A 43,340-nucleotide genomic window follows, 5' to 3' on the forward strand; every position below is an offset into this window, starting at 1 on the left:
CTGCCGGTGCATCGTATGTATCCGCCTCGTTTTCTACCAAGACAGCCGGTCAGCCCGCCGACTTTTGCGCTCCTACATGGCGAATGTCGCGCCAGGTTGCCTTTTATCTACTGCTGTCAGGGTTTTTCAGGCCTTCGCAGTCAAATTGTCATAAAATGATTTCCGGTCGCTGAGTTAACCGACAACTTGCGGGGCGACAGCTGAATACACGGTGCACATGCCAGGCTTGGCATGGGGTCGTTTTCAGATACATTCCGCTAAAGCGTCGCGCCAGTATTAATCCCATTCGGTGCTGCGCGTTCTTTTTAAGAATGTCGGTTTTGTTTTGACACTATTAATTGGACGCAACATGGCCCACAACGATTTTCTCTTTACTTCCGAATCCGTTTCCGAAGGTCACCCCGACAAGGTTGCTGACCAGATTTCCGACGCCATTCTTGATGCGCTGCTCGAGCAGGACCCCCAGTCCCGCGTAGCCGCCGAAACCCTGTGCAATACCGGCCTGGTTGTCTTGGCCGGAGAAATCAGCACCAAAGCCAACATCGACTATATTCAGATCGCGCGCGATACGATCAAGCGCATTGGCTATGACAATACCGAGTATGGTATTGACTACAAGGGCTGCGCAGTACTGGTCGCCTACGACAAGCAGTCTCCCGACATTGCCCAGGGTGTTGATCGCAGCGAAGAAGATATTCTGAATCAGGGCGCTGGGGATCAGGGCCTGATGTTTGGTTTCGCATGCGACGAAACGCCGGATCTCATGCCTGCGCCCATCTGGTATGCCCACCGTCTGGTGCAGCGCCAGAGCGAATTGCGCAAGGACGGCCGGCTGCCCTGGCTGCGTCCCGATGCCAAATCCCAGGTCACGTTCCGGTATGTCGATGGCAAGCCGGTAGAGGTCCATACCGTTGTGCTCTCTACCCAGCATGCCCCGGAGATCTCGCAGGACGCGATCCGCGAAGCGGTCATCGAAGACATCATCAAGCCGACTTTCGCCGAAGGCTTGATCACGGCCGATACCAAGTTTCTGATCAACCCGACGGGCAAGTTCATTATTGGCGGCCCTCAGGGTGATTGCGGCCTGACCGGACGCAAGATCATTGTCGATACCTATGGCGGTGCCTGCCCGCACGGCGGTGGCGCGTTTTCAGGCAAGGATCCTTCCAAGGTTGACCGTTCTGCTGCCTATGCGGCACGTTATGTGGCCAAGAATATTGTTGCTGCGGGCCTGGCGCGCCAGTGCCAGATCCAGGTCAGCTACGCCATCGGTGTGGCCGAGCCCATCAATATCACCGTGTACACGGAAGGCACCGGCGTCATCCCTGACGACGACATTGCCAAACTGGTACGCGAGCATTTTGACCTGCGTCCGCGCGGTATTGTGCAGATGCTGGATCTGCTGCGTCCGATCTATACCAAATCTGCCGCCTATGGGCACTTTGGCCGCTCGGAGCCCGAGTTCAGCTGGGAAGCGCTGGACAAGGCGGCGGTTCTGAAAAAAGCCATCGCTTAAGGTATAATCGTCGTGTCCTGAGGGGCGTTGCGACATGACTTCCCCGTCATGCCAGGCTCAGGATACGATCAGGTAACGAACCGCGCTCATCATATACTGCGTTGCTGGTCTATGGTGAGACGTAACTCACAGTCGGCATCGCAGTATGTTTCAGGATGAAAACTATGACTGCTGATTATAAAATTGCCGATATTACACTGGCCGACTGGGGCCGGCGTGAACTGTCCATTGCCGAAACCGAAATGCCGGGCCTGATGGCCACGCGCGAAGAGTTCGCCAAATCCCAACCGCTCAAGGGCGCCCGCATTGCCGGCAGCCTGCACATGACCATCCAGACCGGTGTGCTGATCGAAACGCTCACTGCGCTGGGCGCCGAGGTGCGCTGGGCTTCCTGCAATATTTTCTCTACCCAGGATCACGCTGCCGCCGCCATTGCTGCCAGTGGCGTACCGGTATTTGCCATCAAGGGCGAAACGCTGGCCGATTACTGGGAATATACACACCGCATTTTCGACTGGCCGGGTGAACAGGCCAATATGATCCTGGATGATGGCGGCGACGCCACCACCCTGTTGCATCTGGGCGCCAAGGCGGAAAAAGACATGTCCGTGCTGGACAATCCGGGCAGCGAAGAGGAAACCGTGCTGTTTGCCGCCATTCGCGAGCGCCTGGCCAAAGATGCCACCTGGTACTCGACAAGACTGGCCAATATCATTGGCGTGACCGAAGAGACCACGACCGGCGTGCACCGCCTGTACCAGATGGCACAGAAGGGCGAATTGCATATTCCCGCCATCAACGTCAACGACTCCGTGACCAAATCCAAGTTCGATAACCTGTACGGCTGCCGTGAATCGCTGGTCGACGGCATCAAGCGCGCGACCGACGTGATGGTCGCCGGCAAGATTGCGGTTGTGGCCGGTTTTGGCGATGTGGGCAAGGGTTGCGCTCAGGCGCTATCGGCCCTGCGCGCCCAGGTGTGGGTCACCGAAATCGATCCGATCTGCGCCCTGCAGGCATCCATGGAAGGCTACAAAGTGGTCACCATGGAGGAAGCGGCGGACAAGGCAGATATCTTTGTCACGGCTACCGGCAACTACCATGTGATTACACGCGATCATATGGAGCGCATGAAAAACGAAGCCATCGTTTGCAACATTGGTCACTTTGACAATGAGATTGATGTGGCTGCCGTCGAAGATTTGCAGTGGGAAGAGATCAAGCCGCAGGTTGACCATATTATTTTCCCCGATGGCAAACGTATTATTCTGCTGGCCAAGGGACGCCTGGTCAATCTGGGTTGTGCTACCGGCCATCCGTCATTTGTGATGTCTGCCTCGTTTACCAACCAGACCATTGCGCAGATCGAATTGTTTACCCGTACCGAACAGTACAATAAAGGCCAGGTGTATGTGCTGCCCAAGCATCTCGATGAAAAGGTGGCGCGCCTGCATCTGAAAAAACTGGGTGTGAATCTCACAACGCTGTCGCAGAAACAGGCCGATTACATCAGCGTGCCTGCGCAGGGACCATTCAAACCCGATCATTATCGCTATTGATCAATCGCGGCGATTGCTGTCGGCCCGCACGATTATCACAAATGTGATTGCTGCAAATGTGATGATCCTGCCGGCAGCAGTTCGCTTTTGGATTGGCAGCAGGAGCATGCCGCAGTGCGGCAACTTTCGATCATTGTGCTGCCGTTCGACTGTCATGTAAGGCATTGCAGTTGGACGGGGGCGCAATGGCAGCGTGAGCTTAGGGCGCACGTTGTTCTGGTGTTGGTGTTCTTTTGGTGTTGGTGTTCTATTAGGGAATTTAAAGGAGAAGTAATATGACATTGCTGTTAACCTGGGTCCTGCAGGCGCTGGCCCTGATGATTGTTGCCTATATTCTGCCTGGCATTACTGTAACCAGCTTTGTATCTGCGCTTATTGCAGCTGTCATTCTGGGGCTGGTCAATACGGTTGTTTATCCCATTCTTGCCATTCTGACCCTGCCAATTACCGTTGTTACGCTGGGGCTTTTCCTGTTGGTGCTTAACGTGCTGATGTTCTGGCTGGCCGGATCGGTATTCAATGGCTTCAAGGTGGATGGTTTCTGGTCGGCCGTCATTGGCGCCGTGCTGTATTCCATCATTTCTGCAATTTTGCTGAGTATTCTGAATTAACGTTATGAGTTCTTTTTCCGACGAGGCATTCAGCCTGGAGTTTTTCCCGCCGCGCGATCAGGCATCGCGCGAGCGACTGGTAGGCACCGCCAAGCAGTTGATGGCGATGCATCCTCGTTATGTAAGTGTGACTTTCGGGGCAGGCGGTTCTACCCGGGATGGAACGGCCGAGACCGTCTCCATGTTCTCGCAACTCGGTTGTGAGGCTGCCCCGCACCTTTCCTGCATCGGTGCCAGCAGAGCATCGCTGATTCAATTGCTGGATCAGTACAAGGCCAAAGACATTCGTCGTATTGTGGCGTTGCGCGGCGATCTGCCCTCGGGCATGGGAGGCAATGATTCAGAGTTGCCGTACGCGTCCGAGCTGGTCAGGCTTATTCGTGAACATTCGGGTGACTGGTTTCATGTCGAAGTAGCCGCCTATCCGGAAACGCACCCGCAAGCCGACAGCCCCGAGCATGATCTGAATAATTTTGTGACCAAGGTCAATGCCGGCGCCAACAGTGCGATTACGCAGTATTTTTTCAATGCCGATGCCTATTTCGATTTTATCGATCGTGCCGTGCAGCGTGGCGTCACAATTCCGATCGTGCCCGGAATCATGCCCATTACCAACCATACGCAGTTGCTGCGTTTTTCGCAAATGTGCGGTGCCGAAGTGCCGCGCTGGATTCGCCTGCGTCTGGCGCAATTTGGTGATGACAAGGCGTCGATTCGTGCCTTTGGCGCCGATGTCGTTACACAATTGTGCCAGAAGCTGATTGACGGTGGCGTGCCGGGCATTCATTTTTACACGCTCAATAATGCCGAAGCCACCCTGGCGATCTGGAAAAATCTGCGCTATTGAGTTTGCGGATAATCCGAAGCCTTTAAAAAGGTGCTCATCTTTTTCCGACCTGATTAGATTGCCGGGGGTTGCGGTCTGGTCACTGTCTCTTTAATAGAAAGAGACAGAAAAATAATTAAAATTAATTACAACAATGAAAATGGCTGCCTGTGTTTTATAAAATTTTTCTGGCTAATAAAATGAACAAGAGAAAGAATATTATGGCAATAATAAAGCCAATATACGAATAAGGTGCTGGCAAAAAGAGTGCTATTGCGACTATTAGTAAAGCGTGAGCACCCCCGCCGGGGGCACATAATTTGTGGTTCAGGCATTGGCTATTTTCCCAGCCATTTTATAGCAGTTATGGAAGTGGATTTGGTACCCCACGTCTGGGGTGATGCGACTGCCCCAAACGTGTTGTGTCGCTATAGCATTAGCGTTTTGGTCGTTTCATGTCGCAAGTGGTGGGCAATTGCGCTTCGGCAGCCGGAATGACTTCCTCTGTGCGCCAACCAAAGCCAGTGCCTTCCTGCTCAAGCTGCACATTAGTGTCATTGGTTTTGGACCATGTTGCTACATACAAAGCCTGCTGTAGTTGATGGTCAGAAGCGCGCATTTTGATTTTTCCATTAAGGCTATCGAGCTCCATGTCTTCCAGGGCAAATGCCACGTCAACTGGATTGGTGGAACCCGTTTCTTTCATTGCCTTTGAAAGAAGCGCCACACCGGAATAAGCCTGCAGCCAGGTCAGGTCATCGTTATGCTTTTCTTTAAAGCCTTCGACCAGGTCCCTGCCTTTATAGCTTTCGTTATTAACGTTCCATACACCCACGTATTTGACACGCTCAAGACCGCTTTCGCCCATGGCTGTCGGCGAGCCTTTTAGCACGGCGTAGTATGTGTAGAAGTTTGCCTCAAGCCCAGAAGCACGTGCCGCCTTAATCAACAGTGCCAGGTCAGAGCCCCAGTTGCCTGTAATGATGGTGTCCGCGCCAGATGCTTTGATTTTGGCTATGTAAGGTGCGAAGTCCTTTACTTCACCAATTGGGTGCAAGTCATCGCCAACAATTTCTACATCGGGACGCTTTTGAGCAAGCATTGCCTTGGCGGCCTTACTGACAGCGCGCCCAAAGGCATAGTTTTGACCAATCACATACACTTTTTTAACCTCTTGGTTTTTGGCCAAGTGGTTAACCAGAGCTTGCATTTTCATGTCGGAATTAGAATCGACACTAAACTGCCAGAAGCTGCATTTGTTGTTAGTGAGTTCTGGATCGATCGCACCATGGTTAATGAATAAGACTTCCTTGCCAGGGTTGCGCGCGTTATGTTTGTTGATCGCCTCAACCAAGCCAAATGCGACCCCAGATCCATTCGCTTGAGCAACATAACGGTAGCCTTGGTCAATGGCTCGCTTAAGCTGGCTTAGGCTGTCCTGTACACCTGCTTTGTTATCGAAACCGACGAACTCTAGTGTGTGCTCACCGGCCCATTTTTCCTTGTTGGCGATGTCGCCAATATACTGCCATGTACGCATCTGGTTTTCGCCTAATGCCGCGAATGATCCGGATAATGGGTCGATGAGCGCAACCTTGACGTTGTCAGCATGGGCCAAACCTGCAAATAGGCCTATCGTTAGTGCTATAGCGCTTAGTTTGAGTTGTGTTTTTTGCTTCATTTTGTCTCCTTCCTGTATTAGTTACAAGTACAAACGTTAAACCTCCAGCCAGTCTCTGCGCACTTCCTGTGCATTGGACAGATCGTCGGGGGCTCCTTCAAAAACGATAGTTCCGTGGCCCATTACATAAAGCCTTTGGGAAATATCGAGTGCAATTGCCAGCTTTTGCTCTACTAGCAAAACTGCTACGCCACGCTGACGAAGTACGTCAAGGTATTCGGCTACTTGATCAACAATTAGTGGGGCAAGCCCTTCTGTGGGCTCGTCAATCATGATCAGTTTAGGGTCGCCAATTAACGACCGGCACAGCGTTAGCATTTGCTGCTCACCGCCCGATATTACCCCAGCGGATGTATTTCTACGTTCTTTCAGGCGCGGGAACATGTTGTACATATCTTCCATGCTCCATTGCGAACGCTTGCCACGCTGCTGCCCTAGCAGTAGATTTTGCTCTACCGTTAGAGATGGAAAAATATCGCGAGTTTCCGGTACGTACCCCAAGCCTTGCAACGCTATTTCGTGGGTTCGCATGCCGGTGATTTCTTTGCCATCAAATACTACTGATCCGGCCGACTGCACCAACCCCATCACCGCCTTAATCGTCGTTGATCGACCGACACCATTGCGACCCAGCAGGCTGACAATTTCGCCGGCGTTTACATGCAGATCAACGCCTTGAAGCACATGGCTTTTTCCGTAATAGGCGTGTAGCCCTGAAATCTCAAGCAACGCCATCTTTCACCTCTTTTTGCTGATCTTTTGAAACGCCTAGATAAGCCTCTTGTACGCTGACATTGGAACGAATATTTTCTGGTGTGTCACAGGCTATTACCTGCCCGTACACCACCACCGCAACACGATCAGCCAACCCAAACACAACCCCCATGTCGTGTTCGACCATTAAAAGTGTTTTGTTGATGGTGACCGTTTTAATCAGCTCAATGGCTGCGTCACTTTCGCCACGGCTCATGCCTGCGGTTGGTTCATCCAGCAAGATAGTGCTGCTTCCGCCCGCGACGGCGATGCCAATTTCCAGCGTACGTTGTTCGGCATAGGTAAGCAAATTGACGGCGATATCGCGCCGCGACTCCAGCCCAATAAGCTCCAGCACTTCCTGCGCGCGTTCGTGCAGCGGCCTGAGCTGACTGATGTGCTGCCAAAACGTATAGCGATAGCCCTTGGACCACATGCAAGCCGATAGTATGTTTTCGTAGACCGACTGGCGATGAAACAGGTTAGTAATCTGAAAACTACGGCTTAGCCCACTTCGATATATTTGCTGTGCATTTTGGTCGTCTATCTGTTTACCGTCAAACCATATCTGGCCAGAGCTAATAGGCAAGCGCCCAGAAATAAGATGGAACAAGGTGGATTTGCCGGCGCCGTTAGGTCCAATCACGGCTAGCCTTTCACCGCTATTTACAGCCAGATCCACCCCTCGGATTATCTCGGTTTTGCCAAACTGTTTGCGCACATCTTTTAGTTCAAGAATGGTGTTTGTCATTGCAGTCCCCCTGAGGCTCGGGTTTGTCTACGGCTAATCGTTCAAGTAATGCACGCCCCGCAGGCTTGATGGTTAGCATCCCAGCCAGCAAAATCACAGCACCAACAGCCCACGCCACGAAGCTTTGGTGGTTTAGGAGCAGCCCAAACAGTGGCATGGGGTCCGATGTGCCCGTAGCCCGGTGATACATAAGTTCGATCAAGGTAATGACGCCAACCAATAGCAGCAATGCGCTTAGCGTCAGGCGCAGGAGCGATAGGTACTGCCGTTGAGCTAGAGTTTGACGCAAAACGTCCAGGCCCGGCTTTAAAAGACTGCTGATACCCCCGGGTGCATAAACCACCACCAGCATAAACACGAGCCCCAAATATATTTGCCAGCCAGCTGTGTAGTCTGGCAAGAATTTGGTCAGCATGATCCCGACAAGGGCGCCCAGCATGGGGCCTATGAAGGTACCTGTGCCGCCAATGAATGTGAACAGCAATACGGCGCCGGACTCATGCAGGCTAAGTATCTCGTCTGTGGCGATTTCGAAGTTGATTGCCATCAAGGCGCCACCTATGCCTGCAAATAACCCAGATATCATCAGCGCCATGTAGCGCAGCAAATGTGGGTCGAACCCAATAAATGAGATGCGCTCTTCGTTGTCACGCACACCGTTTAGCAGGCGTCCCAATGGGGTTCTGGTTAAAAAGAATGTTGCCATCACACATATGAATAGCCACGCAGCGGCCAGATAATAGACTTGAATTTGTGGTCCGAAGTCCCAATCGAACAAATAGTTCCCGTATACCCGGTTGGTGGAAACGCCACCCTCACCACCGAAAAATGCGGGAAACATTAATGCGCTTGCAAAAACCATCTGGCCTATGCCCAGTGTAATCATGGCAAATGTCACGCCAGAAGTGCGCGTAATGACGTAGCCTATCAGTGTCGCAACGGCCAGGCCGGTGATTGCACCGACAATGGGTACCAATGGAAGCGGCAACCAAATCGAGCCATCGCTGGCAAGATTCATGGCATGAACCGACATGAAGGCACCCAGCCCAGAAAATGCGGCATGCCCAAAGGACAGCATGCCACTTTGGCCAAGCAATACATTGTATGAAAGCGCCAGCACCATCATGGTACTAATTTGCGTCAGATGGGAAAGGGCCAGAGACGAAGTAAAAATATGCGGCGCCACTACCAGGACGATGGCGAAACCTAACCATATCAATGGCATCCGATTAGGCGTCAGATTATTAGGCCGGTTGGCAGTCAAGGAATGTGTAGACATAGCTTAATTCTCCCGTTTGCCCAGCAACCCACGTGGACGAAATATTAAAACCAACACTAGAAGTGCATATGGCAATATGGGGGCGACTTGCGATACAGTGACGCTTAATACAGAGTGACCAAATACGTCGGGACCTAAACCTAAGCCTATGGACGACAGGCCGTCTAATAGCGATAGGTCGATGGCTACAGCAAAGGTTTGGATTACGCCAAGTAGTAGCGATGCCAGTAATGCACCCATTAGCGAGCCCATACCGCCAGCAACGACTACCACAAAAATAATCGTTCCTAAGGTTTCAGCCATGCTTGGTTCGGTAACAAATGCATTACCGCCAATGACACCGGCCAAGCCAGCCAGAGCACACCCGCCACCAAACACCAACATGAATACGCGCGGCACGTTATGCCCTAAGGACTCGACCATTTCCGGGTGAGTAAGCGAGGCTTGTATGATCAGGCCCACCCTGGTGCGGGTCAGGACTAGATACAGTGTCAAAAGCGTTAATACGGCAATCAACATCATAAAAGCCTGGTATTTGGGAAATGACGTGGTGTAGATGGTGAATATTGATCCTTGCAGTATTTCTGGGATGCCATAAGGCACAGAGGACCGACCCCATATCAGCTGCACAGCTTCCAGTATCAGATACGACATGCCGAAGGTATATAGCAGCTCGGCCACGTGACCATATTTGTGCACCGCACGCAAACCGTAACGCTCTACCAGCACGCCACCCAAGCCTGCCAGTATTGGGGCGACGACAAATGCCACCCAAAATCCAGCCACGCCGCTTATGGTGTAGGCCAAATAAGCACCCAGCATATAAAAGCTGGCATGGGCAAAGTTAAGTACCCCCATCATGCTGAAAATCAGCGTTAGCCCTGAAGACAGCATGAACAAAAGCAGTCCATAGCTAAGGCTATTCAGAAGAGAGATTAGAAAAAACTCCATTCGGGTCTCCTTTTGTGGCTAATCATAAGCCTGGCTGTTATTGTTTTTTACTACTTACTTCAAATAAACCTGCCGCCCCCATGCCGCCGCCAACGCACATAGTGACGACAACATAGCGTGCACCTCGGCGTTTGCCTTCAAGTAGCGCATGACCAACGAGCCTTGCGCCCGTCATGCCATAAGGATGGCCAATAGAAATAGCACCGCCATTCACGTTGCACAGGCTGGGGTCTATGCCCAGATAATCGCGGCAATAAAGGACTTGGCAGGCAAAAGCCTCGTTGATTTCCCACAGATCTATGTCTTTTACGCTTAGGCCATGTTGTTTTAGAAGCTTGGGAACTGCAAAAATTGGGCCTATGCCCATTTCTTCAGGTGCGCATCCAGCGACTGCCATGCCACGGTATACGCCCAGTGGCGCTAGCCCACGGTGCTTGGCCAAGGCGGCATCCATAACTACACATGCGGATGCGCCATCAGACAGCTGGCTAGCGTTGCCTGCAGTTACCAGGCCACCATCTATGACGGGCTTGAGCGCGGCAAGACTCTCGATCGTGGTTTGAGGGCGATTGCCCTCATCTTGAGAGAGAGTTACCTCTTGATAGTGAGTTTCCCCTGTGGCTTTGTCGGTGATTGCTTGGCTGGCAGTTATTGGCACAATTTCATCATCGAATAAGCCCGCTTTTTGTGCCACCGCGGTGCGTAGCTGGGACTCCAGCGCATAAGCGTCTTGGTATTCCCTGCTAATGCCATACTTGGCAGACACATATTCGGCCGTTTGAAGCATGGGCATGTACGCGTGTTCAACGGCGCTAATTACTGCAGTATCAGCGTCGCGAAACGTCCTTGGCATATAGTCGTTTTGAACGGCTGAAATGTTGTCTTGGCCACCAGCGACAACTATGTCCATACCTTCCAGGGTGACCTGGCGGGCAGCGGCGGCAATAGCCATCAAACCGGACGCGCATTGTCGGTCCATTGTTTGCCCAGGCACAGTAACTGGCAGCCCCGCCGCTAAGCTGGCGTACCTAGCAATATTTCCACCCGCCGTACCGGCGCCCAGCACTGTACCTATAAGTACATCGTCGATTTCGGATGGGTCTATGTTGGCGCGTTGCACCGCGTGATGAATTGCATGGCCTAGCAGCGAGGGTGATTTTATGTTGTTAAGCGCTCCTTTGAAGGCTTTTCCAATGGGCGTTCGGGCAATGGACACAATAACGGCTTCTCTCATCAAACCTCCTAGTTGTAATCCGGTGAACAAGCTTCCTATTGATAAGGTTGGTATGCAAAAGGCCCTAGCCTACTTGGCAACAATCAAAATAATTTCATCGGCGATTTCATGTGGATTGTAACGGCCGTCTGGCTTATACCAGCTCATCATGCCGCGTAATGTTCCTTCTATTACCCGTACAGCAATCGCCGGATCCCCTTTTAGATGACCCGCTTCGTGACACTGACGTACGACTTCAGTCCAAGAACTGAAGTAGCGTTTTCGTAGTTGTATTAGCTCGGGCAAATGCTTCGGAGAAACATCCCGCCAATCGAAATACAGCACAGCGTGGTAGTCACCTTCTTCATCAATAAATACAAGGTTAACTTCCTGCCAAATAAATTGACGTAGTTTTTCCAGCGGTGTTAATGCTGACGCCAGCGCCTGTTCATGGCGTGTGCAGATGGATATGAAAGCGGCGCGCATCACTTCCATCAGGATTTCGTCCTTGGTCTTGAAGTAATGAAACAGGCTGCCTGAATATAGGCCAACTGCATTGCCGATATCCCTAACCGTAGTGGCCTTAAAACCTTTTTTGCGAATCAGATGCGCAGCCGCATCCAGTATTCGAGCCCGAGTCGACTCTGCAACTGGAGCTGCAAGTTCCTTTTTTTTGTCGCTAGGCAATCGGGTGGGTTCGGTCATGAGTGGTCGCAATGTATTGGCAATAAGATACTGGAATGATATCAAGTATAGAGGTAGAATCAAAAATGAAGCAAGCGCTTGGTCACTACTATTCATCAGTGTTTTCCCTGATGGGATGTGTTTTGCGGGTCATCAATAGGGCAACCCCGGAATTTAATTAATGGATATTGCATATGACTTCAACAAGCTTTTCAGAAACAAAATTTACTGCTGGTGGTCACCATTGCGAACTTACACTGGCTACTGTTTTAGCTAGCGGAATTGAAGCAGGTGGCTCTCAGGAAATCATTACTTATGGCGGTCTACGCCTAACGTACCAAGACCTGAACACGCGTTTTCGAAGATTGGGGTACGCCTTGATGCAGCTGGGTGTAAAACACGCAACTCGCATTGCTGTTTTAGAGCGAGATACCCATCGGTATCTTGAGTCTTATTTTGCTATCCCTATGCTGGGCGCTACTCTTATGACGGTCAATATCCGTCTGTCGGTCGACCAGATCCGGTACACACTAGAACACAGCCAGTCGGAATTTATCATTGCCGCAGCCGAGTTCATGCCTTTGCTGGAACAAGTCTTTGCTAGCGCCGACAGGGTGCCACCAATTATTGTTATTGGCGAATCGGACTCGTCAACATTGCCTTGTGTGGGCGAATACGAAGCACTGCTGGACGCAGCAGAAAATGCATTTGAGTTCCCGTACGTGAGCGAGGACAGTGTCGCCACGCATTTTTATACAACGGGTACTACTGGCCTACCCAAGGGCGTAACCTACACACACCGTCAGCTAGTTGCCCATACCTTGGCCGTTGGATTTGCGCTTGGCACTGCAGACGACTACCAAGCATTTCGACGCTCGGACGTCTATATGCCATTAACCCCCATGTTCCACGTGCATGCCTGGGGGCTGCCTTATGTTGCCACGCTTTTGGGGGTTAAGCAGGTTTATCCGGGTAAATACGATGCTCAGGCCCTTGTGGATCTTGTCCACACTGAAGGAGTAACGTTTTCCCATTGCGTCCCGACGGTTCTACAAATGCTGCTTACAGAGGCAGAGAAAAAATCACAAAAACTGCCAGGCTGGAAGGTGATGGTGGGCGGTTCTGCCATGTCCCCAGCGTTAGCAAAACGCGCCATGGCGTCTGACCTTCAAGTTTTTACGGGGTATGGGATGTCCGAAACATGTCCCGTCATTAGCTTTGTCCGGACATCGGCGGCCCAGGCAGCGGCATCCCCTGAAAATCTATGCCGCATAGGCCATCCTATGCCGCTTGTAACGTTAAAAATCGATCTTCAAGAAGACAGCCATCAAGGCGAACTGGTGGCTCGTTCAGTATGGCTGACACAGGAATACCACAACGATCCCGCCATGTCGGAACAGTTGTGGGAAGGTCAATTCCTGCATACCGGGGACGTCGTCGTTAAGGATGCTGATGGTGCTTTCCGTCTAGTTGATCGCACTAAAGACGTCATTAAGTCTGGGGGGGAGTGGTTGTCATCTCTAGACCTGGAAGCCTGCTTGGCCGAGCACCCTAACGTGGATGAAGTGGCTGTTATTGCTATTGCCAACGAAAAATGGGGTGAAAGACCTTGCGCTTTTGTAAAGCTAAAGCAGCACGTTAATGAACCCGACACCATGGTTAATGAAATGCATGCCATCGTAAAAGAGCGCATTAAAGAGGGGAAACTACCTCCTTATGCCATGCCCGACGAAATCCGCTTTGTTGATGAGCTGCCACGCACTAGCGTAGGAAAACTTAATAAAAAGCTGCTGCGAGAAAACATACAGTAAAGCAGCCAATAATTTTCCAGGTGAAATGGGCTACACATCTTATGGAGACAAACTATGAATCAGAACACTAACCATGCATCTTCGCTAGATAACGAAGAAATGTCATTTAACTTAAAAGATAAGCTGGCGCTAGTAACCGGAGCATCTAGCGGCATTGGGCAATTCCTTTCCGGAGCGCTTGCGCGTGCAGGGGCTGCTGTGGTGCTATGCGCACGCCGCGGGTCACGTGTGGCCGAAGAAGCACACCGCTTGTGCAACCAGGGTGCAGTAGCAAAAGGTATCGCTATGGATGTGGCCGATACCGACTCAATTAATGCCGCATTTGATCAGGTCTGTAAGGAATTTGGCCGCTATCCCGATATCCTTGTGAATTGCGCTGGTGTAGCACTGCTCAAACCATTTCTAGAGCAAACTCCGGAAGACCTTGACTCGGTTATCGGTGTCAATCTACGCGGCGCTTTTCTAGTCGGGCAACGTGCTGCGGCTGAAATGGTTAAACAAGGTGGCGGATCGATTATCAATGTTGCATCGACGGCCGGTTTGCGTCCCGGGGGCTTTTTATCAAGCTACGGAGCAAGCAAGGCAGGACTGATTCATTTATCTAAGGTCATGGCCTATGAGCTTGCGCGCAATAACGTGCGTGTAAACGTCTTGTGCCCAGGAAATATAGAAACAGATATGCATCGCGAGTTCGAAGAGGCCGGATTTGCTGAGGCCTTGGTTAAAAGGATTCCTCAGCGCCGTTTTGGTAAAAGCCAAGACCTTGTTGGCGCTACTTTGCTTATGGCTTCTGATGCGGGCAGCTATATGACAGGCTCGGTGGTCGTGATCGACGGCGGTCAGATAGTCAACTCTATTTGATATGTACATTAGGTGAAAATTGTGAGAAAAACATTAGAATTTATGATGTACGACTGGCTCAAGGTGCAGGAGCTTACCCGTCGTGACCGCTATGCAGCACACAGTCGCGAAACATTTGATTCTGTGCTTGATGTAAGCGAAAAAATAGCCTTAGAGCAGTTTCAGCCTCTTAACCGGTTAACGGACGAACAAGAGCCCGAGTATGTTAACGGAGCAGTAAAGCTTCCAGATGGTGTGGGCCAAGCGCTTAAAGCGTATGCTGATTCCGGCTTGCTGGCAGCGGGCCACAACGAGGGCGTCGGCGGCATGCAACTTCCTTATGTCATTGACATGGCAGCAAATACTTTTTTTGCTTTTAATAGCATTAGCTTGTCAGCTTACGCCATGCTTACTTATGCCAATGCAAACCTGCTTATGGCACACGGCTCAGAGGCACAAAAAAATGCCTTTGCGTTGCCACAACTACAGGGGCGTTATTTTGGCACCATGTGTCTGAGCGAGCCCACGGCGGGTTCCAGCCTGGGTGACATTACCACCAAAGCCGTCCCTGATGGTGATGACTACCTAGATTGCGGTTTAGGTCCCCGTTATAAGATCAAAGGCAGCAAGATGTGGATATCTGGTGCCGAACATGATTTGACCGAGAACATTATTCATCTGGTATTGGCAAAAATTCCTGATGACTGCGGTCAATTGCCCGCAGGCCCAAAAGGCATTTCATTATTTGTAGTGCCTAAATTTTTGGTCGAAGAAAATGGCGGCATCACGAGCACCCGAAATGACGTGATGCTGATTGGTCTGAATCACAAGCTGGGCTATCGCGGTATTCCTAATACCTTGCTTAGCTTTGGTGAAAACAACGATGCAATAGGCTACCGCATTGGTGAGCCAGGACAGGGCTTGCAACTGATGTTCCACATGATGAATGAAGCACGCATCAATATTGGTATGGGCGCCGCCATGCTGGGATATGCAGGTTATAAGGCATCCCTGGATTACGCGCGCGATAGACGCCAAGGTCATTTGCGTAGCAACAAGGGCACTCAGCGCGGCAACGCCCAGATAAAACTGATAGAGCACCCTGATGTTAAGCGCATGCTGCTAGCGCAAAAATCCTTTAGTGAAGGTGCCTTGGGGCTAGTGCTGTACTGCGCACACCTGATCGACGAAAAACGCACCGGAACAGACGATCAGAAAAATCGTGCACATGCCCTATTAGAGCTGCTTACCCCTATTGCCAAAAGTTGGCCTAGCGAATGGTGTCTTGAGGCCAATAGCCTGGCAATTCAGGTGTTGGGCGGATCAGGATACACACGTGACTTCCCCGTCGAGCAGTACTGGCGCGACAACCGCTTGAATATGATCCATGAGGGGACGCACGGCATACAAGCATTGGATTTGCTAGGAAGAAAGGTGCGGCAAAACGATGGTGCGGCCTTTAATTTATGGGTGTCTGAAGTTATGCAAACCATAGAGCAAGCCCACGAGCATGCAGACCTTAAGGGCTTTGCGCAGGACCTTGACGTGCAGTTACAGCATCTTATTGCAGCCACACAAAAGTCACAACAAGACGACATGTTCGAGATGTCGCTTGCGCATGCCACCCCATATATGCAGGCCTTTGGTCATATTGTGATTGCGTGGTTATGGCTGCAGGTTACGCTGGCTGCTTATGGTAGCGACACTACAAATGAAGCGTTTGTAGCCGGTAAGCGTAGCGCAATGCAATATTTTTATGCCTACGAGCTTGCACGAGCGCATGGCTGGTTGAACTTAATACTTGACGCAGACGATGCGGTTGCAACGATGCAGGACGACTGGTTCTGAGGCTTCCGTCACCAAATCAGAACTCAATAAACAGGGAAAAAATTTATGTCAGAACTAGTCACATGCACCAAAGATGGTGATGTCTCTATTGTTACGATTAACAATCCACCTATAAATGCCAGCTCGCAAGCCGTGCGCGAAAAATTAAAAGCAGCCTTAGCGCAACTGCGTAATGCTGCCGACATCAAGGCCGTCATGCTTTGCTGTGCCGGCCGCACATTTATGGCAGGTGCCGACATCCGCGAGTTTGATTTGCCGGAGATCCCGGCACCCGATCCCAACGAAATCCATGCCTTGCTAGAGTCCATGCAGGTTCCAGTTGTTGCCGTTATGCATGGCACAGTGCTTGGCGGTGGGCTTGAACTTGGTTTGGCGTGTCATTACAGGGTTGCCCTGGCTTCAACAGAAATGGGGCTACCCGAAGTGAAACTAGGGATATTGCCTGGCGGTGGTGGCACCCAGCGTCTGCCACGGCTTGTTGGATTTACTAAGGCGCTGGACATGATAGTTACCGGCAAATCAATGTCAGCAGCTAATGCGCTTGATATTGGCTTGGTTGACGCCCTGTTTGACGGCGATTTGCACGCCCAAACACTGGAATATTGTCGTAGCATTGCAGGTTCTGATTGCGCAAGCCGGGTGCTTGGCAGGCTGCCTGTTGAGCTTAGCGCTACCGATAAGTTAGTTTTAGAGGAACGCGTTAACAAGCTACCCTCCACAGAAAAAGGGGGGAATGCAGCGCGCGCAGCCGCTAAATCCACAGAAAAAGCAGGCAGCTTACCCTTTGCGGAAGGCCTGAAGTACGAAAGGCAGGCATTTATTGACTGTAGGAATACCAACGAGTCCAAAGCACTAAGGCATGTTTTTTTTGCCGAACGTGAAGCCGCGCGCATACCCAATCTGCCACGTGATCTAGGCCTTAGAACCATACAGTCAGTGGGTATTGTGGGCGCTGGGACCATGGGCACCGGAATTGCCATGAGCTTTGCAAACGCTGGTTTTCCCGTGGTATTGCAGGACCTTAGCCCACAGACGCTATCGCGTGCCGACGAAATTATCGATAGCACGTATCAAGGGTCTGCTGCCAAAAACCGCATCACACCGGAACAGGCCCAACATCGTGCCGGCTTGATTACAACCACAGAAGATGACATGCAACTGTCTTCTTGCGATTTAATCATCGAGGCTGTTTTTGAAAACTTTGACATAAAAAAAGCCATTTTCAAGCGCTTGGGCCAAATCGCCAAGCCGGGAGCCATTCTGGCTAGCAATACGTCATCACTGGACGTAAATGTGCTGGCGCAATGTTCAGGCAGGGCCGCAGACGTATTAGGTATGCATTTCTTTAGCCCGGCAAATATTATGCGCTTGCTGGAGGTTGTACGCTGCGATCAAACAGCACCTGAAGTACTTGCAACCATCATGCATCTGGCCAAGCGTATAGGTAAAGTGCCAGTGGTGTCTGGAGTGTGTTTCGGTTTCATTGGCAACCGTATGCTGGAAGGATACTTGCGCGAAGCGGAATTCCTTTTGCTAGAGGGCGCTACACCTGGTTTTATTGATAAGGCGCTGGAAGACTACGGGATGGCAATGGGCCCATGCCGCATGATAGACATGGCTGGCGTAGATGTTGCATCTAAGGTCGTGCTAGAACAAAAAAAATCAGGGAATCTACCTGATGACGACACGTATCGTGTCGTCGTGCAAAAACTTCATGAACAAGGTCGTTTTGGACAAAAAACAAGCAGTGGCTATTACCGATACGAAGGCCGCACACCTGTAGAGGACAGTGAGGCACTGACGTTATTCAGCGACCTGGCGCAACAACATGGCATCACACAGCGTACTGACATCAGCGCACAAGAGGTTGTTGAGCGCTGCCTGTACCCACTTATCGCCGAAGGGTATAGAATTCTAGAAGAAGGTATAGCCTACAGGTCTGGTGATATTGATACGGTATGGTTGCACGGTTATGGTTTCCCCGCTTATCGTGGCGGCCCTATGTTCTACGCTACTACCATTGGCGAAAGCAATGTAGTTGCAAGCATGCAGCGCTACGCCAAAAACACGGGCAACACCTCTGGGTATTGGAGCGTGCCAGCTAGCCTTTCGAAGGGCGCTAACTAGACCCCGTCTTATACTGAACTGACGCCAATACGGCTCAGTTCAATGCAAGTAAACCGCTTTGCCCTAGCTACCCGAAGTGTACTGTTCGATCAACGGCATAACATGCTGAAGATACGAGTAATCATTTACTCCTCGCCTAGCCTGCGCACTGCTAATTCATTCAACGACCTTATCGTTCAATGGCGTCGGTAGTCAACTGTGATATCCCAGGCCCTAGCCAGGTCGCCCCAAAACCGACAGCACCACCTGTGGTCCTATGGGCCCCGACAACGGCGGCAACGTTCTCTTCGGGTATACCGTTGTTTTGCAAGGCGTACACGATGCTTGAGTCATGCAGATGCTTAGGCAAATTGGGCAGTACGATTGTATTGGTGGTTTGCTTATTCATCAGTATCCGGTATGATCCAGCCGCCGGGCGTCACAATGGCGTCCATCGGCATATCATGTGCTGCGGGCAGATAGGACCCGTCGATCAGTCCTTCATCCCAGCCGATGCCCACACTCAGCGCGCAGCGGCCTTGCTGCGCCAGTGCATGCAGCGTACGATCATAGTACCCTTTGCCGTAGCCCAGTCGGTGTCCGTCACGTGTATAACCGAGTGTAGGTACAAGAATCAGGGACGGCTGCATCGCCGGCGTGTCCACTTGCGGTTCAGGAATATTGAAGGCGCCGCGTCGCAAGGGGGTATCGGGCGACCAGCGATAAAAGTGCAGTGGCGCGTCCCGCTGTTCAATCACCGGCAGGCTGATGTCGTGGCCGAGCATATGCAAATCATGCAATAGCGAAATTATGTCGGGTTCATCCCGTATGGGCCAAAAACCGGCGATCGAACCGATGGTTGCGCGATCCGGCAAGCGGCAATCTTGATGGCGGCCTTGCAGCCAGTCCAAAATATGCTGTTTTATTTGTACACTTAGCATCTGGCGACGCGAGTCGGGAATGGCCGATCTGGCCGAGAGCAGGGATTGACGCAAAGTCGGGGTATCGGCGGATGTCATGACCTGTGACGATATAGAATGTAGTACAAAGCATGACTATAACAGGACAGCATATGCAACAGCGGGCAGGAGCAAAAAGCAGGTTCAACAAAGGGGTTGCGGGCAGTCTGCGTCGCCGGTCAGTGCAAGCCCTCTGGGGGGTACTCGGTTCCGGCGTGCTGCTGGCCGGCTGTGCCGAATCGGTACAGAATCCCCAGGCTGCCAGATCAACGCTCACGCCGCAGAATCTGGCGGTTACCTCATCGGCAGTCATATTCGGGCAGTCTCCGCGTGCAGTGCCGCAGGCGGCACGCGCGGCGGTGGTGTCGGCCAGGGATGCCATGCAGCGTCGCCAGTGGGAGACGTTGCCCGGCTATGCAGAACAGGCCAGGGATGATCATGAACTTGGCAGCTATCCCATGTACTGGTACTTGCGCCAGTTATTGGGCGACGCTGCGCAGCCAGTGCCCACGCAGCAGATCTATGCTTTTTTGCAGCAGAACAAGAACCCCTATCTGGAAAACCGGCTGAAATCGGACTGGATCCAGGCATCGGCCAAGCGGGGAGACTTTGATACCGTGCGGCGTATTGGTACGGTGGCCAGTCGGACCTCGGAGGTCGATTGTGCCATCCTGCAGGCACGCTTTCTTGGCAATGGGCAAGTCTCCGCCGCGCAGGCGCTGGATGTGTTCAAGCCGGACGATGCCTGCTGGAGCATGCTCGGGCAGCTGACGGCAGCCAAGGTCATTACCCATGAACATCTGGAGCCGTTGCTGCGCGATGCCGTCGAGTACGACAGCAAGGCCAGCGCCCGCCGCTACGCGGCGCTGGCGTTCTCACCCGCCGGGCTGTCTTCCTACGATGCGCTCGTGGCCAATCCGATGGGCTGGCTGGCGACCCAGAGCGGTTTGGCCACTGGCGAACTGCAGCAGTTGCGTGCACTGGCCTTCAGCCGCCTGGCGCGGCAGGACAGAGATGCCGGGGCAGTCTTTCTGGAGACGCAGGGCGGCGCATTGCTGAGCGAGCGCAACCGTCAATGGGCCTGGACACAGTTCGGCCTGATCGCCGCCCTGAATCTGGAGGCGCGGGCTGACGGCTGGTATCGCAAGGCCGGCCAGGGTTTTCGTCTAAGCGACTACAACCACGCCTGGCGCACCCGCATGGCGCTGCGCCAGCCCACCATTGACTGGAAATGGGTAGAGCAGACCATCCGCATGATGGGTCCCGAGCAGCAGAAAGAACCGGTCTGGGTTTACTGGTATGGCCGCGCCCGGGCAGGGCAGGGCGACACCGGCGGCGCCACAAGCGCCTGGCAATCCATTTTGTATGATCACGGCTTCTATGGTCAGTTGGCGACCGAGGCATTGGGCCGCAAGATTTCCGTTCCTGCGCAGCCGGCTGAACCCAGCGCTGCCGAAATCAACAAAATAATGACGCACGAAGGCTTGCAGCGTGCCATTGCCTTGTTCCGCCTGGGCTGGCGCCCGGAAGCGGTGGGTGAATGGAATTTTGCGATTCGTGGGATGAATGATCGCGAGCTGATGGCGGCTGCAGAATGGGCCTTGCGCGAACAGGTCTATGACCGGGCCATCAACACGTCCATGCTGACCAAAAACGATTTCAATTTCCGCCAGCGTTACCTGGCGCCATTCGAAGGGCGGGTCAGTCAGCAGGCACGTGCCGTGGGTGTGGATCCTGCCTGGGTATATGGCCTGATCCGCCAGGAATCGCGTTTTGTCACGGTTGCCCGCTCATCGGTGGGCGCGGCGGGGCTGATGCAGGTCATGCCGGGAACGGCGCGACTGGTGGCGCGCAAGCTGGGACTGAGTTACTCGGCTGCCAGCGCCAATGATTTTGATACCAATACTTTGTTGGGCACGTCTTACCTGAAAATGACCCTGGACGACCTGAATGGCTCCGAAGTTTTGGCCACTGCCGGCTACAACGCCGGGCCGAACCGCGCCAAGCGCTGGCGTGATTCGCTTAGCCAGCCGCTGGAAGGGGCGATTTTTGCGGAAACCATTCCCTTTACGGAAACGCGGCTGTACGTAAAGCATGTCATGTCCAATGCGACTTGGTACGATGCCCAGTTCAGCGGGCGGACGCAATCGCTTGTGAATCGGCTGGGGCAGGTGAGGCCCTGATGTCCGTTACCGACGGCCTTGATGTGTATGTGGTGGGCGGCGCCGTGCGCGACCAGTTGTTGGGGCTGCCGCAGGGAGACCGGGACTGGGTCGTGGTGGGCGCCAGCCCGCAGGAAATGGTCCGGCGTGGTTTCCTGCCGGTCGGCGACGACTTCCCGGTTTTTCTGCATCCGCAGACCAAAGAGGAATATGCGCTGGCGCGCACCGAAAGAAAAGCGGGGCGTGGCTACAAGGGTTTCACCTTTCATACGGGTCCGGAAGTGACGCTCGAAGAGGATTTGAAGCGTCGCGACCTGACCATCAATGCCATGGCGCGCCGTACCGATGGCACACTGGTCGACCCTTTGCGTGGCCGTGACGATCTTGAGCGCCGCGTGTTTCGGCATGCCAGCCAAGCGTTTGCCGAAGATCCGGTGCGCATATTGCGCCTGGCGCGGTTTGCTGCGCGGTTCACCGAATTCACGCTGGCCGGCGATACGCTGCAGCTGTGTCGGGACATGGTCCGCAGCGGTGAGATCGATGCCCTGGTGCCCGAGCGGGTCTGGAAAGAAGTCTCACGCGGGCTCATGAACGAAAAACCGTCGCGCATGTTCACCGTTTTGCAGGATACCAATGCGCTTGCCATCGTGATGCCGCAGTTGCAGTGGAACACAGAGGTGGCGCAGGCCACCGACTTGTCGGCCGCCAGGATCCTGCCGCTGCCTTCCCGCTACGCGGTGGCGCTGTCGCAGACACGCGAGCATGCGGCCTTGAGTGTGCACCTTAAAGTGCCCGCAGAGTGTGCTGATTACGCCCGCTTGACGCAGGTGCTATCGGAACGCTTTGATATGTTGCCATTGCCGCCCAGCCCGACGGCGCAGGCGCACTTGTCGAACCGGGCACAATATGTGCTGGAAACACTGGAAGTGACTGACAGTTTGCGCAAGCCGGCGAGGTTTCGCGATTTGCTGGGCGTCGTGCTGTGTACCAGACAGTCTGCGGCGGAAAATCTGCAGGCGGAAATCACGCGGATTGAATCCTGGAGTGCAATACTGGATTGTTATTTACGGGTGGATGCGGGCGCGGTCGCCCGGCAGACCGAGGGGGGCGCCAACTCGATCAAAATGGCGGTGCGCTCGGCAAGACTGGACGCCATTGCGGCGTGCCTGGGAAAAATTGCACCGAGCTAGGCCCGGACCGTGTGGCGCTGTACGCTTTGTGCATGTGCCGGGGGCGGTTATTTCAATTGTAGTATCAGGGATTGCTCATTCCGTCCCAGCGGGTGACCGAGCCGGTATCTATGTCAAATAGGTCAAGGGCTCGTCCGACACTGTGGTCGACCATTGCCTGGATGTTTTCCGGGCGCGCATAAAAGGCCGGAACCGGCGGCATGACGATGGCGCCCATTTCGGTCACCGCCACCATGCTGCGCAAATGGCCCAGATGCAGTGGTGTTTCCCGGACCATGAGCACCAGCTTGCGTCTTTCCTTGAGCACCACATCGGCAGCACGGGTCAGGAGCGAAGAGGTAACTCCGCTGGCAATTTCCGAGAGCGTACGAATGGAGCAGGGCGCGATGAGCATGCCACAGGTTTTGAAGGAGCCGCTGGAAATGGTGGCCCCTACGTCCTGGATCGCATGAACGACCGTCGCCCGGTCGGCCAGTTCGCCGGGATGCATCTGCAGCTCTTGTGACAAGGTCAGACTGGCCGAGCGGCTCATGACCAAATGGGTTTCGAAGCCGGCCTGGGCAAGCAGCTCAAGAGCACGGACCCCGTAAATGGCGCCAGAGGCGCCGGTGATACCGACAATAATACGCGCAGGAGCGGAAACAGAGCTTGGCATGGGCAGATGGCTATTTTCGGTAAGGGGTCAATGGGCTGGCTGATATTGGCAGCCTTGCCGGGGCAAAACCACCGGCTTGAAGCGTTATTATACCCGCAGGGGCACAAAGCGACGCAGGCCGGTGGTTTGTGGTTCACGGAATGGCGCAAGCCTGTGTCGGTATTGTTAACTGATTTGCAGGCCAATTGGTAGGTCGGGCAGATGACAGATGCAACAGGGAGCACAAATGGATCAGGATAAAAGCGCAGCGGATCACTGGCAGTTTTCGCTGGCGGTTTATACCCGTGATGGCGTGGCCGAGCACTGTCTCACGCTGCAACACACGCTGGGGCTGGATGTCAATGTCCTGTTGCTGATGTTGTGGGCGGCAAGACGTTGGGGCAATGCGCCTACGGCAGAACAGATTGCCGATGCTGATAGCGAGATTTGTGCGTGGCGGCGCGAAATTGTTATCCCCTTGCGTCAGTTGCGAACGCGGCTCAAGAGTGGTCCGGCGCCGGCGCCCGATGCCATGACAGATGTGTTAAGGCAAGACATCAAGCGTCTGGAACTGGATGCCGAACGCATGCAGCAGGAGGTATTGGCGCAATGGGTCAAGGAACAGACGCAGGCGATACCTGGCGCAGCGCACGGCGGTACGGTTCAGCAGATGATGGTGATGTCGCAGGTCCGGGACGATGCGTGGTCCGACCCTGCAACGCAAGAAAATGCTTCTGCACCACAGCGGTCGTCAGTCGCGCTTGCCGATACGGCAGAGAACGCCCGGCAACTGGCCGTGCTGGAGCAGACTGCCGTCAGGGTGGTTGCCCACTATGAGGCACAGTATGATGGGCCTGCGTATGGGCAGGCTGCCATTGTCGAAGGAGGCGCGGCGGGACTTGCAGCCGACGAGCACACTGCGGACCCGTGGGTGGCGTTGCAGCATGCTCACCAGGTCGTGCTGGCTGCCGTGGCCGTGTTTGCGTCAGCCTGATGGCGAAGACGGCACCTGCTGCTGCACGATAACAACACCGCAGTTACCGTGGCAGCCCGCAGGAAGGCCTGGTTGTGGTGATCAGAACCAGGATGTGGTGGATACGCCCCGGCCGTCATTCAGGCGAATGGCGCCCATGACGATGCGATAGATGTACCATACGGTAACGGCGATAAGCACGATCCAGCCGATCAGGATAATCATCAGCAAAAAGCCTGCAATCGCGCCGATCAGGCCGATCCAGAAGGTACGAATCAGGTATTGCATATGATCGGCATAGATCGTATTGGTGAACTCGCCCCGTTTGGCGTAGGCCATGATGACGCCCACAACGGAAAACAGCCCGGTAAACAACCCCAATGCGTACATTGCATAAGTAATCCATGTGAAATTGCGGGCAGCGTTATCCGGCGCGGGAACCGGAGTCTGGTTCTGGCTGGTTTCTTCGTTCATTACAGTTTCCCCTTGCGTTCAGTCGTGAGCCACTTTAAGTTGTATCCACTTTAAACTTTAAGTAATAACCACTTTAATATAGATTGCAAGTTTAATAAACCGATATTGCATTCGTGTAAAAATGTAGCAGATTGACATTGGCGCATGAAGTATTTGCGTCCATATAACGGATGCTGTAGACTCGCGCGGCGTGTGCTGCAATTTGTCCTTTTGACAGGATGACTCGGATCAGGGGCGATTGAGTCTGTTCTGGCGTTGCCGCGCCTCTTATTCTTCCTACTATACGGACTATAACAATGAAAAAATTCGACCTTGAAAAAGTCAAAGCGCAAAAAACAATGGGAAAAATGAAACAGGAAGGTCTGCCGGGCCAATTCGGTGGCGCTGCTGATGCTGCACTTGACCGCCGCGCACAACGCAAGGTGGACCAGGCCCAGGGGCTGGTCTCTTTTCCGGTCAAGCTCAGGCAGGATGTGATCCACCAGATCCGTGAGCGCGCTGTCCAGCAGGATAAAAGCACCAACGACATTATCGGACAATTGCTGGAACAGGCGCTCAAGGGCTGACAGGCCTGTCGCCAGCCTAGGCGCGCTTGCTTTGCCGGCGTCAGTCTGGGCTGCCTGCCGGGTTCTGGTCGGCCACAGCGGTAGGTGTTCCGCCCACTCATCCGATCCGACAGTTCAGTCGATCCGATGGCTCATCCGCGCCGACTGTCTATCAAAGCTGCGCCGACTTTCCGACAGCCGCAGGCCAGGTGCCGTACGCTTACAGCCGATGGCGGCGATCTCCCGTGGCAAACCCGGCCAGATCCATATCCACATTTTTGCCGATGGCCAGCACCTTGAACAGTTCTCCCATTTCGGCTTCTGACAGCAGTTTTTGCACCGGGCCAATTTCGCGCGCGTAGTGCGCGGTGTCGCCGGGGTCCAGATCGCTTAACATCTGCAGCAGCCCGCAGTTGAGCAAAAAGCGGGCTTGCGAGGTGTAGCCGAGCACTTCCAGACCTGCGGCCAGCGCCGCATCGGCCATGGCAGTAAAGTCTACGTGCGCAGTAATGTCCTGGATTCCGGGAAAATGCAGCACCTGACTGTGCGCATGATGCAGCAGATGGCACATGAGTGTGCCCTGGCTGCGTTGTGGGTGATAGTACTCGTGCTGCGGAAAGCCGTAGTCGATCAGCAGGGCGGCACCTTGATTGAGCCACTGTCCCAGGCTCGATACCCAAGATTCGCCTTGCAGGTTTATTTCGGATCGATAGCCGGGCAGCGCCGGCATGCGCGCCCTTACAGCCTGCTCCAATAGGGCACTGGCGGGAACGCGCAGAAAGTCAAAATGTGACCAGGCCTGGTTATCCTGGCCTGCTTGCGGGTCCGCCACCGCTGATGCTTCACCTGGTTTGTTGATGACGTGCAGTTCATAGACATTGCCATCCTCGCCCCATTCAAACAGCGAGACGGGCATGGCATCAAGAACTTCATTGGCAATGACGCAGCCGGTAAAGCCCGAAGGCAGGCTGTGCAGCCATTGCACGCTGTCCCCGAAAGGGGCAAGCCGTTGCCGTTGCCGTTGCGTCAGGTCCGGTGAAATATCCAGAATGTAATATTGCAGTTGGGGAAATTCGGGCAGCAGGGCCTGCAGTATATGCTCGGCAAGGGCGCCAGAGCCAGCGCCGAATTCCAGAATATGAGGGGTGCCGATGTGGGCGAGAATGGGGCCGATTTGCCTGGCCAGGCTGCGGCCAAACCACGGCGTCAGTTCTGGTGCCGTGACAAAGTCGCCTTGCAGTGCGGTGCCTGCGGCGGCGGTATCTCCGAATTTGAGGGGGGCGCCGGCATAATAGCCGGCTTGGGGATCGTACAGCGCGGCATGCATCCAGCGCGCGAAGGGCAGCCCCTGGGGGCCGGCTTCATGAATAAGCCCGGCAAGCTTGTGCCGGGCGTTTTCGCTATAGCGCTGCGCTGCTTCCTGGATTTGGGGCAGCGCAGGGCCGGTTGGGTCTGCACGCATATCTTTCCAACGTTACTTCGGGAAAGATCATTATAAAGGCTTACGCCCAGGTGCGTGATGAACTCGGTTTCTTTTTGCTGCGAGCAAAAGCGGGTTTGTCTGAGCGTGCTGTGCGATCACCACTGAAGCCGCCGTCGGAACGGGTGCTTGGGCGAGGCTTGCGGGCCGGAGCAGGAGCGAACTCGGTGCGTGGCTTGCGCGGTGCCGGTGCTGCATCGGCTTTGACGAAACCGCTTTTTTCGGTGCGCGGGCGATCAGATGAGAACGGATTGCGTGACAGCGACGTAGCTGCACGGTCAATCAGCGATTCACGAGGCGCGTCATAAGAGCGTGCCGGACGAGCGCGCTCGGGGCGGCCTTCGGCAGAACGTGAATCTTCACGGGCGCCGTAAGAAGGAGCGCTGCCGCCTTTGCGATGACCAAAACCGGTGCGGGCATGATCTTTCTCGCGCGAACCGCCACCTGGGCGACCCTGGCGTGAACTATTTGGCTTGCCGCCACGACCCTTGCCGCCGCCGGCACCGCGACCACTCTCGGCCGACTTGACCGGTTCCAGGCCAGCAATCACTTCGGCAGGCATAGGCTGGCCGGTGAACTGTTCGATACGGCGGATTTTATGACGTTCGCCATGGGTTGCCAGCGTAAATGCCTGACCGTTGCGACCTGCACGGCCGGTACGACCGATACGGTGAACGTAGTCTTCAGCCTGCATGGGCAGATCGAAGTTGATGGCATGGCTGATGCCTTGCACGTCAATACCGCGGGCGGCAACGTCGGTTGCAACCAGCACGCGCAGGCGACCTTTTTGCAGCATACCCAGTGTGCGGGTGCGCTGACGCTGATTCATATCGCCATGCAGGGCGGAAGCGGCAAAACCTTCATCTTCCAGACGTTCGGCCAGTGCATCGGCGCCCCGTTTGGTAGAAGTAAAGACAATGGCCTGATCCATGGAGGCGTCACGCAGCAGGTGACCCAGCAGGCGCAATTTGTGGCCGCTGTCATCTGCGTAAAGCAGGGTTTGGGTAATGTTGGCGTGTTTCTGTTTCTGTCCGGCGATATCGATACGCAGCGGATTGTTCAGCATATCGGCGGCCAGACGGGCAACAGTACCTTCGAATGTGGCGGAGAACATCAGTGTCTGACGATCACGTGGTGTTTGCGCAACAATGCTTTCGATGTCTTCGATGAAGCCCATATCCAGCATGCGGTCGGCTTCGTCCAGCACCAGGGTGTGAACCTGTGACAGATTGACGCGGCGTGCGTTCAGGTGGTCAATAAGACGGCCGGGGGTGGCAACCAGCACGTCAACACGACGCGACAGTGCTTTGATCTGCGCGCCGTAAGGCATGCCGCCGACCACAGTGGCGATACGCAGATCGTCAATGCCAACGCCGTATGATCTGGTGGCTTCTGCAACCTGCAGGGCCAGCTCGCGGGTCGGTGTCAAAACCAATACCTGTACGCCCATGCCTTTGTTGCCAGGCATGCCGGCAATACGGTGCAATGAGGGCAGCATGAATGCTGCGGTTTTACCGCTACCTGTCTGTGCAGAGACGATCAGATCCTTGCCTTCGAGGGCTTTGGGGATCGCTTCGGTTTGCACTGGAGTAGGTTGGGTGAAGCCGGCCTTGTTCAGGGCAGCAAGAAGAATGGGTGATAGACCCAGAGAATCAAATGACATTTGTAATCCTAAGTAGGTGTCAGGCAAGCCTGTTCATCAGGAGCGCAGATGGCCGTTGATTCCGGTTGTGATGCTGGGCGATTGCATAAGCAACTCCAGGCCGCACGATGGACAGGCCATCGGCAAACAGGACAAAACGACAATTCTGTCACGCAGCAAAGTCCTGCTGATATGCACAATGCACATCTGCACTTTACTGATCAGGATGAACAAACGAATGGGAAATGGCCAGACGAATCGTTGATCGGAGCATCGAGCCGACCGGATCAACCGTTGCATGACAGAGGAAATACGCATGCGGGTCTGGAGGTAGGAGCGATGACGGCTTTTGATTAATAAGCCAGGCAGCAAAAATAAAGAGAATTTGCTGCAAAGAAAATGATTATATAAGTGTTTTCCCTAGAATGCAAGCATTATTATTGCAATACCCATTCAGCCGTGTTGCGTATACGGCAAAAGCCACGTATTCGGTACAGGCACACAACCGTGCGGCTGGCGCAGATCACCAGGGTTAAATGGGTGCGTACGGGCCCGATGCCCGGTGCCCGGGCACCGCCAGATTCATCGATCCGTGATGCGCTGCAGGGTTTGCTCAAAGCGGGTCTGCTCTGGCACCGTACCTGCCACTTCATCGAAAAGGGCGGTAAACGATTGCGTGATGTCCTGGTGGTAGGCGGGCAGGTGCTGCCGGATTTGCGCATTTCTGCGGGCACAGGCTGTCGCGTGTCCGCCGTCTGGCGTATTTGCAGTCTCGCGCGGCATGCCCCAGATCGGGTTGGGAAAATGTTTGTCGTCGGCAAAACGGGCAATGATGTGCCAATGCACATGAGGAACCATATTGCCCAGTTGCGCCAGATTGATTTTATCGGGCTGGAAATGGCGCCTTTGCAGGGCTTCTACGAGATACACGGCGCTCATCAGGCCGCTACGCTCGGTCTGATTCAGGTCGGTCATTTCCTGTGCGTGGCGATTGAGGATTACCCGCGTAAATGCCGGGTAATCGGCCTCCTGCGCATCGATGACGCGCAGGAATGCGTTGCGGAACAGCACGGTCGCGCCATCGTCATGGCACAGCGGGCACTCAGTATGCGTGGTCACTGCCGCGGTTCTCCCAGAAAATGCTTTATGGGTGAATCAATGATTCACGATAAATGACTCAAGTGTGATGCCTGGATCGGTTTCCCGCATGAACGCTTCACCAATCAGGAACCCATAGACCCCGTTCTCATGCATGCTGCGTACGTCCTCGGGCGCGTGGATGCCGCTTTCGGTAATGACAAAGCGTCCCTCTGGGATATGCGGGAGCAGCTCCAGCGTGGTTTGCAGTGTGGTCTCGAAGGTTCGCAGATTGCGGTTGTTGATGCCGATCAGCGATGATTTCATGTCCAGGGCGATATCCAGTTCGGCTCGGTCGTGCACTTCGATCAGGACATCCATGTCCAGTTCCTGCGCAACCGCTTCCATTTCCTTGAGCTGGTCGGCCGGCAAGGCGGCGACGATCAGCAGGATGCAGTCGGCGCCCAGCGCACGAGCGTTAATGATCTGGTACGGGTCAATCATGAAGTCTTTGCGCAGCACCGGTAGCGGGCAGGCGGCGCGCGCCTGGCGCAAGTAATCGCTGGATCCCTGGAAAAACTGCACGTCGGTCAGCACCGATAGGCAGGTCGCGCCATGTGCTGCATAGGTGTGGGCAATTTCGGCGGGATTGAAATTGGGTCGGATCACACCTTTTGACGGCGATGCTTTTTTGACTTCGGCGATGACAGCGGTTTTTTTCTGTCTGATTTTTTCGCGCAGCGCATTGGCAAAGCCGCGAACATCCTTGCGCGCCTGGGCTTCGCGCAGCAGATCTGCTTCGCTGCGGAACTGGCGCTGCATGGCGACTTCTTCTTTTTTTACGCTGAGAATCTGTTCAAGAATATCGTTCATGTCGTGAGCTTCCTGGTATAGGCACGGAATGTCTCTAATTTATCACGTGCAGCCCCGGATTGGATCAGTTCGCGCGCTTTAATAATCCCATCCTGCATGGTGGCGGCCTGATTGCCTGCGTAGAGCGCCAGACCGGCATTGAGCACGACGATATCGCGGGCCGTGCCCGTTTCATTGTTCAGTGCGCTCATGACCAGCTCGCGTGACTCTTCTTTGTTGCTGACCGTAATATTGCGAATGGAGACCATTTGCATGCCGAAGTCTTCCGGATGAATTTCGTATTCGCTGACTTTGCCGTCCTTGAGCTCGCCCACCAGTGTTGCAGCGCCCAGCGAGGCTTCGTCCAGATTGTCCTTGCCGTGTACGATCAGCACATGCTTGGATCCCAGTTGCTGCAGCACGCGCACCTGGATGCCGACCAGATCCGGATGGAATACGCCCATGAGTTGATTGCCGGCTTTGGCCGGGTTGGTCAGGGGGCCCAGGATGTTGAATATGGTGCGTACCGCCAGCATTTTGCGTATCTCGGCGACGTTTTTCATGCTGCCATGATGCGTTGGCGCGAACATGAAGCCGATACCGGTCTGTTCCACGCATTCGGCAACCTGCTCTGGCGAGAGCATGACATTGATGCCCAGCGCTTCCAGGACATCGGCGCTGCCCGAAGAGGAAGACGAGCTGCGGTTACCATGCTTGGCAATGCGCACGCCGCCAGCGGCCGCCACGAACATGGCGGTGGTGGAGATATTGAAGGTATGACTCGCATCTCCGCCGGTGCCGCACATATCCAGCAGATTGTCCGGGTCGCTGATGTTGACCGGCGTGGCAAATTCGCGCATGACTGTGGCGGCTGCGGTAATTTCGCCGATGGTTTCTTTTTTGACGCGCAATCCCATGAGCAGGGCGCTGGCAATGGGCGGCGGCACTTCGCCGCGCATCAGCTGGCGCATCAGGTACAGCATTTCGTCATGAAAGATTTCGCGGTGTTCAATGCAGCGCGTCAGGGCGTCTGTGTAGGAAATGCTCATGGATGAATGTCCAGAAAGTTTTGCAACAGGGCATGGCCATGTTCGCTGAGAATGGATTCAGGATGGTACTGTACGCCATAAACCGGCAGGCTGGTATGCTCCACGGCCATGATCTCCCCATCGGCCGTTTCTGCCGTAATGCGCAGGCAGTCGGGCAATGAATCGCGTTCGATCGCCAGTGAGTGATAGCGGATCACGGTATGAGGCGAAGGAATGTTGCGAAACAGCGCGGATCCATCATGGGTAATTTCCGAAGTCTTGCCGTGCATGATCTGCTTGGCACGGATGATTTTACCGCCGAAAGCGGCGCCGATGGACTGGTGCCCCAGGCACACGCCCAGGACCGGAATTTGCCCTGCGAAATGTTTGATGAGTTCAACCGATACACCTGCCTGGGCAGGCGAGCAGGGCCCGGGGGAGACGCAAAGCCGTTCGGGATTGAGCGCAGCAATTTGCGCAACGGTCATCTGGTCGTTACGTACCACGTGGACGTCCTGGCCCAGTTCGCCAAAATATTGCACCAGATTGTAGGTAAACGAATCGTAATTATCGAGCATGAGCAGCATGACAGTTCCTCAGATGGGTTGATCCAGACCGTATTGCACCTGTTCGGCGGCGCGCAGCACGGCGCGGGCCTTGGCTTCGGTTTCCTGCCATTCTTTTTCAGGGTCGGAATCGGCCACAATGCCGGCGGCCGCCTGTACATAGAGCATGCCGTTTTTGATGACGCCGGTGCGGATCGCGATGGCCACGTCCATGGTGCCGTTGTAGCTCAGATAGCCGGCAGCGCCGCCATAGATGCCGCGTCGCACGGGTTCCAGTTCATCGATCAGTTCCATAGCGCGCACTTTGGGCGCACCGGTAAGGGTGCCTGCGGGAAAGCTGGCGCGCAACACGTCGATGGCATCCATGTCCGGCTTCAGAATGCCCTTGACGTTCGATACCAGATGCATCACGTGTGAATAGCGTTCAATCGCCATCTGGTCGGTCACTTCCACTGAGCCGGTTTCGGCCACACGCCCCACATCGTTGCGGGCCAGATCAATCAGCATGACGTGTTCGGCGATCTCCTTGGGATCGGCGCGCAGCTCGTCGGCCAGAGCTGCATCTTCTTCCGGTGTTTCACCGCGCTTGCGCGTGCCGGCAAGCGGACGAATGGTGATGGCGGTTTTCTCTTCGGCGTTTTCGGTGAAGGTTTCCTGGCGCACCAGAATTTCCGGTGACGAGCCTACGACATGAAAGTCACCGAAGTTCCAGAAATACATGTAGGGAGAGGGATTCAGGGAGCGCAGGGCGCGGTACAGGGACAGCGGCGAATCCCGGAAGGGCTTGGCAATGACCTGGCCGACCTGGACCTGCATCAGGTCGCCCGCGGCGATATATTCCTTGGCCTTCAGGACGGCCTTCAGATAATCTTCTTTCTTGAAGTCGCGGATTTCTGTCGTTTGCAGGCTGGGCAGGCTGTAGGGAATTTCAACCGGATGGCGCAGGCGGGCGCGCAGTTCAAGCAGCCGTTTCTGGGCCTTGCTGTAGCTTTCGGCCTCGTTCGGATCTGCGTAGATCATGAGGTAGGTTCGGCCGATCACATTGTCGACAATGACCAGTTCATCGACCTGCATCAGCATGATATCGGGCACGCCTTCCTTCTGGCCGTGAGGATAGGGTTTGACGTTGGGGCCCAGGGACGGCTCGATATGGCGAATGGTGTCGTAACCGAAATAGCCCGCCAGGCCGCCGGCAAAGCGGGGAATGCCTGGGCGCAGGGCCACCTTGATGCGTTTTTTGAATGCCTGGATGAAGGTCAGCGGATCGCCCCGATAGGTTTCGGTGACTTCGCCGTTGGTCAGTACTTCGGTCAGATCGCCTGTGGCGCGGATCACTGTTTTGGCCGGCAGGCCGATAAAGGAATAGCGGCCGAACTGCTCGCCCCCGACCACCGATTCAAGCAGGCAGGTCATGCGACCGGCTTCTTTGCCGGTGTGGGCCAGTTTCAGGTAAATACCCAGCGTGGTATCAAGATCGGCGTAGGTTTCCTTGATGATCGGGATGCGGTTGAACCCCTGTGCTGCGAGTGCATTAAATTCAATTTCAGTCATCATGACGGTCTCTGTTTGTGTTTTCCTGAATGACCGGGCAGATACAAAAATACCCGGTCCTGTTTTAAGGGATTACCGGGTATTGTGCGTACTGACTACAATTTTCGGATGCGGAAAAAAAGCGGCATCCGGAACAGTCTAATAAGTGACACTCCCGGCAGACGAACGCCACCAGCGCCAATACATGGCAACCAGAGCAGAACGAGCATAAAGGGAGCGTGCAGTCATTTACGTTAATAAATCAGGTTGGTCTGCCGATGCGTTGTGGCGTTCAATCCACTGGGCCGCTTCGACGATAGTCTCTACTATATCATTGACTTTCAGGTTTTGTACACTGTTTCCTTCGTTATAGCCATAAGGAACAATGAGTACCGGCATGCCCGCCGCTTGCGCCGCCTGCGCATCGTTGATGGAGTCGCCGATAAACACGCAGTCTGTGGGCTCAGCTTCCAGCAGGAAGCAGGCATGCAGCACGGGACCGGCGTCCGGCTTGCGAGTGGGGCAGGTGTCGCCGGATACCACAGCATCAAAAAACGAACGTAGCCCGGTCTGAATCAGCAACTGTTCGGTAAAGACCGTGGGCTTGTTGGTCACGACGGCCAGGCGAATACCGGCCGCCTTCATGGATTTGAGCCCGTCGACCACGCCTTCGAATACCGTGGCCCGGTCGCCATTGACCTGATGGTACGCGTCAATGAAATGTTCGCGGGCAACGATGAATGCTTCGGCGGTGACAACGGCCTCATCGTCGCCGCCGGTCATAGCGCGGCGCACCAGGTTATCGATACCTTTGCCGACAAACTGGGCAATCAGCTCCTGGTGCAGTTGCGGCAACCCGAGCTTGATGCGCATGGCATTGGCCGCCTGGGCCAGATCGGGAATGGAGTCGACCAGAGTGCCGTCAAGGTCAAGCAGTGCGGCGCGGATACTCATGAGCGGTGCACTCCGGCAATCTGTTCGCGCATGTTTGCGATAACCGCCGCGTAGTCCTGCTGGCCGAAAATGGCCGAGCCAGCCACAAAGGTATCGGCGCCGGCTTCGTGGATTTGCGCGATATTATCTGTTTTCACGCCGCCATCGACTTCAAGCAGAATGGTGTTGCCGGTTTTTTCCTGCCAGGCGTCAATGCGCTGGCGAGTGGCGCGCAGCTTGTCTAGCGTAGACGGGATGAATGATTGTCCGCCGAAACCCGGGTTAACCGACATGAGCAGGATCAGATCCAGACGGTCCATGACATGATCGAGCACCGACAGCGGCGTCGCCGGATTGAGCACCAGCCCGGCCTTGCAGCCATTGTCGCGGATCAGGGAAAGCGAACGGTCCACATGGCGCGACGCTTCCGGATGAAAGGAAATGATATTGGCGCCGGCCTGGGCAAATTGCGGGATCAGCTCGTCTACCGGCTCACACATCAGGTGTACATCGATGGGTGCATCCGTACAGGGGCGAATGGCCTTGCACACCATGGGTCCGATGGTCAGATTGGGCACATAATGGTTATCCATCACGTCAAAATGAATCCAGTCGGCGCCGGCGCTGATCACATTTCTGACTTCTTCTCCGAGACGGGAAAAATCTGCTGACAGAATGCTGGGGGCGATGCGGGTAACGGGTTGTAATTCCATGACAGCGTTTTTCTCCTGTAAGGGGGCGCACGAAGTACAATGAAGTTCTATTATTCCATACAAACACGTTTAGCTTTCTGAGGATCCGGCACGAATGGTAAATACAATGACGGTGGAAGTCACACCGCGCTATCTCGAAGAACAGTCCGACCCGTCTCGCTCGCAATATGTCTTTGCCTATACAGTGAGAATTCGCAATACCGGTACAGCGGCAGCGCAGGTCATCAGCCGTCACTGGGTCATTACCGATGGCGATGAGAAAATCCAGGAGGTGCGCGGACTGGGTATTGTCGGCGAACAGCCGCTTATTGCTGCTGGCGATATGTACGAATACACCAGCGGGTGTCCGCTAAATACCCCTTTGGGCACCATGAAGGGCAGCTATCACTGTGTAGGTGAAAACGGTGTCCCGTTTGACGTGGACATTCCCGAATTCATTTTGACGCTACCGCGAACGCTGCATTGATCGCCCGCCACTATTGCTGTGTCATTGGGCTTGTCTTCCATTATTTGTCTGGATAAATAACTATGAAAAATCCGCACGCACCAAACAGGCTACTGCCTGCCGCCGTGGCTGCGCTTGTCCTGCTGGCAAGTTGTTCGACGCAAGATGCGGGGATGCAGCCGTCGCAGTCGTCGTTCTCCATGACCGCGCCCCTGTCAGTGCCGGACCAGTCGGCCTTTGCGCCTACGCCACCACGACCGCTGGCGGGCCAGTATAGCCAGGTTGCCTGGTCGTCGCTGCCCGGCTGGAATGCGGATGATGCCCGCCATTTATGGCTGACTTTCTATAATAATTGTCGTGGCCTGATGCGCCCGGTCAGCGGCTCCAAAGCCATGCCGGCGCGCGCTACCCCTGCTGTCTGGCAACCGGTGTGCCAGGCCGCCGCACAGTCGGGTATCGACCCGCGCAGCAATGACGCAACTGCGGTCAAGGCCTTCCTGGAGCAACATCTGCAGCCCTGGCAGGTGACTGAGAACGGCAAGTCAACCAATACCGTCACGGGCTACTATGAGCCGGTGGTGCATGGTTCGCGTTCACATGGCGGCGAGTATCAGTGGCCAATGTATGCCGCTCCCGATGATCTGCTGACCATCGATCTGGGCCAGCAATATCCTGAACTGGCAGGCAAGCGTATTCGCGGCAAGCTCTCGGGCAAGACGATCGTGCCCTACGACACCAGGGAGCAAATTGCCCGGCGCGATACCAAGCCGCCGGTCATTGTGTGGCTGAATGATCCGGTCGAGGCGTTTTTCCTGCAGGTGCAGGGGTCGGGCCGGGTGCAACTGGATGATGGCTCCATGATTCGCCTGGCCTACGCCAACCATAATGGCCGCCCTTATAGTTCGATCGGCAAGTGGCTGGCCGACAAGGGCGAATTGCCGCTGGCGCAGGCCAATATGCAAAATATCAAGGCCTGGGCCAAAGCCCACCCGGATCGGGTCGATGAAATGCTCAACACCAATCAGGCCATGGTGTTCTTCCGTGAAGAGGCGCTGTCTGACGATGCGGCAGGTCCCAAGGGCGCCTATGGTATTCCGCTGGTGGCGGAACGGACGGTGGCCGTCGATCCCAATTACGTGCCATTGGGCAGTCCGCTGTTCCTGGCGACTACCCGGCCGCATTCGACCCAGCCTATGCAACGTGTTGTCTTCGCACAGGACACGGGTGCTGCCATCAAAGGGGTGGCGCGAACCGACTTTTTCTGGGGGTCGGGTGATGCGGCGGGTGAGTTGGCCGGTCGCATGAAACAGACCGGTCGGGTATGGATTCTCTGGCCGCGCAGCGCAGGAGTTCCGGAGGCGCGATGAAACACGATGTGATTGTCTGTGGTGCCGGTATTGCGGGAATGGGCAGCGCGCTGGCGCTGACCCGAGCCGGCGTGAATGTGGCGCTGCTGGCACCCAAACGGGCACCGGCGCCCATGCCGGGCGAGCAGTATCACCCTCGCGTTTATGCCATCTCCGAAGCCAGCCAGGCACTGCTTGCGTCGCTGGGCATCTGGGATGCCATGCCGCAAGAACGGATTACACCTGTCGATGCGATGCAGGTCAATGGCGATCGTGACGGGCAGGTGGTGCTCGATGCCTGGCAGGCTGCCAAATCCCATCTGGCATGGATTGTCGAATCGGGTGAAATTGAACGGGCCCTGTTCCAGGCGCTCACGATTTACGGTGTGCCGTGGATTGACGATACGATGCAGACCTGGCAACCCGGGCTGGTGACAACGGCCGGTGGCATGACGCTGCAGGCACAGTTGTTTATCGGTGCCGACGGGGCCCGGTCACCGCTGCGCAGCGCTGCCGCAATGGCGCACCAGAAAAAAGACTATGGCGATCAGGGGCTGGTCACGCATCTGACTTGCGAAAAACCTCATATGAACACGGCGTACCAATGGTTCTGCAATCATCATGTGCTGGCTTTTCTGCCCATGCCCGATACCAGCGAAGGGCATCAGGTATCGCTGGTCTGGTCGGTTGACGATGCAACCGCCTATCAGTTTCTGCACATGGACGAGGCGACGCTGGGCCGTGCGCTGCCGGAGGCCCTCAATGAGGTGGCGCAGGGTTGCCTGGGTACGCTCAGGATGCGCGCACGCCTGCATGGCTTTCCCTTGACGCTGGAAAAGGCGCAAATGGCAGCGCCGGGCGTGGCACTGGTGGGCGATGCGGCGCATCGGGTTCATCCGCTGGCCGGACAGGGGCTCAATCTCGGGCTTGGCGACGTTAAGGCGCTCGCGCAAGTATTGAACGAAAAAGAGGCGTTTCGGTCCTATGGAGATCTGCGTGTACTCGAGCGCTATGCCCGCACGCGTGCCGCCGATGTTATGGCCATGCGAGTGGCGACCGATGGCCTGTATCAGTTGTTTTCCCGTGACCTGCCTGCGCTGCCGTTTTTACGCAATACAGGCATGAACCTGGTGCAGCAGCTTCCCTGGGTCAAGCGGCAACTGATTGCCGGGGCATCGGGGTTGTGATCGTCTTGCAAGAAGGGGTATCGCTGCGCAAGCGCGGTACCGGAACCTGTGCAAGATCGTGGCCAGTACAAAACAGTGTCGGTGACAGCCCCCGGCCACAGTAGCGCCTTTCACGTCTCGTGCAAGGCTTCGTTGGCGGCAACGCCACTCAATGGGTTTCTGTTGTAAAAGGATGGAAGGTAATGGGATTGAATTGGATAAAAGCACGCACAGGGCAGCAGTACCGCCGGGCGGCGATGGCAGGCTTGCTGATATTGGTAGCGGGCGCCTTTGCCGTGCCGGCCGTACAGGCTCAGACAGCCGATAATGCAAAGCTGGAAAGCGTTCGGGATGCGGTAAAAAAGGCGTTCGATGTTGAAGTGACCCGGGTGCAGCCGACCGATTATGCCAATCTGTATGAAGTGCAGTTGGGCGGCAATATCGTGTATACCAACGAAAAGGCCGAGTTTGTGCTCGCAGGTAATCTGGTCGACGCCAAAACAAAACGCGATGTAACCACCGAGCGGATCGAGGAAATTTCCAAGGTGGATTTTTCCACCTTGCCACTGTCCCAGGCAGTCAAGCTGGTTAAGGGTAATGGCGCGCGCAAAATGGCCGTGTTCGAGGATCCCAACTGCGGCTATTGTAAAAAACTGCATAAGGAACTGACTACGCTGGATAACGTCACCGTGTACACCTTCCTGTTCCCGATTCTGGCGCCCGATTCAGTGACCAAGGCCACTAACGTGTGGTGCGCCAAAGATCAGGCCACCGTATGGACAGACTGGATGAACAAGGGGATTGAACCACAGCAAGCCACCTGCGATACACCTATCGAGAAAAATCTCGCCCTGGGCCAGAAACTGGCTGTCCAGGGTACGCCCGCCATCTTCTTTGAAAGCGGCAACCGCGTCAACGGCTATGTACCGGCCGCCCGGCTCAATCAGGAACTGGATCGCAAGTGACTCATCGCCCCCGGCCCTGACAGGCTGGCCGCGTGCCGGTTAATGTGCTTGTCAGGCTGACAGGGCAAATGGATGGGTCAGCAGTTGCTGTACAGAGTTGACGCGCAGGTCCACATAGGCGGGCCGCATGCGCTGCATGGAACTGAACGGTGTGCCGCGATGAAAGATGTGCACGGTTTTCATATGCAGCTGTTTGGCCGTTTTCAGGTTTTTCAGTGTGTCCTCGACCAGAATCGTGCGCGTTGGCTCACACTGCAACTGCACCAGCAACTGCTGCATCAGCGCCGGTGAGGGTTTGGGTCGAAACCGGCCCTGCAGGCACATTTCATTGATGGAACAGATTCCCGCAAAACAGTGGCGCACATTCAGGCGATCCAGAACGATCCTGGCGTAATGCATGGGCGCATTCGTGACCACATATTTGATGCCTGGCACGGCATTGAGCATGGCCGACAGGTTTTTTTCGATTTTGGTGTTGCCGGCAATGTCGAAGTCATGGCTCAAGTGCAGGAAATCGGCGGCTTTCACATTGTGATGCCGCACCATCCCGATCAGTGTGGCCCCATAACGTGCCCAGTAGGCCTTGCGCAAAACCGTCGCTTCGTCTTCGTCAATATCCAGCGATAGCATGACGGCGCGCGTCATACTCTGGTTGATGTGTCCAAAGATCGCGTGCGAGGCGTCGTGCAGTGTGTTGTCCAGATCGAACAGCCATACGCGCGGTGTGCGGGTATGGCGAACCAGCGGTTGCAGGGGTTTGATGAGCGGGGTACAGATCATGCAGCAACAGCAACGCCTGCGACGCGTAACAACGCCGCAAACGTGATCATGATGTGATCATGGTGCCGACACCCTTGTCTGTCAGAATTTCCAGCAACAGGCAGTGAGCGACCCGGCCATCGACAATATGCACGGAGTTTACACCGTTGCGGGCGGCATCCAGCGCCGATGAAATCTTCGGCAGCATGCCGCCAGAGATGGTACCGTCAGCAAATAATTCATCAATGGTCTTGGCCGACAGCTTGCGCAACAGCTGGCCTGCTTTGTCCAGTACGCCCGGGGTGTTGGTCATCATCAGCAGTTTTTCTGCCTGAAGGACTTCGGCCATTTTACCGGCGACCACGTCGGCGTTGATGTTGTAGACATCCCCTTCTTCAGCGTCGTAGCCGATGGGGGAAATGACGGGGATGAACTGATCGTCCTGCAGGGCTTTGACCACCGACGGATCAATGCTGGAAATATCCCCTACGAAACCGATATCCAGTGGTGCGTCAGGATTTTCCTTGTTGGGCATGAGTTTTTTGCGGGCCTGGATCAGGCCGCCGTCTTTGCCGGTAAGGCCCACGGCCTTGCCGCCGGCTTCGTTGATCATCATGACGATATCCTGCTGGACCTGGCCGCCCAGCACCCACTCGACCACTTCCATGGTGTCGGCGTCGGTCACACGCATGCCCTGGATGAAGTTACCTTCCTTGCCAAGACGCTTGAGCGCGCTGTCGATTTGCGGGCCGCCGCCGTGAATCACCACCGGGTTCAGGCCGATCAGCTTGAGCAAGACGACGTCTCTGGCGAAACTGCGTTGCAGCCGTTCTTCAACCATGGCGTTGCCGCCGTATTTGATCACGACGGTCTTGCCGTGGAACTTCCGGATATACGGCAAAGACTCGGAAATAATGTCGGCCTTGACTGCCGGTGAAACAGCGTTGATATCCAGGGGTGTGTCAGACATGCTAGCTCGCGGTTGCTGAAAGTTAGTTTTGTGCCAGAGTATTTTCCAGCGTTTTGATGAAATCTTTTTTATCGTAATTGCCAATATAGCGTTTGACTATATTGCCCTGACGATCCAGCAAAAACGCCACCGGTGTGAACTTGATATCGTCAAAGGCTTTGGCGGCGCTGCCATCGCTGTCAAGGGTAACGGTAAATGGCAGCTTTTTGTCTGTCGTATAGTTTTTTACGAAATTGGGCGGGTCATAGGCCATGGCCACGGCAACGGTCTCATAGCCCTTGTCGTGATAGGTATTATAGTACTCGATGGTATCGGGCATTTGCGCAATACAGGTCACGCAACTGGTGGCCCAGAATTTGACCAGCACCACCTTGCCCTTGAGGTCGGCAGTCTGGAACTGGCGCCCGTCCAGCGCGGTAAACGTGACATCGGGTGCCGCCTTGGATGAGGTCATCATAAACCCGCCTGCTATGGCGGCCACGGCGAGTACGGCAGGAAGAACGATTTTTTTCATGGGTAGTTGGTATTATTCCATAGGGAAAGTTTGCACGCCGCCCGAAGAGGGGTTGGCTTCAGTACCGGGCACCGTTGTGGGTGCACCCGTGGTGCCGGTAGTCGCGTTCAGGCTGCTGCCCGAAACAATATCAAATACCTTGACAACCCGGCTTACGCCGCTGACGCCTGCCGCAGCCGAGGCTGCACGCTGTCCTTCAAGGTCGGTGACCTGACCCATCAGATAGACAACACCACGGGTGGTGATCACATTGATGGATCCTGATGGGACCTGTTTGGTGGCCAGAAGTTCCGCTTTGACGCGCGAAGTGATCCAGGTCTCATTGCTGCGGGTGCTGAAAGAGGCACGGGGACCCACGGTCAGCTGGTTGTCAACGCGCTTGACGTCGGTAGCACTGCGCGCCATAGTTTCGGCCGATTGCTTGGCGGCCTCTGTGGGCACTTCACCGGTCAGCAGGACGCGTTGATTAAAGGATGACACAATGACGCGGCCGGCTTCGCCGATGCTTTCGTTAATGGTATTCTGGGTGCGTCGTTCAATGTTCTTGTCCACCAGTTGCATGCCCGCCGAGCGCCGATCTACGGCTACGATGGCGGTGCCGCCCGCGGCAGCACCAACAATCAGGGGCACGCAACCGGCCAGCAGCGAGCAGGACAGTGAAAGGGCAACCAGGGCAGTGGCAGAGCGGGACAGGGTAAATGGGCGCGATACACTCATTCGGAATCTCCAAGTAACATGGCGTCAATGCCATCACACAAAACGTGAAGTGCCAGCGAGTGGACTTCCTGGATACGCATGGTACGGTCATGCGGCACGCAAAGATGGACATCCTGATCGGTCAGCAGGCCGGTCACACTGCCGCCTTTCTTGCCGGTAAGGGCGATGACATGCATTTCGCGTTCATGGGCGGCGCGGATCGCCTTAATCACGTTGGCCGAATTGCCACTGGTGGTGAAGGCGACCAGCACGTCGCTTGGCTGACCTAGCGCCTGTACCTGGCGTTCAAATATATTGTCAAAACCGTAGTCGTTGCCGACGGCCGTAAGGATAGAGGTGTCGGCGTTAAGCGAAATGCCGGCAAACGGGATGCGATCGCGTTCGAACCGGCCGACCAGTTCGGCGATGAAATGCTGGGCATCGGCTGCCGAGCCGCCATTGCCGCAGGCGAGCACTTTGCCATTATTGCTGATGGCATTGACCAGCATGTCGATGGCGATAGCCAGCGGTTCGGCCAATACCTGGTGGCTTTGGGCGATGACGCGGGCCGAATCATCGAAATGAAAAGAAATGCGGGAAGAGATGTCCATATTGCTATTATCGCACGTGTTAAAAAAAACCGCATGGGCAGCTGTTGTCATCGAAGCAGGCAACGGGCGGTAAAAGGCGCGTTTGAGGCGTCAGCAAAACCGATTGTAACGGTTTTGTGATCCTCAGAAGACGGCAGGTAGCCAGTTAAGTGTATCGCCTTCGATGCAGACCGCATCAAAGCGGCAGTGTGGTGTTCTGCCGCCAAATCCGCTTGCAGCCAGTTGGGGCAGAAACCAGGCCGCAGTTCTGCGCAGGCGCTGCTGCTTGGCGTAGGTGATACTGGCGGCCGCGCCCCCATGACGCGCGTTGCGACGATGTCGAATTTCAACGATAACCATGGTCTGGGCATCGGCACGAAAGACCGCATCCAGTTCCCCGTACCGGCAGCGCAGATTGGTGCCCAGCAATTGCAGGCCGTGCGCGCAAAGCCAGGCTATGGCGCGGCTTTCTGCTTGCAGGCCGCGTTGCTGAGCCGGTGATAATCGTTGCTCATGCGTGTTGCGATGGGCGCTGGTGCCTGGTCCGGCCCGACGGCGCAGCCGCGCCCGCAGCTTGTCCTGCGCGGCCGCAGCCAGCGTGAACGCGATGAGCTGGTGGCTTTGTATGGGCGCGGGCGTCTGCGGCTCGCCGCAGGCGTGTTTTGCAGGTTTTTTTCCAGTCACGGCATGGATCCACAGGGG

General features: G+C 55.0%; 44 protein-coding genes and 1 riboswitch. Of the genes, 17 read left to right on the forward strand and 27 right to left on the reverse strand.

All coding sequences use genetic code 11. The features are described from left to right. The first annotated feature begins 349 nt into the window (after positions 1–349). A complete protein-coding gene (gene metK / locus INT32_RS18740) occupies positions 350–1,516 on the forward strand; it encodes a methionine adenosyltransferase (protein ID WP_193090227.1) in 1,167 nt (388 codons plus the stop codon). 13 nt (positions 1,517–1,529) lie between these two features. Further along, positions 1,530–1,611: riboswitch (S-adenosyl-L-homocysteine riboswitch) on the forward strand. 69 nt (positions 1,612–1,680) lie between these two features. Next, entirely contained in the window at positions 1,681–3,075 is a 1,395-nt protein-coding gene (gene ahcY, locus INT32_RS18745) for an adenosylhomocysteinase (protein ID WP_193090228.1), read from the forward strand. Here ahcY and INT32_RS18750 read toward each other — a convergent pair whose 3' ends face one another. Continuing rightward, positions 3,076–3,357: a hypothetical protein gene (locus INT32_RS18750; protein ID WP_193090229.1), complete on the reverse strand. Its 282-nt coding sequence runs from the start codon at positions 3,355–3,357 to the stop codon at positions 3,076–3,078. Between INT32_RS18750 and INT32_RS18755 the strand changes: the two genes are divergently transcribed. Together INT32_RS18755 and metF are read left to right on the forward strand one after the other, a co-directional pair. After that, positions 3,351–3,686, forward strand: a complete 336-nt coding sequence (locus INT32_RS18755; RefSeq protein WP_193090230.1) for a phage holin family protein — start codon at positions 3,351–3,353, stop codon at positions 3,684–3,686. The two genes, INT32_RS18750 and INT32_RS18755, sit on opposite strands and share 7 nt — an antisense overlap. A gap of 4 nt (positions 3,687–3,690) precedes the next feature. Next, on the forward strand, positions 3,691–4,533 hold the full coding sequence (metF, locus tag INT32_RS18760; protein ID WP_193090231.1) for a methylenetetrahydrofolate reductase [NAD(P)H]: 843 nt from the start codon (positions 3,691–3,693) through the stop codon (positions 4,531–4,533). Positions 4,534–4,948: 415 nt separating this feature from the next. On the opposite strand, the gene INT32_RS18765 is transcribed toward metF, so the two are convergent. The 7 genes from INT32_RS18765 to INT32_RS18795 form a co-directional block, all read right to left on the reverse strand. Next, positions 4,949–6,193, reverse strand: coding sequence for a branched-chain amino acid ABC transporter substrate-binding protein (locus INT32_RS18765; protein ID WP_193090232.1), 1,245 nt, complete (start codon positions 6,191–6,193; stop codon positions 4,949–4,951). Positions 6,194–6,229: 36 nt separating this feature from the next. Beyond that, entirely contained in the window at positions 6,230–6,928 is a 699-nt protein-coding gene (locus INT32_RS18770; RefSeq protein ID WP_193090233.1) for an ABC transporter ATP-binding protein, read from the reverse strand. Beyond that, a complete protein-coding gene (locus tag INT32_RS18775) occupies positions 6,915–7,697 on the reverse strand; it encodes an ABC transporter ATP-binding protein (RefSeq protein WP_193090234.1) in 783 nt (260 codons plus the stop codon). The genes INT32_RS18770 and INT32_RS18775 overlap by 14 nt, the downstream gene beginning before the upstream one ends. Then, a complete protein-coding gene (locus tag INT32_RS18780) occupies positions 7,678–8,976 on the reverse strand; it encodes a branched-chain amino acid ABC transporter permease (protein WP_193090235.1) in 1,299 nt (432 codons plus the stop codon). Before INT32_RS18780 ends, INT32_RS18775 begins: the two co-directional genes overlap by 20 nt. A gap of 3 nt (positions 8,977–8,979) precedes the next feature. Beyond that, a complete protein-coding gene (locus tag INT32_RS18785) occupies positions 8,980–9,927 on the reverse strand; it encodes a branched-chain amino acid ABC transporter permease (RefSeq protein WP_193090236.1) in 948 nt (315 codons plus the stop codon). Positions 9,928–9,964: 37 nt separating this feature from the next. Further along, positions 9,965–11,161, reverse strand: a complete 1,197-nt coding sequence (locus INT32_RS18790; protein ID WP_193090237.1) for an acetyl-CoA C-acyltransferase — start codon at positions 11,159–11,161, stop codon at positions 9,965–9,967. Between the two features lie 69 nt (positions 11,162–11,230). Beyond that, positions 11,231–11,941, reverse strand: coding sequence for a TetR/AcrR family transcriptional regulator (locus INT32_RS18795; protein ID WP_193090238.1), 711 nt, complete (start codon positions 11,939–11,941; stop codon positions 11,231–11,233). A 77-nt stretch (positions 11,942–12,018) separates the two neighbouring features. Between INT32_RS18795 and INT32_RS18800 the strand changes: the two genes are divergently transcribed. The 4 genes from INT32_RS18800 to INT32_RS18815 are packed head-to-tail and all read left to right on the forward strand — an operon-like array spanning position 12,019 to position 18,450. Further along, complete coding sequence (locus tag INT32_RS18800; protein ID WP_193090239.1) at positions 12,019–13,635, forward strand: long-chain-fatty-acid--CoA ligase; 1,617 nt, start codon at positions 12,019–12,021, stop codon at positions 13,633–13,635. A 54-nt stretch (positions 13,636–13,689) separates the two neighbouring features. Continuing rightward, positions 13,690–14,496, forward strand: a complete 807-nt coding sequence (locus INT32_RS18805; protein ID WP_226817278.1) for an SDR family NAD(P)-dependent oxidoreductase — start codon at positions 13,690–13,692, stop codon at positions 14,494–14,496. Positions 14,497–14,538: 42 nt separating this feature from the next. After that, complete coding sequence (locus INT32_RS18810) at positions 14,539–16,323, forward strand: acyl-CoA dehydrogenase (RefSeq protein ID WP_193090270.1); 1,785 nt, start codon at positions 14,539–14,541, stop codon at positions 16,321–16,323. 45 nt (positions 16,324–16,368) lie between these two features. Continuing rightward, positions 16,369–18,450, forward strand: a complete 2,082-nt coding sequence (locus tag INT32_RS18815) for a 3-hydroxyacyl-CoA dehydrogenase NAD-binding domain-containing protein (protein WP_193090240.1) — start codon at positions 16,369–16,371, stop codon at positions 18,448–18,450. A 169-nt stretch (positions 18,451–18,619) separates the two neighbouring features. Here the strand turns inward: INT32_RS18815 and INT32_RS18820 are convergent, their stop codons facing one another. Together INT32_RS18820 and INT32_RS18825 are read right to left on the reverse strand one after the other, a co-directional pair. Beyond that, complete coding sequence (locus tag INT32_RS18820) at positions 18,620–18,838, reverse strand: 2-dehydropantoate 2-reductase N-terminal domain-containing protein (RefSeq protein ID WP_193090241.1); 219 nt, start codon at positions 18,836–18,838, stop codon at positions 18,620–18,622. Continuing rightward, a complete protein-coding gene (locus INT32_RS18825; protein WP_193090242.1) occupies positions 18,831–19,448 on the reverse strand; it encodes a 5-formyltetrahydrofolate cyclo-ligase in 618 nt (205 codons plus the stop codon). Before INT32_RS18825 ends, INT32_RS18820 begins: the two co-directional genes overlap by 8 nt. Before the next feature lie 53 nt (positions 19,449–19,501). Between INT32_RS18825 and INT32_RS18830 the strand changes: the two genes are divergently transcribed. Next, positions 19,502–21,571, forward strand: coding sequence for a lytic transglycosylase domain-containing protein (locus INT32_RS18830; RefSeq protein WP_193090243.1), 2,070 nt, complete (start codon positions 19,502–19,504; stop codon positions 21,569–21,571). Then, the gene (locus tag INT32_RS18835; protein ID WP_193090244.1) at positions 21,571–22,740 is read left to right on the forward strand and encodes a tRNA CCA-pyrophosphorylase; all 1,170 of its coding nucleotides are present in this window, start codon (positions 21,571–21,573) and stop codon (positions 22,738–22,740) included. Before INT32_RS18830 ends, INT32_RS18835 begins: the two co-directional genes overlap by 1 nt. Positions 22,741–22,804: 64 nt before the next feature. On the opposite strand, the gene INT32_RS18840 is transcribed toward INT32_RS18835, so the two are convergent. Further along, positions 22,805–23,395: a UbiX family flavin prenyltransferase gene (locus INT32_RS18840; protein WP_193090245.1), complete on the reverse strand. Its 591-nt coding sequence runs from the start codon at positions 23,393–23,395 to the stop codon at positions 22,805–22,807. 226 nt (positions 23,396–23,621) lie between these two features. Between INT32_RS18840 and INT32_RS18845 the strand changes: the two genes are divergently transcribed. After that, complete coding sequence (locus INT32_RS18845) at positions 23,622–24,368, forward strand: TIGR02444 family protein (protein WP_193090246.1); 747 nt, start codon at positions 23,622–23,624, stop codon at positions 24,366–24,368. An 81-nt stretch (positions 24,369–24,449) separates the two neighbouring features. On the opposite strand, the gene INT32_RS18850 is transcribed toward INT32_RS18845, so the two are convergent. Beyond that, positions 24,450–24,821 carry a DUF4870 domain-containing protein gene (locus INT32_RS18850; protein WP_193090247.1) on the reverse strand — a complete coding sequence of 124 codons (372 nt, stop codon included), beginning with the start codon at positions 24,819–24,821 and terminating at the stop codon, positions 24,450–24,452. Between the two features lie 296 nt (positions 24,822–25,117). On the opposite strand from INT32_RS18850, the gene INT32_RS18855 reads away from it, so the two are divergent. After that, entirely contained in the window at positions 25,118–25,387 is a 270-nt protein-coding gene (locus INT32_RS18855; protein ID WP_193090248.1) for a hypothetical protein, read from the forward strand. A 199-nt stretch (positions 25,388–25,586) separates the two neighbouring features. Here the strand turns inward: INT32_RS18855 and INT32_RS18860 are convergent, their stop codons facing one another. Together INT32_RS18860 and INT32_RS18865 are read right to left on the reverse strand one after the other, a co-directional pair. Then, positions 25,587–26,828, reverse strand: coding sequence for a class I SAM-dependent methyltransferase (locus INT32_RS18860; RefSeq protein WP_193090249.1), 1,242 nt, complete (start codon positions 26,826–26,828; stop codon positions 25,587–25,589). Between the two features lie 40 nt (positions 26,829–26,868). After that, positions 26,869–28,509 (reverse strand): DEAD/DEAH box helicase, encoded by a 1,641-nt coding sequence (locus INT32_RS18865; RefSeq protein WP_193090250.1) that lies wholly within the window; start codon positions 28,507–28,509, stop codon positions 26,869–26,871. Positions 28,510–28,557: 48 nt separating this feature from the next. Here INT32_RS18865 and INT32_RS18870 point away from each other — a divergent pair, with 48 nt between their 5' ends. Beyond that, a complete protein-coding gene (locus tag INT32_RS18870; RefSeq protein WP_193090251.1) occupies positions 28,558–28,845 on the forward strand; it encodes a hypothetical protein in 288 nt (95 codons plus the stop codon). Positions 28,846–29,070: 225 nt separating this feature from the next. Here INT32_RS18870 and INT32_RS18875 read toward each other — a convergent pair whose 3' ends face one another. The 7 genes from INT32_RS18875 to rpe form a co-directional block, all read right to left on the reverse strand. Next, positions 29,071–29,607 (reverse strand): HIT family protein, encoded by a 537-nt coding sequence (locus INT32_RS18875; protein WP_193090252.1) that lies wholly within the window; start codon positions 29,605–29,607, stop codon positions 29,071–29,073. A 36-nt stretch (positions 29,608–29,643) separates the two neighbouring features. Beyond that, positions 29,644–30,438: an indole-3-glycerol phosphate synthase TrpC gene (trpC, locus tag INT32_RS18880; protein ID WP_193090253.1), complete on the reverse strand. Its 795-nt coding sequence runs from the start codon at positions 30,436–30,438 to the stop codon at positions 29,644–29,646. Next, positions 30,435–31,466: an anthranilate phosphoribosyltransferase gene (trpD, locus tag INT32_RS18885; RefSeq protein ID WP_193090254.1), complete on the reverse strand. Its 1,032-nt coding sequence runs from the start codon at positions 31,464–31,466 to the stop codon at positions 30,435–30,437. Before trpD ends, trpC begins: the two co-directional genes overlap by 4 nt. Next, on the reverse strand, positions 31,463–32,032 hold the full coding sequence (locus INT32_RS18890) for an aminodeoxychorismate/anthranilate synthase component II (RefSeq protein ID WP_193090255.1): 570 nt from the start codon (positions 32,030–32,032) through the stop codon (positions 31,463–31,465). The genes trpD and INT32_RS18890 overlap by 4 nt, the downstream gene beginning before the upstream one ends. A gap of 9 nt (positions 32,033–32,041) precedes the next feature. Next, complete coding sequence (trpE, locus tag INT32_RS18895) at positions 32,042–33,562, reverse strand: anthranilate synthase component I (RefSeq protein ID WP_193090271.1); 1,521 nt, start codon at positions 33,560–33,562, stop codon at positions 32,042–32,044. Positions 33,563–33,790: 228 nt separating this feature from the next. Continuing rightward, complete coding sequence (locus INT32_RS18900; protein ID WP_193090256.1) at positions 33,791–34,495, reverse strand: phosphoglycolate phosphatase; 705 nt, start codon at positions 34,493–34,495, stop codon at positions 33,791–33,793. Further along, positions 34,492–35,187, reverse strand: coding sequence for a ribulose-phosphate 3-epimerase (rpe, locus tag INT32_RS18905; RefSeq protein WP_193090257.1), 696 nt, complete (start codon positions 35,185–35,187; stop codon positions 34,492–34,494). The genes INT32_RS18900 and rpe overlap by 4 nt, the downstream gene beginning before the upstream one ends. 94 nt (positions 35,188–35,281) lie before the next feature. On the opposite strand from rpe, the gene apaG reads away from it, so the two are divergent. The 4 genes from apaG to INT32_RS18925 all read left to right on the forward strand — a co-directional run bounded on the left by apaG (position 35,282) and on the right by INT32_RS18925 (position 39,109). Next, complete coding sequence (gene apaG, locus INT32_RS18910; RefSeq protein WP_193090258.1) at positions 35,282–35,653, forward strand: Co2+/Mg2+ efflux protein ApaG; 372 nt, start codon at positions 35,282–35,284, stop codon at positions 35,651–35,653. Positions 35,654–35,715: 62 nt separating this feature from the next. Beyond that, a complete protein-coding gene (locus INT32_RS18915) occupies positions 35,716–36,999 on the forward strand; it encodes a murein transglycosylase A (RefSeq protein ID WP_193090259.1) in 1,284 nt (427 codons plus the stop codon). Continuing rightward, the gene (locus tag INT32_RS18920; protein WP_193090260.1) at positions 36,996–38,165 is read left to right on the forward strand and encodes an FAD-dependent monooxygenase; all 1,170 of its coding nucleotides are present in this window, start codon (positions 36,996–36,998) and stop codon (positions 38,163–38,165) included. Before INT32_RS18915 ends, INT32_RS18920 begins: the two co-directional genes overlap by 4 nt. Before the next feature lie 182 nt (positions 38,166–38,347). After that, the gene (locus INT32_RS18925; RefSeq protein WP_193090261.1) at positions 38,348–39,109 is read left to right on the forward strand and encodes a DsbC family protein; all 762 of its coding nucleotides are present in this window, start codon (positions 38,348–38,350) and stop codon (positions 39,107–39,109) included. A gap of 51 nt (positions 39,110–39,160) precedes the next feature. Here the strand turns inward: INT32_RS18925 and INT32_RS18930 are convergent, their stop codons facing one another. From INT32_RS18930 to INT32_RS18955, 6 genes are all read right to left on the reverse strand, one after another. Beyond that, complete coding sequence (locus INT32_RS18930; RefSeq protein WP_193090262.1) at positions 39,161–39,889, reverse strand: pyrimidine 5'-nucleotidase; 729 nt, start codon at positions 39,887–39,889, stop codon at positions 39,161–39,163. Positions 39,890–39,935: 46 nt separating this feature from the next. Further along, entirely contained in the window at positions 39,936–40,838 is a 903-nt protein-coding gene (gene argB / locus INT32_RS18935) for an acetylglutamate kinase (protein ID WP_193090263.1), read from the reverse strand. Between the two features lie 22 nt (positions 40,839–40,860). Next, positions 40,861–41,352, reverse strand: a complete 492-nt coding sequence (locus INT32_RS18940) for a peroxiredoxin (RefSeq protein ID WP_193090264.1) — start codon at positions 41,350–41,352, stop codon at positions 40,861–40,863. A gap of 12 nt (positions 41,353–41,364) precedes the next feature. Beyond that, positions 41,365–42,069, reverse strand: coding sequence for a BON domain-containing protein (locus INT32_RS18945; protein ID WP_193090265.1), 705 nt, complete (start codon positions 42,067–42,069; stop codon positions 41,365–41,367). Then, on the reverse strand, positions 42,066–42,659 hold the full coding sequence (locus tag INT32_RS18950; protein WP_193090266.1) for a phosphoheptose isomerase: 594 nt from the start codon (positions 42,657–42,659) through the stop codon (positions 42,066–42,068). The genes INT32_RS18945 and INT32_RS18950 overlap by 4 nt, the downstream gene beginning before the upstream one ends. A gap of 123 nt (positions 42,660–42,782) precedes the next feature. Then, positions 42,783–43,340 (reverse strand): YraN family protein (locus INT32_RS18955; RefSeq protein ID WP_370540258.1); only part of this gene is annotated, 558 nt, incomplete at its 5' end.

Origin of the sequence: Advenella sp. FME57, assembly GCF_014897675.1 — a bacterium.
In the GTDB taxonomy this organism is placed as follows: Bacteria; Pseudomonadota; Gammaproteobacteria; order Burkholderiales; family Burkholderiaceae_B; genus Advenella.

Coding starts and splice junctions, on each gene's coding strand:
- metK (WP_193090227.1), top strand. CDS start 350: ATGGCCCACAACGATTTTCTCTTTACTTCCGAATCCGTTTCCGAAGGT.
- ahcY (WP_193090228.1), top strand. CDS start 1,681: ATGACTGCTGATTATAAAATTGCCGATATTACACTGGCCGACTGGGGC.
- INT32_RS18755 (WP_193090230.1), top strand. CDS start 3,351: ATGACATTGCTGTTAACCTGGGTCCTGCAGGCGCTGGCCCTGATGATT.
- INT32_RS18750 (WP_193090229.1), bottom strand. CDS start 3,357: ATGTCATATTACTTCTCCTTTAAATTCCCTAATAGAACACCAACACCA.
- metF (WP_193090231.1), top strand. CDS start 3,691: ATGAGTTCTTTTTCCGACGAGGCATTCAGCCTGGAGTTTTTCCCGCCG.
- INT32_RS18765 (WP_193090232.1), bottom strand. CDS start 6,193: ATGAAGCAAAAAACACAACTCAAACTAAGCGCTATAGCACTAACGATA.
- INT32_RS18770 (WP_193090233.1), bottom strand. CDS start 6,928: ATGGCGTTGCTTGAGATTTCAGGGCTACACGCCTATTACGGAAAAAGC.
- INT32_RS18775 (WP_193090234.1), bottom strand. CDS start 7,697: ATGACAAACACCATTCTTGAACTAAAAGATGTGCGCAAACAGTTTGGC.
- INT32_RS18780 (WP_193090235.1), bottom strand. CDS start 8,976: ATGTCTACACATTCCTTGACTGCCAACCGGCCTAATAATCTGACGCCT.
- INT32_RS18785 (WP_193090236.1), bottom strand. CDS start 9,927: ATGGAGTTTTTTCTAATCTCTCTTCTGAATAGCCTTAGCTATGGACTG.
- INT32_RS18790 (WP_193090237.1), bottom strand. CDS start 11,161: ATGAGAGAAGCCGTTATTGTGTCCATTGCCCGAACGCCCATTGGAAAA.
- INT32_RS18795 (WP_193090238.1), bottom strand. CDS start 11,941: ATGAATAGTAGTGACCAAGCGCTTGCTTCATTTTTGATTCTACCTCTA.
- INT32_RS18800 (WP_193090239.1), top strand. CDS start 12,019: ATGACTTCAACAAGCTTTTCAGAAACAAAATTTACTGCTGGTGGTCAC.
- INT32_RS18805 (WP_226817278.1), top strand. CDS start 13,690: ATGAATCAGAACACTAACCATGCATCTTCGCTAGATAACGAAGAAATG.
- INT32_RS18810 (WP_193090270.1), top strand. CDS start 14,539: ATGATGTACGACTGGCTCAAGGTGCAGGAGCTTACCCGTCGTGACCGC.
- INT32_RS18815 (WP_193090240.1), top strand. CDS start 16,369: ATGTCAGAACTAGTCACATGCACCAAAGATGGTGATGTCTCTATTGTT.
- INT32_RS18820 (WP_193090241.1), bottom strand. CDS start 18,838: ATGAATAAGCAAACCACCAATACAATCGTACTGCCCAATTTGCCTAAG.
- INT32_RS18825 (WP_193090242.1), bottom strand. CDS start 19,448: ATGACATCCGCCGATACCCCGACTTTGCGTCAATCCCTGCTCTCGGCC.
- INT32_RS18830 (WP_193090243.1), top strand. CDS start 19,502: ATGCAACAGCGGGCAGGAGCAAAAAGCAGGTTCAACAAAGGGGTTGCG.
- INT32_RS18835 (WP_193090244.1), top strand. CDS start 21,571: ATGTCCGTTACCGACGGCCTTGATGTGTATGTGGTGGGCGGCGCCGTG.
- INT32_RS18840 (WP_193090245.1), bottom strand. CDS start 23,395: ATGCCAAGCTCTGTTTCCGCTCCTGCGCGTATTATTGTCGGTATCACC.
- INT32_RS18845 (WP_193090246.1), top strand. CDS start 23,622: ATGGATCAGGATAAAAGCGCAGCGGATCACTGGCAGTTTTCGCTGGCG.
- INT32_RS18850 (WP_193090247.1), bottom strand. CDS start 24,821: ATGAACGAAGAAACCAGCCAGAACCAGACTCCGGTTCCCGCGCCGGAT.
- INT32_RS18855 (WP_193090248.1), top strand. CDS start 25,118: ATGAAAAAATTCGACCTTGAAAAAGTCAAAGCGCAAAAAACAATGGGA.
- INT32_RS18860 (WP_193090249.1), bottom strand. CDS start 26,828: ATGCGTGCAGACCCAACCGGCCCTGCGCTGCCCCAAATCCAGGAAGCA.
- INT32_RS18865 (WP_193090250.1), bottom strand. CDS start 28,509: ATGTCATTTGATTCTCTGGGTCTATCACCCATTCTTCTTGCTGCCCTG.
- INT32_RS18870 (WP_193090251.1), top strand. CDS start 28,558: ATGGCCGTTGATTCCGGTTGTGATGCTGGGCGATTGCATAAGCAACTC.
- trpC (WP_193090253.1), bottom strand. CDS start 30,438: ATGAACGATATTCTTGAACAGATTCTCAGCGTAAAAAAAGAAGAAGTC.
- trpD (WP_193090254.1), bottom strand. CDS start 31,466: ATGAGCATTTCCTACACAGACGCCCTGACGCGCTGCATTGAACACCGC.
- INT32_RS18890 (WP_193090255.1), bottom strand. CDS start 32,032: ATGCTGCTCATGCTCGATAATTACGATTCGTTTACCTACAATCTGGTG.
- trpE (WP_193090271.1), bottom strand. CDS start 33,562: ATGACTGAAATTGAATTTAATGCACTCGCAGCACAGGGGTTCAACCGC.
- INT32_RS18900 (WP_193090256.1), bottom strand. CDS start 34,495: ATGAGTATCCGCGCCGCACTGCTTGACCTTGACGGCACTCTGGTCGAC.
- rpe (WP_193090257.1), bottom strand. CDS start 35,187: ATGGAATTACAACCCGTTACCCGCATCGCCCCCAGCATTCTGTCAGCA.
- apaG (WP_193090258.1), top strand. CDS start 35,282: ATGGTAAATACAATGACGGTGGAAGTCACACCGCGCTATCTCGAAGAA.
- INT32_RS18915 (WP_193090259.1), top strand. CDS start 35,716: ATGAAAAATCCGCACGCACCAAACAGGCTACTGCCTGCCGCCGTGGCT.
- INT32_RS18920 (WP_193090260.1), top strand. CDS start 36,996: ATGAAACACGATGTGATTGTCTGTGGTGCCGGTATTGCGGGAATGGGC.
- INT32_RS18925 (WP_193090261.1), top strand. CDS start 38,348: ATGGGATTGAATTGGATAAAAGCACGCACAGGGCAGCAGTACCGCCGG.
- INT32_RS18930 (WP_193090262.1), bottom strand. CDS start 39,889: ATGATCTGTACCCCGCTCATCAAACCCCTGCAACCGCTGGTTCGCCAT.
- argB (WP_193090263.1), bottom strand. CDS start 40,838: ATGTCTGACACACCCCTGGATATCAACGCTGTTTCACCGGCAGTCAAG.
- INT32_RS18940 (WP_193090264.1), bottom strand. CDS start 41,352: ATGAAAAAAATCGTTCTTCCTGCCGTACTCGCCGTGGCCGCCATAGCA.
- INT32_RS18945 (WP_193090265.1), bottom strand. CDS start 42,069: ATGAGTGTATCGCGCCCATTTACCCTGTCCCGCTCTGCCACTGCCCTG.
- INT32_RS18950 (WP_193090266.1), bottom strand. CDS start 42,659: ATGGACATCTCTTCCCGCATTTCTTTTCATTTCGATGATTCGGCCCGC.